Here is a 57,671-nt window from a genome sequence, read left to right on the forward strand (position 1 = left end):
CCAACACCAACACCAACACCAACACCAACACCAACACCAACACCAACACCAACACCAACACCAACACCAACACCAACACCAACACCAACACCAACACCAACACCAACACCTCTCTATATTTATAAAAAATATTAAAACCAATTCAAAACCATATTGAGTGGTATATCCATATTTTGCGAAGCTCCTCGCAAACGAATATGTACTTTTTTGTCGGTGAAAAATATATTGGAAAGCGCTACGTAAAATAAAAGAAGGAAACTTTAAAAAAATAATAGAAATAAATAAACTAAAGCGAATAAATGCTATGTAGGGATACAAAAATTGATAGAAAATATCATCTACATAATAAGATGGCTAAACAATCGACTCAAAAAATATAATTCAATCTTTAGTAAAAGTTTACCTGTTTCGATAACAATGGCTTCTATTGCATTGATTTTTGGTACGTTACCACTTTTATTTATACCTAAAATTATAATGTTGAGTGAATTGTTATTTGTTTTTTTATTTTTTACGTTGATAATAATGTTTTTTGTATTTGGTAAGTTAGGTAAATTTTTAGCATTAATTATTATGTTTTTCCTGTGGGGTAATTGGCATGGAGTTAACATTATTAATCATGTTAATTATCTATCTAACCAAAATAATGATATTGATGTGGTTATTATTGGTACTCCTTTGAATAACAAAGAGCAAAAAATCAAAGTACGTATTGAAAAAATTAACAACCGTATTGTTTTTCCGCCTTTATATGCTACATGGAAAACAAAAGAATCTGTTTGCGCAGGGCAATCTTGGCGAATCAATGGTAAAGTAAGGCCATTGCACAGCTCACTAAATGAAGGTGGATTTAATCTACAACGCTACTATTTAGCTAATAGAATTATAGGGGTTTTGAAAAGCCAAAAAGTAAAACCATTACAAATGAGGTGTTCTGTAAGGCAAAAAATCATTTATAACTACATGGAACTAATTAATCCATTGTCTAATAAAGGAGTTATTTATGGGTTAATGTTTGGTGATAGAAGTTTATTAGCCGCAGATCAAGCCTATTTACTACAGAAAACGGGCTTAACACATTTAATGGCCATATCAGGTTTGCATATTGGCTTAGCTTACTTGTTTGGCATTTTTATTACTCGAGGAATTCAATATTTTTTACCAATAAAATATATCAATGAAATACTACCAACAGTAATAGGTTTGGGGTTAGCTGTTTTTTATGCGTGGATCTCGGGGTTTGCTATCCCTGCGACTCGAGCATTATTTGCCTTACTATTATGGATATATATTAAAAATAAACCAGCAAGGTATTTTGTTTGGCAATGGGCTCTTTGGAGTATAGCGGGAATATTATTATTTGATCCATTGGCGATTTTGTCAGATAGTTTTTGGTTGTCTAGTTTCGCTGTTCTAGCCATTCTTTATTGGTTATCGATATTTCCACTACCATATCATTTAGCTAAAGGTGTTCAGGGAAAAATTATAGGATTAATACACTTACAAATTGGCTTACTAGTATTACTTATTCCAATGCAACTTATCATATTTAATGGTATTAACATAATGGGTTTAGTGGCTAACCTTTGGTTTGTCCCGCTCGTTTCCTGGTGTGTTGTTCCTGCTATTTTTGTCGTATTTTTAGTGCCAATAGAAGTAGTTCAGCAGTCGCTTTTATATGTGATAGATAGCGTTATAGCCTTAGGACTAAAACCATTACCTTATTTAAGTACTTTTTGGTCAGAATTCATCAATGTCCCCTATTATTTATTCTTAATATGTTGGCTAAGTATCATTGTCGTTTTATTTAAGTGGTATAAGCGTTATTTCGGGCTTGTTAGTTGTGTGGTTATTTTGATTTTCTTAGAAAGGGGAAGTGGTAAACAATTCAAAGAAGGCTGGAGAATGACGGTATTAGATATCGGACACGGTTTGGCAGTTGTGATAGAACAAAATAATGTGGCATTACTCTATGATACAGGTAATGCATGGAAAGGGGATAGCAATGCACAGCGTCAAATTATTCCTTTCCTTAAATATCATGATATAACCCCAATTGGAGTAATTTTAAGCCATAATCATTTAGATCACACTGGAGGGGCTAATTATTTAATCCAGCAATATCCATGGCTAAGTGTAAGAAGTAGTTTTGGGCCACAAAAAACTTCGGCATACAGGAAAAAAAATAATAAACTTAATAAGATAAAAAATATGGCTCACCTTCCATGTTTTAAAGGTCAAAAATGGCGGTGGGGAATATTAACTTTTGAAGTATTATGGCCTGAAAAGTTAGCGCCAATATCGCATAACAATGATTCTTGTGTCATTCAATTAACGGATGGCTACCATAAAATTTTATTAACAGGGGATATCGAAAAACAAGGGGAGAAATCACTTGTTGAAATGTACAAAAATCGATTACGTTCGACTCTTCTTTTCGCTCCACATCATGGAAGCAGCACTTCATCAACAGATTTATTGTTAAGAAATGTTCAACCTTCAATGGTGGTAGTATCATCAGCAAGGTATAGTGCATGGAAAATTCCATCTCCAAAAGTCTATTTTAGATATAAAAATAGTAACATTAAATGGTTAAATACAGCAGAAGATGGGCAGTTAACTTTATGGTTTAAAAAGGAAAAAATTCAGATTTCGCGTTATCGCTATGAAATTCAGCCCCGCTGGTATCATCTGTGGTTTGGCTTACCGCTATTTCCCGAGTAGAATAGTGCGCTTACATTAAGTCTGGTAATTAAAAGTATGAATGATAAAGACCTTTCGACAAAACAAACTTTTCGTCGCTTGTGGCCAATAATAGCGCCTTTTAAAGCGGGTTTAATCGTTGCAGCAATAGCACTTATCATAAACGCAGCAGGTGACGCGTTTATGATTTCTTTATTAAAACCTTTATTGGATGAAGGCTTTGATAAGGCAGATAATGACGTTTTAAAATGGCTTCCGCTCGCGGTGTTAGGATTAATGGTTGTTCGTGGTGGGTCTAGCTTTGTTTCAACCTATTGTGTTTCGTGGGTTGCAGGTAAAGTCGTGATGAACATGCGCCGTAAATTATTTGGTCATATGATGGGAATGCCGGTTAGTTTTTTTGACCAGCAATCTACAGGAACACTGTTATCTAGGATTACCTATGACTCAGAACAAGTTGCATCATCTTCTTCTGGGGCATTAATTACAATTATCCGGGAAAGTGCTTATATCATCGGGTTGTTTGCGATGATGTTTTATTATAGCTGGCAACTTTCCCTTATTTTAATCGTGATCGCTCCTGTTGTATCAGTCACTATTCGTATTGTCTCCAAACGTTTTCGTAAGATCAGTAAAAACATGCAAACGGGTATGGGGCATGTGACGGCTAGCGCGGAGCAGATGTTAAAAGGCCATAAAGAAGTTTTAATTTTTGGTGGGCAGAAAGTTGAGACTGAGCGCTTTAATAAAGTCAGTAACAATATGCGCCGCCAAAATATGAAAATGGTAACCGCTTCAGCAATTTCAGACCCTATTGTTCAGTTAATTGCATCATTTGCATTAGCATTTGTCCTATATGCTGCGAGTTTTCCTGAAATTCGTGATCAGCTAACTTCAGGTACAATTGCTGTTGTATTTTCATCAATGTTTGCATTGATGCGTCCGTTAAAATCATTAACGAATGTTAACTCTCAATTCCAACGTGGTATGGCGGCTTGCCAAACTTTATTTGCTATCTTAGATTCTGAACAAGAGAAAGATAACGGAACCAAAGTACTTAAAGAAGTTAAAGGTGATATTAAATTTGAGCATGTCACCTTTACCTATGCAACCAAAGAGCATCCTGCGTTAGACGATGTTTCGTTTACTTTGCCAGCAGGAAAATCAGTTGCTCTAGTTGGGCGATCAGGCTCAGGTAAATCCACAATTGCAAATTTGATTACTCGTTTTTATGACATTGATGAAGGGTCTATTCAAATTGATGGCCATGACATCCGCGAATACACATTGTCTTCATTACGTAGCCAAGTCGCGTTAGTTTCTCAGCATGTTTATCTATTTAACGATACGATAGCGAATAATATTGCTTATGCAACAGATGGTAGCTACAGCCGTGAGCAAATAGAGAAAGCTGCAGAAATGGCCTATGCAATGGATTTCATTGCTAAACTTGAAAAAGGTCTAGATACCGTTATTGGCGAAAATGGTGTGATGCTTTCTGGCGGACAACGTCAAAGAATAGCGATTGCTCGAGCACTTCTACGTGACGCTCCAATTCTTATTCTTGATGAGGCGACGTCTGCACTAGATACAGAGTCTGAACGTGCTATTCAAGCGGCCCTCGACGAGTTACAGAAAAATAGAACATCTTTGGTCATTGCCCACCGGTTATCGACGATAGAAAATGCGGATGAAATATTAGTTGTACAAGATGGACGAATCATTGAACGTGGTAACCATGCATCGCTATTAGCTCAAGATGGTGCATATTCACAATTACATAGTATTCAATTTAAACAATGATAGAACGTATTTGGTCTGGTAAATCATGGCTGTATCTCTTATTACTGCCGTTATCTTTCCTTTATGGGTTAGTAACGGTAATTAGAGATATGGTTTATAAAATCGGGCTAAAACGTTCATGGAAAGCCCCAATTCCAGTAGTAGTGGTTGGAAACCTGACAGCGGGGGGAAATGGTAAAACCCCTGTTGTTATCTGGTTAGTGGAATCACTTACTAAAGAAGGCTACCGTGTAGGGGTTGTTTCTCGAGGTTATGGTGGTAAATCTGAAAAGTACCCGCTGATACTCGATGAAACAACGACAACTGAAGTTGCAGGAGATGAGCCCGTATTAATTTTTCATCGTACTAAATCTCCTGTAGCGGTTGCCCCCAAGCGTAGTGATGCAGTTAAAGCCTTATTAGAGAAATTTCCATTAGATGTGATTATTACTGATGATGGGTTGCAACATTATGCTTTGCAACGTGACTACGAAATTGTCGTTATTGATGGTCAACGTCGGTTTGGTAATGGTTGGTGGTTACCTGCAGGGCCTATGCGCGAAAGGGCTGGGCGTTTGAAAAGTGTTAATGCTGTTGTTGTTAACGGCGGTGAAGCTCAAGAAAATGAAGCCTTAATGGCCCTTGAAGGTGATGTTGCTTGTAACCTTGTTAGTGGGGAAAAACGAGCGGTTACACAATTACCTGCGGTTATCGCAATGGCAGGCATTGGTCATCCACCTCGTTTTTTTACCTCATTAGAAAACAAAGGGGTAGACGTCATTAACACTCATGCTTTTGCTGACCACCAGTCATATGAATTAAAACAGCTTTCACGGTTAGTTAAAAATGAACAAAACTTATTAATGACTGAAAAGGATGCGGTGAAATGCCGTGCTTTTGCTCAGCCGAATTGGTGGTTCCTGCCAGTCCAAGCACAATTACAGACAACTGATGCTGAAAAAATCTTAAGCGGAATAAAAAAACTTATCACAAATAACAAAAAAACTTGTCTATAACGTTTCTCTGTGATAATAATATCGCCAATGTGATATAGATCCACTTATTATGTATCTAGATGCAATACATTGATAATTGGATTTTATACTAGCTTAAATTTCACGCTCCGTTCTTTAGTTAGTCTTCATATCCTCGCACAATCTACACTGTAAAGTCGTTGTCACTGCGTTTTGTCATCATAATGTCAAAATAGACTGTTAACTTCGCAGTAGATTTGCGGTGTCTGAAATCTACATATATGAGCGTTATAAAATATGCACAATGATTTGTGCGCATGAATTGGTAAAGTTTAATTACTCTTTGATGTATTAATAGATCGGCAATTTATAAATGGGAAGCAAGAAAGAGTAATGATACAAAGATAAAAAAAATATTGTTCTCAGAACAAAAGGAGTTTTAATATGAATTTTCAATTACATATGGGTCGAGTTAAATGGTTTGACGCAAAAGAAGGTTATGGTTTTATTTCCCCATTCAATGGTGGTGATGATGTGTTTGTGACAACAAAGTCAATTGCTAATAAAAAAATCAAATCATTATTCGAAGGTCAAAACGTTGAGTTCTCTGTTACTCGTAATTCGGATGGCGTAACGGCAGCTGACGTTATTGCTTATTAAATAATAAACAGAACAATTTCTCCTGCTTATCCTCTCATCTCCTGCAGGAGATCTTATTCAGGAAGATTAAAGTTAACGGTGATATCTGCATGTGATATCCTGACTCCAAGTGAGTTAAAATCCATTCGGGAGAAAACATGGATCACCGTTTACTTGAAATCGTTGCCTGTCCTGTATGCCACGGCAAATTGAGTTATAACAAAGAAAACCTTGAACTTATCTGTAAGTTTGATCATCTAGCCTATCCCATTCGTGATGGCATTCCTGTATTGCTAGAAAATGAAGCGCGCCCTGTTTCATTAGATGAAGGCCAGTAATCATCATGTTTACGGTTATTATTCCTGCTCGTTATGCGTCAACACGTCTACCTGGTAAACCTTTGGCCGATATCCATGGCAAACCGATGGTTGTTCGAGTGATGGAGCAAGCTATTAAATCGGGGGCGAGTCGAGTGATAGTTGCGACAGATCACTCTGATGTTGCTAAAGCGGTGATTGAAGCAGGTGGTGAAGCTTGTATGACGGATCCAGATCATCAATCTGGAACTGAAAGATTGGCTGAAGTTATTGATACTTACGCTTTCTCTGACAATGAAATCATCGTGAATGTACAAGGTGATGAACCTTTAATTCCACCTGAGATTATTAGCCAAGTTGCTCATAACCTTCGGGGGAGCAAAGCTGAAATGGGGACACTAGCTGTGCCTATTTATGATGCCCATGAAGCATTTAACCCAAATGCTGTGAAGGTTGTTATTGATCACGAAGGTTATGCATTGTATTTTTCTCGGGCAACCATTCCTTGGGATAGAGACAACTTTGCGAAAAGCCAAGACACGATAGGTGATACCTTTTTACGTCATATTGGTATATACGCCTATCGTGCAGGGTTTATTCGCCGTTATATTAAGTGGGAAGCAAGTCCATTAGAAAAAATCGAAATGTTAGAGCAACTTAGGGTGCTTTGGTATGGAGAGAAAATTCATGTGGATGTTGCGAAAACTACGCCAGGCGCTGGTGTTGATACCCCTGAAGATCTTGAACTAGTTAGAAAGCAATTTATTCCGTAGTCAGCATTTTCCTGATAGCGGGAATGGCCAATATGCGATTTAGCTAAATGAAAGGTGTAATCTCAATAGATTACACCTTTTTTGTTACTATTCAGCGGTAACAACTTCAGGCGTGGCAAGTTGCTCTTCTAACGTTTGTGTATTATTGGGTTTTAAATGCCACCAAAGCGTACCAAGAAATTCATACCAAGCACGTTCACTGTGACCGAAGTAATACGAGGAAGGGATATATTTCTCCCATGGATTGATTTCACTCGTGATAACTAACTGATTTGCAGGGGCTGGGAAAGGGTTCATTCCCCGTTGAGTAAACATAGTCATCGCTCGAGGTAAATGGTTAGCAGAAGTTACTAATAAAAAAGGCGATTTCCCAATAATTTTTTCAACTTCATAAGCTTCTTCTTGTGTATCTTTGGGTTCAGTGAGTGGGATCGTATCCTGTGCAGGAACCCCCAAGGATTGAGCGACTTGTGCGGCAACTTCGGCACTGCTGATAGGGCTACTTGCTTTACCACCAGTGAAAATGAGTTTACTGCCGGGGTGGTTAAGATAAAGGCGGACGCCTTCAGTCACTCTAGGTAAGCTATTATTCAATAGGTTAGAACTTGGACTCCAATCAGGGTTATATGTAAAACCGCCTCCGAGTACAACAATGTAACGTACCTCTTGAGGTGGAGTTTCAGTGATAAGTTCATAGCGTTTATTAAATTGCTTTTCTGCAGGAGCAAGCAAAGTATCTGAAATAGGCTGTAACCCTAATAGGGTTATTAAAACTAAACTTAGGGTAGCAAATGCTTTCCCACAACGTTGCCAGCGCGTGAACCAAAGCAAAAGTAACCCGATAAACCCGACGATGAGCAATAATGGTAATGGCATCAATAGCGAACCAATATATTTTTTTAAGAGAAATAACATAACTAAGCCTATTCTTAAGGGTTATCGAACAATCGTTGTGGTGGTGTTTACAGAAAAAAAACGCAATAAAGCAGCTAAATTGGCGTAAAAATAACAAATTAGTGTTTAATAGCACTAAATTGAAATTTGCTGAGTACAATAAAGTACTATGCAAAAATATAGCGATTATCTGTTATAATTCCTGCTTTAACTGTCGCTTCGCATTGTATGTGATAAGTGCAATACAATGTGAGAATATTTCTGGTTAGCATTAATTTTCCCAGTATCAGGGTGTAATCAACCATTTTACGTTTTTTCGCGACAAATTGGCGCATAAACCGCTTTAAATAATAGATGATAGGCAACCGGATAGCACATGGCAGACCGCAACTTTGATGATATTGTCGATAAATTTGCAAAAAATATCTACGGAACGACAAAAGGAAAAATACGAGAAGCGGTAGTTTGGCAAGATTTAACTCAATTATTGTGCAGCCAATTTGAAGGGAAAACCCTAAAAATACTTGATGCAGGCGGGGGAGAAGGGCATTTTTCACGCAAACTAGCCGAAATGGGACATCAAGTGATACTTTGCGATTTATCCGAAGAGATGTTGGAGCGCGCCGGTGAACTCGCCAAGGAACAAGGCATAAGCGATAACATGCGTTTTATTCATTGTGCAGCGCAAGACATAGCTCAGTATATTGATGAACCGGTTGACCTTGTTTTATTTCATGCAGTACTTGAATGGATTAGCGATCAAAAATATGCAATTGAACAACTGGTAGATATAATTAGACCTGAAGGCGTATTTTCTGTCATGTTCTATAATGCAAATGGCTTGGTGATGCGTAACGCAATTTTGGGAAATTTTCATCTTGCAACGCCACATATTCAACGTCGTCGTAAACGCTCGTTATCACCACAAAAACCGCTTTTTCCTCATCAAGTTGATGCTTGGTTGGGTGAGTGTAATATGCAAATTATCGGTAAAAGTGGTGTCAGGGTATTCCATGACTATTTACAAAGTCGGCAGTTACAGCAGAAAGATTTTCCGGCATTGTTGGCATTAGAACAGCAGTATTGCCGTGAAGAACCCTATATTAGCATGGGGCGTTATATTCATGTCATGGCACGCAAACAAATACAAAAGGACGATTTATGAGTGATTTTTCCCAGACCGTCCCTGAACTTGTGTCTTGGGCACGAAAAAATGATTTTTCGATTTCACTTCCCGCTGAACGTTTAGCATTTTTGCTCGCGGTAGCGGTATTAAACAGTGAAAGAGTCAATGGTGAAATGAGTGAAGGGGAGCTGATTGATGCCTTTCGTGAGGTTTGCAAAGGGTTTGAACAGACGACTGAATCTTTGGCGGTAAGAGCCAATAATGCTATCAATGATATGGTTCGCCAGAAGATATTTAACCGTTTTGCTAGTGACATTGTTGAAGGTAATGCAATTTACCGCCTAACCCCTTTGGGGATTGGTATCAGCGATTATTATATTCGTCAGCGAGAGTTCTCAACATTAAGACTTTCCATGCAGCTTTCTATTGTTGCTGGAGAACTACAACGTGCCGCTGAGGCTGCTGAGGAAGGGGGCGATGAATTTTATTGGCATCGTTATGTGTTTGCTCCACTAAAATATTCAGTTGCTGAAATTTTTGACAGTATTGATTTATCGCAACGCATTATGGATGAACAACAAAATTCAGTAAAAGAAGATATTGCGGCATTATTAAATCAAGACTGGCAGGCAGCTATCGCTAACTGTGAGCAATTACTCTCAGAAACATCAGGTACATTGCGTGAGTTGCAAGACACATTGGAAGCTGCAGGGGATAAACTGCAAGCGAATTTATTACGTATTCAAGAAGCCAATATGAATGCGCCAGCGTTCTCGGATTTAGTGGATAGGCTGGTTTTTGACCTGCAAAATAAATTAGATCGTATCGTTAGCTGGGGTCAACAATCTATCGATTTATGGATTGGTTATGATCGTCATGTTCATAAGTTTATCCGTACGGCCATCGATATGGACAAAAATAGAATTTTTTCTCAGCGGTTACGTCAATCTGTTCAGCATTACCTTGATAGCCCTTGGGCACTCACTTACGCCAATGCGGATCGATTATTCGATATGCGTGATGAAGAGCTTGCGTTGCATGATGAAGAAGTCATGGGTGAATTACCCCCAGAGCTTGAATTTGAAGAGTTTAGTGAATTAAATGACAAGCTTGCAGAGCTAATGGAAATTGAGTTAGCCATTTATAAAACAGAGCAGCGGCCACTCGATGTGGGCCGTGTGTTGCATGACTACTTACTGCAATACCCACAAAAACGTCATTTTGATGTTGCTCGAATTATTATCGACCAAGCTGTTAAATTAGGTATCGCAGAGGCTGATTTGGCGGGATTACCGGCAGAATGGCAAGCTATTAATGATCACGGAGCCAAGGTACAGGCACATGTCATCGACAAATATTGAACAATTTATGCCAGTTAAGCTGGCTCAAGCATTAGCTAACCCGATTTTTCCAGAGCTAGACAGCCAATTGCGTTCAGGTCGCCATATTAGTGTTGATGACCTTGATAACCACGCATTTTTAATGGATTTTCAGGAAGCATTAGAACAATTTTATGCACGGTATAACGTAGAGCTAATTCGCGCCCCTGAAGGTTTCTTTTATTTACGTCCGCGCTCAACAACCTTAATACCTCGCTCCGTGTTATCTGAATTAGATATGATGGTTGGAAAAATTCTTTGTTATCTCTATCTCAGCCCTGAACGCTTGAGTAACCAAGGTATTTTTACCTCACAAGAGTTATTTGAAGAATTGTTATCATTAGCGGATGAAAGCAAATTACTTAAATTTGTTAATCAACGTTCGACAGGTTCTGACCTAGATAAACAAAAATTGCAGGAAAAATTAAGAACATCACTCAATCGCTTACGCCGTTTGGGAATGGTGCATTTTCTGCAAAATGATTCAAGTAAATTTATTATTAGCGAATCTGTATTTCGTTTTGGTGCCGATGTACGCAGTGGTGATAACCCACAAGATGCACAGTTAAGGATGATCCGTGATGGTGAAGCTATCTCTCTTGACGGTGAATTATCACTAAAAGATGGTGATGAAGAGGATGGCGAAGAGAGTCAAGAACCGGCAGAAAGTGATGAGGATGAAGAATAATGATTGAACGCGGAAAATTTCGCTCACTGACGCTGGTGAATTGGAACGGTTTTTTTGCCCGAACCTTTGACCTTGATGAATTAGTGACCACGTTATCGGGTGGTAATGGTGCGGGTAAATCAACCACAATGGCGGCGTTTATTACCGCAATGATCCCCGATTTAACCTTACTTCACTTCCGTAACACAACGGAAGCCGGTGCGACATCTGGTTCGCGGGATAAAGGCTTACACGGGAAATTACGCCCAGGTGTCTGCTACGCTATTTTGGATGTATTAAACTCGAAGCATCAGCGTGTCATGGTGGGTGTGCGTTTACAGCAAGTCGCTGGGCGCGATAAGAAAGTTGATATTAAGCCATTTATGGTACAAGGCATTCCATTGGCGACAGTTCCAACGGAAATATTGACGGAAGTTATCGATGGGCGACAAGCCAAAGTCATTCCACTCAATGAACTAAAAGAACGTCTTGAGGAACAGGAAGGCGTTTTATTTAAGCAGTTTAGCTCAATTACCGATTACCATTCGACCCTGTTTGAATTAGGGGTTTTACCTAAACGTTTACGTTCCGCGAGTGATCGAAGCAAATATTATCGACTGATTGAAGCGTCACTATATGGCGGTATTTCTAGCGCAATCACCCGCTCATTACGTGATTATTTATTGCCAGAAAACAGTGGGGTACGTAAAGCATTCCAAGATATGGAAGCAGCTTTGCGTGAAAACCGTTTAACATTAGAAGCCATTCGTGTCACTCAATCAGACCGCGACTTATTCAAACATTTAATTAGCCAGGCGACTGATTATGTTTCTGCGGATTATATGCGCCATTCCAATGAAAGACGCATTCACCTTGATGCAGCACTAGCTGCGCGCAATGAGCTATTAGCCAGCCGTAAACAATTGCGAATTGAACAAGTCCGCAGTGTCGAAATGGCGCGTGAGTTGAATGAGCAGAATGGGGCTTCTACAGAATTAGAAGCGGACTACCAAGCAGCCAGTGACCATTTAAATTTAGTGCAAGCCGCGCTGCGTCAACAAGAAAAAATCGATCGCTATCAAGCAGACATCGAAGAACTGACTTATCGTCTTGAAGAACAAAGTGAAGTCGTTGCTGAAGCGACTGAAACTCAAGAAGAGTATGAGGCACGAGCTGAAGCCGCTGAAATTGAAGTTGATGAACTAAAAAATCAACTCGCCGATTACCAACAAGCTTTGGATGTACAACAAACACGCGCTATTCAGTACCAACAAGCGTTGCATGCTTTAACGCGTGCTCGTGAATTGTGTCAACTTCCTGAATTATCCATTGATAATGCAGATGAATGGTTAGATACCTTCGAAGCGCGTGAGCAACAAGCAACTCAAGCGTTATTAGCGCTTGAGCAAAAAATAAGTGTAGCGGATGCTGCTCATAGCCAATTTGAACAAGCCTATCAATTAGTTAAAAATATGATAGGGGAAGTTAGCCGCAGTGATGCATACCAACAAGCGCGTACATTATTACGTGATTGGTCATCTCAACAGCATTTAGCGGAGCGAGTGCAACCGTTACGTATGCAACTCTCTGAATTACAACAGCGTTTGAATAGCCAGCAAAATGCAGAACGTATGTTGGCGGAATTTTGTAAACGTCATGGGCAAAGCTATGAGCCAGATGAGCTTGACGCATTAATGGCTGAAATGGAAGCACAACAAGAGGAACTTAGTGTTGGTGTGAATGAGAGTGGCGAAAGGCGGATGCAAATGCGCCAAGAATTGGAACAAATTCGCCTGCGTATTAGCCAACTTTCATCTAAAGCTCCCGCATGGATTATGGCTCAAGAAGCACTAACACAGCTTAATGAGCAATCTCATGAAACGTTTGAGTCAAGTACTGCAGTGACTGAATTTATGCAGCAACTCCTCGAACAAGAAAGGGAAATAACGGTTGAACGAGATGAAGTTGCTGCGCAACGTAAAGATCTCGAAAAGCAAATTGAGCGGCTAAGCCAGCCAAGCGGTGCGGAAGATGGCCGCATGTTAGCGTTGGCAGAGCGCTTTAATGGTGTTTTGTTATCTGAAATTTATGATGATATTACCATTGAAGATGCGGCTTATTTTTCTGCATTATATGGCCCTGCTCGTCATGGTATTGTGGTTCAAGACTTATCTGTGGTCCGTAGCCAGCTCGAAACATTACAAGATTGCCCTGATGATGTTTATTTTATCGAAGGGGATCCTCAATCGTTCGATGACAGCGTTTTTGATGCACAAGAATTTGAAAGTGCGGTATTAGTCCGTTCGTCTGAGCGTCAATGGCGTTACTCTCGTTATCCTGAATTGCCTTTGTTTGGTCGTGCTGCTCGTGAAAGTCATTTAGAGTCATTAACTGCTGAGCGTGATGAGCTGGCTGAGCGTTACGCGAACCTGTCATTTGACGTACAGAAAATTCAGCGTTCACACCAAGCATTCAGTCGGTTTATTGGTCAACATATTTCGGTGGCCTTTGAAGATGATCCTGAAGCTGAAATTCGTACGCTTAATCAGAAACGTTCGGAAATTGAACGTGCTTTGGTACAGTTTGAAGAGCAAACTCAGCAACAACGTCAACAATTTGCACAAGGCAAAGAAAGCCTTGCGGCTCTTAATCGCTTATTACCTCAGATGGGGTTATTACTCGATGAAACATTGGTGGACAGAGTCGAAGAGATAAGCGAAGAGCTAACGGAAGCGGAAGAAGCAGCGCATTTTCTGAATAAGCATGGTCATGCGTTAGAAAAATTAGAACCGATTGTGACCGTGTTGCTCAGTGACCCTGAACAACATGAGCAATTACGTAAAGATTATGAGGCAGCAAAACACAGCCAACAAAATGCTAAACAACAAGCTTTTGCATTAGTCGAAGTCGTTCAGCGCCGTGCTCACTTTAGTTACAGTGATTCAACGGGGATGGTGAATGAAAATGCGGACTTGAATGAAAAACTACGCCAACGTTTAGAGCAGGCAGAAACTGAACGTACACGTGCTCGTGAACAATTGCGTCAGCACCAAGCACAAAGTGCACAGTTCCATCAAGTCCTTGCTTCGTTACGCAGTTCTTTCGATACCAAACAAGAGATGTTGAAAGAACTCGAAGTTGAAATGCAAGAGATTGGCGTAAAAGCAGATCCTGATGCTCAAGAACGTGCTCGCATTCGACGCGATGAATTGCACCAGCGGGTCATGGAAAATCGTAGTCGTATTAACCAGTTAGAAAAACAGCTGACATTATGTGAAGCTGAAATGGATAACTTACAGAAGCGTCTTCGTAAGTTAGAAAAAGACTACTATATGCTGCGTGAGCAGGTAGTGACGGCAAAAGCAGGTTGGTGTGCGGTCATGCGCTTGGTGAAAGACAATGGCGTTGAGCGTCGTCTACATCGCCGTGAGCTGGCCTATACTGACGGTGATAGCTTACGTTCGATGTCGGATAAAGCCTTGGGTGCGCTGCGTTTAGCGGTTGCGGATAACGAACATTTACGCGATGTATTGCGTTTATCTGAAGATCCAAAACACCCAGATCGGAAGATAAAATTCTTTATCGCGGTATACCAACACCTACGTGAACGTATTCGCCAAGATATTATTCGTACAGATGACCCGATTGATGCAATCGAGCAAATGGAGATTGAACTGGCGCGTTTAACAGAAGAGCTAACAGCGCGTGAGCAAAAATTGGCGATCAGTTCAAAAAGTGTGGCGAATATTATTCGCAAAACCATTCAGCGCGAGCAGAATCGTATTCGTATGCTAAACCAAGGGCTGCAAGCGGTGGCGTTTGGCCAGGTTAAAGGGGTTCGCCTCAATGTGAATATTCGTGAAAGCCATGCATTGTTACTTAGTGTGCTTTCTGAAGAAAGTGAAATGCATCAAGACTTATTCACCAGCCAACGGTTAACATTCTCTGAAGCGATGGCGAAATTGTATCAACGCCTTAACCCACAAGTGGATGTTGGGCAGCGGTTGCCACAAACGATAGGTGAAGAACTACTTGATTACCGTAATTACTTAGAGTTAGACGTCGAGGTGAACAGAGGTTCAGATGGCTGGCTAAAAGCGGAAAGTGGTGCGTTATCAACGGGTGAAGCGATTGGTACTGGGATGTCGATCTTAGTGATGGTCGTACAGAGCTGGGAAGAAGAGTCTCGTCGTTTACGTGCGAAAGATATTATTCCTTGTCGTTTATTATTCTTAGATGAAGCTGCGCGATTAGATGCTAAATCTATTGCGACGTTATTTGAGCTGTGCGATAGGCTTGAAATGCAATTGATTATTGCCGCACCAGAAAATATTAGCCCAGAGAAAGGCACGACGTATAAATTAGTTCGTAAAGTGATTGGCACACATGAGCATGTGCATGTTGTTGGCCTAAAGGGATTCGGGCAAGAAAACCCGAATGTACAAGCACCCTCATTGCAATAATAGTTTTTATAAATGAAATAAAAGCCGGTATTTATTACTAAATACCGGCTTTTATATTTAAGAAATAGTATAAAAGCGATTTTACAAAATTACTCATTAATTTGAATAAAACCCGAAAACATATTTTCCTCATGATAAAAACCACTTTTTATATATGGAATTAAGTGGCAAAGAAAGCATTAGTTAAAGCTTTTAATTAAAATAAATTTCATCTATGTTTAAGGCACCAATAAATGTTTGAATTTATCTATGATGAAAATAATTCTTTTTCTCACTAATTGTTAACGTAACTGCATATAATCTGAAAAAAGGAAAATTAGTCTATTCCTATAACATTACTGCTAAAATCAAATACAATAAAATTGTAATTATAATAAAAATATTGTTATCCATGTAGTAAATTAAGGTGGATGTATGGCGAAGAGAAGAGTGCGAGCTCTGCAAGTCTCAGTAATATGCGGGTTGATGGCGTTACAATTTCCTGCATTTTCAAACGAAGAAAATACGCAGCAAAGTGTTTCTGAAGTTCAAACGATAGCTTCAGTTACACCAACAGAAAGTTTAGCCAAAATAACACAGTCGCTTCCTACGGATGTGAAACCCATTTTTTCTACGCAATTAGCAAAACTATATGCTGAAAGGCAAATGCAGCTATTGTGGCAAGATGAAACAGCAATTAGCCAATTTCAACAGCAATTGGCAGAATTATCTCTTGCTGGCGTTCAGCCGCAATTCGGGGAATGGTTGGCGATATTGGAAAATAACCAATTAAATGAGTTGGGCCGTGACGCTATTTTGTCTGATGCCATGCTTGGCTATTTACAGTATTTATCTTCGATAGAAGCGAGTGGGCAGTATTGGTTATACACGAATCGGCCATATAAAATTATTGCGCCCACGACGGCTCAAATGAAACCATGGCTAGATGCAGTTGAGTCTAATAACCTAAGTAGTTGGATAAAATCACAGGCGCCAAATCATCCAATGTATGTGCCAATGCGCAAGGAAATGTTGAAATTATTGGCGATGCCTGAAGATAATTTGGAAATTGTGGGAACGAAAACATTAAAGCCAGGGCAGTCTAGCGATGATGTGGTTATGTTACGTCAAATCTTACAACGTGAAGGGTTACTTGAAGGTGGAAGTGTAACCGAAGAAATTGAACCTCCTGAGACAATGGCTCAAGTCGCAGAACAGGCGGTTGAACAAACAGTCGAATCATCAGAAACACCAGCGAGCGCTGTGTCGAAAGTCTATGACCAAGAACTCGTCGAGGCTGTAAAAAAATTCCAATTACAATATGGTTTAGAAGCAGATGGTGTGGTTGGAAAAGGTACGCGTGTTTGGCTAAATATGCAGCCTAAGCAGAAAGCGGGTTTAATGGCACTTAATATTCAGCGCTTGCGTATTATTCCTGCAAGTAGTGGTACCGGAATTTTAGTCAATATTCCTGGCTATTCTTTAGATTTCTATTTAAATGATGAAGTGATTTTAGATTCAAAAGTGATTGTTGGTCGTGCTGATCGCAAAACACCGATCATGAGTAGTGCACTAAATAACGTGGTTATTAATCCGCCTTGGAGCGTGCCAACCAGTATGGCTCGTAAAGATATCGCACCAAAAGGAAAGCAAGATCCAAGTTATTTTAGCCGTAAAGGGTATACAGTGTATTCAGGTTGGGGCTCCGATTCGTACGAAATTGATCCTTATGCGATAGATTGGGAAAATATCACCCCAGCGAATTTCCCATATCGCATTCGACAAGCCCCTGGCCCTACCAATTCATTAGGGCGCTACAAGTTTAATATGCCGAGTTCAGATGCGATTTATTTACACGATACACCAAACCATAGTTTATTTAATCGTAATGCACGTGCAATAAGCTCTGGATGTGTGCGAGTGAATAAAGCAAGCGAATTAGCCAGTATTTTGTTAGGTGATGCTGGTTGGGAACAAAAACGAATTGATGGTGCATTGAAAGAAGGCGCAACACGGTATGTGAATATACCCGATAGGATCCCAGTTTTTCTGTACTATCAAACTGCTTGGGTAGATAAAGACCAGCAACCACAATATCGAGCCGATATTTATCAGTATGATAATTCTATTAATAATGCAGATAAATATTTGCCAATATTGAAAAAGATTTTACACTAATTGTTTATTTAAAAGGGGAGTTTTTCTCCCCTTAGATATTTTAAATTAGCTGTCTGAATATTCTTTGCCGTACATTTCCATTCAGCAAAATTCCACTAAAATCCGTTTTTATCCTGTTTATTCTATTGTTTTATGGCTATTCAGCCATTACCATTTTATTCACCTTTGAAAAAGGCAGCATAATTTGTGTTTTAAATTGCATGTTTCGAGCGGTTTGAGTGACAAAACTCTCTTTTTGACGAAAATTGCAATAAAATTTCTGTGAAGTATGCATATCTTTACATTATTATACATTAAAGCTAGGCATGATTTGCTAGACTCAATAGGTTGCCAAAATTTTATCGATTAATACTGAATTTATTAGAGTCTGAGCTATCACCTATGGATATAATTGATCAATCCCGCAGAAAATGGTTAGGTATTGGGGCCGCAACGATTGGCCTTAGTTTATTACCAAGCCATGTATTTGCTGCAATGACGACCCCTCGACCACGTATTTTACGTTTTCAAAATATTAATACAGGCGAATCGTTAAAAACTGAATTTTTTGATGGGCGCCGCTACAATAAGTCTGAACTAGCACGTTTAAATCATTTTTTCCGTGACTATCGTTGTGACAAAGTGAAAACCATCGACCCCAAACTGTTTGATCAAATCTATTTATTACAAATGATGATGGGAACAAATAAACCTGTGCAGCTTATTTCTGGTTATCGTTCTCTAGAGACTAATAATAAATTACGCAGTAAAAGCTCTGGTGTGGCGAAAAAAAGCTACCACACACGCGGGCAGGCAATGGATTTCCATATTGAAGGTTTACAGTTGAGCAATATCCGTAAAGCCGCATTGAAAATGAAAGCGGGTGGCGTTGGTTATTATCCTCGAAGCAATTTTATACATATCGATACAGGACCAGCAAGAACGTGGTAATCTGTGCATAGGTGACATAGATTACGGAGTAATTGCTCGATGAAATATACTATTATCCCAGTAACACCGTTTATGCAAAACTGCCAAGTTATTTGGGATGAAAATACGTTAGATGCAGTTGTTGTTGATCCCGGAGGAGAAGCGGAAAAATTAATTTCTACTATTGAAAACCTTGGGTTGAAGTTAACTAAAATTCTGTTAACTCATGGCCATTCTGATCATATCGGTGCATCAGCTATCCTCTCTAAGCACTTTTCAGTGCCTATTTATGGCCCACAAAAAGAAGACGCTTTTTGGATTGAAAACCTCGCAGAGCAAAATGCGATGTTTTACATTGGCGAATGCCCTGATTTTACGCCAGATTACTGGTTAGAAGAAGGGGATAAAGTAACTTGTGGCAATATCACATTTGATGTGTTGCATTGTCCCGGTCATACCCCTGGTCATATTATTTTTGTGAATCACGCTGATAAATTAATTTCAATGGGTGATGTATTGTTTAAAGGGGGAGTCGGGCGAAGTGATTTTCCTCGCGGTAACCACCAAGACTTAATCTCCTCTATTAAAAATAAAGTATTACCTCTTGGTGATGATTTTCAATTTATACCAGGTCACGGGCCGATGTCTAATCTCGGTTTTGAACGAAAAACAAACCCTTTCTTGCAAGATGAACAACCAGTTTGGTAATTAAAAACTATTTATATTATCCATTGATGCCTCATTATTGAGGCATTTTTATTTTTATGAGTGTAGTTAAATTTACTCCTAATTTTATATTACTTATGGAATGAAAGTATTGGTTTTGCTATTTTTCTATTTTAAATAATAATTATGGATAATTACTAGATGAAAGAAAATGACCAAACTATTAATTTCATGCAATATAATTTATATAATTATATTAATGCTCCTAAAAACAAAACATTTTTTATCAATATGATGACTGAGTATGGTATCAATCATAGTCAATCACCAGGTTATTGTTATGGGTTGACAAATGAGTTTTTAATCTATGAAATAAACAATAAAGGTGCTGATTACATTCAGCAATTGAATTATTTATATGATATTATTAATTTTGATAGCGAGGGTTTATCTGCAATAGATAAAGTAAAGTATGATGCTTTGAAAATGCACGCCCAAGTTTTATTGAATGACTATATTTATGGTTTTATTAAAATTCAGGGAATTCATAATAACTCATTAAGGAATAAAACTTATTTTGATAGCCTAGCCTATGATGAAATTAATAATAGAGTTTTTCGTGATTATCTTAATGATATAATTGATAAAAATTTTAATAAAGCAGTAAATGAAAATAAAAAAGATAAAGTGTATTATCAGTATCTTTATGAATCTCAAAAAATAAAACTTAAAGAATATATCAATGCACTATATGTAGGAGAAGATTTCTTTAATACAAAGGAAGGAGAGATTATTAGTTCTGACCCTATATTTTTAAAATTAAAAGATAGATTTATTCGGGGTGGGGAGGTATTAGGAAATAAATACTCCGTCTCTGATGCAAATTTTTTTATTGATTCGATATCTGAAAGTGTTAATAGAGATAATTATTTAAAGTTAGAATTAATAAATAAAAAACGAGGTGTTCAAGGAAATAATATACATCAGAATTATTCATTCAATACATTAAAGGGAACGACAGTCAAGAGGTTTAAGGACGTCGTTATTGGCCATACAGCTAAAAATAAAACACCACTCTATTATCAATTGATTTTAGGTAACCACGTAGTTGTTGTTAGCGCAAAGTATAACAATAAAAATAAATCATGGGAATATAAATTCTTTGACCCTAATTATGGTGTTGCGATGATTAACAAACAGGTTGATTTTTTTTCTTATTTAGATAGTCATATTAAGAAAATTGCTAAAGAAAGCAAAATACCTATTTTTGAGAATGATTATAATATAGCTGTTAGTGAGTTTGTAAAAAATGGAAATAGTGGGATTGATTTTAAAAAAATAAATAATACCAGTTTAAAAATAACTGAAAATGTACTTTTAGCTGAGAGGGGAATCACTTATCAGAAGAAGGGGAGTAAGTGTAAAATAATATATAAAGAATTTAATCCGGAAAATTGTTTATTAAAAATTAAGGTTGTCACAGGGAGCACAGAGTTTATAGCATATACGGATATTTTAGATGGACAAGACCTTTATACACGGATAATTAATAATCCTGAAACTATAGCAAAAATTAAAAAAGATGTTTTTATCTCTCAAGATGGATATAAAATATATTCGATAAATAAAAATTTCGACATCAAGACCTTTGAAAATATCAATAAAAGCCATAATAACCAAAACATTGCAAGGGATTATATTCGTACCAACTTGCATTTAAAACCGTTATCCAGTAATGAACCTAAGGCTATTACAGGGATCCCAGAAAATCATCAACGAGCCATTACGCAAGTTGCTAATGACTATAATGTTATTATAGGTATGCGACCTATTGATTATAAATCGACAAGTTTAATCGCTTCTGGCTTATATGGCAGTAAAGGGCTCATGATTAAAGGTAAAAGTTCAGATTGGGGGCCTCATAGTGGCTTTATTCCTATTTTGCAGCAGTTTGCTAAAAAATCAGGCCGGGATGAGCAAGAAAAATATAATGGTTATATAACGCAGTCTATTGAGCAAGGGCATGCAAAGCCGGTAATACTTGAAGTAACTCATGAGCGTATGAATGAGCTACTTAAATATGGGGCTGTGACTTCATTGGAGGATATAGGCAGGGGGGACCATATAAGAAGAACAACTGCCAAAGTGGATAATGTACCACATAGTTTTATTCTGAATAATATAACACGAGGAGAAACTAAGTTATGGCAAGTCTTTTATCAGTCTGGTCATAAAACAGCTCCTTTCCTGGTAGTCGGTGACCCTAAAACAGGGAAAGCTATGACAGCAGATTATGATCTCTTTAGTGTTATCTATCCAGTTTCTGAGCTAGAGCATTACGTTAAAGTGTCAGAAATGCCTTCATGGCAAGAGTGGAAAGCGAGTGTTAACTATGATGAACTCACAAATGAACAGAAAAAGCTTTATCACAATGAAGCTGAATATAATAAAAGAGAGGGGAAAGATAATGGTATTACGAATGCAAAAATCAAGGAGATTAATCAAGAGTTAAATAAAAAATTAGAGCGCCCCATTGGATTAGAGTTAGTACATCATGGGGCTGATGATGCCAATCCTGGAAGTGTGATGAAAGATAACTTTCCGATTACTTTTTTCTTACCGGATAAATTAAAAGGAAAAAATAAATTATCAGGAACACGTCAGTCGATAGGTACATATTTCCAAATGAATTCATCGGGTGCGGTTATTATTAATGATGTTGAAAGCCTTTCAAATTTTCAACAGTTATTAATCAATGAGGGATATCGTGCTCCTCTTAATGCTAACTGGCGTGAAGGGGAATATGCTGAATACTTTAATCCAAAAAGAAAAATATCGGATAGCTATATTAATGCAAGTAGAGAGATACAGCGTAAGAAAAGTATTCCTATCGCTGTGCGAAATTTTATTGAAGGTAAAGAAACTCAAAGTGGATACATTGATAATATTGAAAATAATTTCGGTAAACCGTTTGCCAAATTAGAGTGGCAGCCACACCACCAGCTAACTGTATTACTAGAAAAAATAGCGTTAAAAGAAATTTCTATTCAAGATATCAATAAGACAGATCACGCTTATTTATTGACGTATTTTTCAGATGGAAATGGAAATATAGATATTAAAAAATTAAAAATTGCAGTATCAGACCCGTTAGTTAACCGAAAACTAAATGAATATCTAAGTCAAAACGCTGAAACGAATATATTATCACTAGAGTTGCTCTTAGAACCCTCAATATCAAGTAGTTATCAACAACAAGCGAGTGATATTCAGACATTATTGATCGCGATAAAAAATGATTTATCAATATTAAATCACTTAAGTGAGCGTTCGCAGAATATATTAATGAAACTATTTCCTGCTGGGGATAGAATAGATAAAGGTAAAATTTTAGAGTTAGTGACTGATAATCATAAACTGATTTCATTTAACAATAGGTTAAATGAGTTTAGTGAACTATCTTCAGCTAATTTTATTGGGGAAAATGCACCATTCAAAAAATATTCTTTTACAGAAGCGTTTTATTTTTATGAACAAAGCCAAGCACAGCGATTGGCACAATTTAACCAACAATTAATGTATGGTAATAAGGTTGAGTTACTGAACCATGGGGTTATTCGTTCTGGCTCTCAAAACCGAGGTATGGATCAAACGTTGGGGGGGACATACGCGATTGAATTTTATTTAGCAGACGGTCATTTAGCACGAGACTTTATTGAACGTAAATCGCAAATAGAGCAAGCTATAGTGAAAAATACATCGACATCAGCAGAAAGATCACTGTTGAAAAAGATGGAACAGTATAGCCAATATATTAATATTGAAGTTCACAAAAATGGAATATCAATAGCGGATCAACCGATAGGAAATCTGTTTTCAGCAGTTACAGATACGAATAACGTAATAATATTCTTAAAGGGGAAATCGGTAACTTACACCGTCACTCATGTGCAACGTAATGGAGGTTATGAAATCAGCTTATTTGATCCTCAAGGGATTCAGTTAAGTGTAAAAAACAGATCTTCTCAGCAAGCTCAGCAGCAATTCCAACGGAAAATTAAGCATTATTTTAGTGAAAACCTCCAACTTTCTAATGGCGAATTTAGAGCAGACTTCCAGTTTATTGACTTGGATTCGACAGGTTTTAAAACCGTATTGTCTTCTATGCGTAACCAACGACAAACAATTATTGACCAAGCTGAATTTACACTACCAAAAAACCGCTGGGTCACGCTCAATGGTGAAAAAATTGCTTTTGCCAAATTACAACAACTTGGTGCAACTATTAAAGGAAAACCGATTTCTCTAGGCGACCTAAAATCCATTGATTTACATAATAAAATCCGTTTTTCTCCTGATAAACTAGCGATGTATTTCACACTGATGGAAGGTGGAAAAGAAGATCTCGCTTTCATTAAAGTGTTCCATGAGCAATTAAAATCAGCAGATATCCATCAGCTAGTCGAGCGCCAAGTTAATTTTGCTGAATCGGGGGTATTGAAAAGACAGTTTAAATATTTAGCGAATAATGTTGATGCTCAACAGGAGACTATAGCGCCTTCCACTTTAGCTAAGGTTCGTCAAGCAGGTCATAAGCTTCCTCAATTTCAGCGCATAGCCAATCGTGCTGGTCAACTAATGGGCGCAACCGGTGCTATCCAAAGCCTGATCAGCGCGTATGCAATTTTGGACAAATTAGATAACCCAGATCTTAGTGACGAAGAAATTAAAGAGCTAGAAAAACAGTTTTATTTACTTGCTGCGTCTGCTCTATTTAATTATGGCGATATGATAGTGCAACCAATGCTATTAAATATCGCATCAGGTAAGGGTGCGACTTCGTTAGTCCGCGCGAGGATCGCCACGGGGACGGTGGTGATTTTCAATTTGGTGGGGATGGGAATTGATATCTATCAAGCTTACGACAGCTTATCTAAACTGGACAGTGTAACAGACCCTAAACAGCGCCAAGACCTTATTGTGAATGCTTCTTTCTCTATTGCGAGTGCGGTGATCAATGGGGTCACCGTTATTGGTATCTTAGTGGGGTCTTCTACAATTCCAGTCGCTGGGCTAGTTATTGGTGGGATCTTACTGGTAGGAGGCTGGATTTATAGCGGCGTTCGTGCGGTTGAAAACATCAAACAAGTTATTGATATTGATTGGGATCGTGAATTAGAAGAAGGGATCCGCGGTGCTTTAGGCTTAGACCCAACCTTACGTAGCCAGCAAGAGATGAATATACAGCATTATATTAATGCGTTCAAAGAGCAAGATTGGCATATGGATCTAGCTTTATTTGAAAATAATATTCTACAGGCAGGATTTGCTCATCACCTCAGTATTATTGAAAAGCCGACTTATGAAAATGAGCCGAAATATTATTTAGTTGATAATTATGGTAATTATTTCTACGGTAAGCTGGGAAATCTATATATGGGGGCGGGGGATACTTCTGTGCGGTTTGTACGTAAAGGGGCTCCCACATTTACGGCTGATGAGATTGATTTTATTTTAAAAAATAAAATTGTCAGAACCACCGCGTGGTTTAAAAATTTAAAGGTTTTATATGAAAAAATGGGCTGGTCTATTCGCCATAATTTTCGCCTTCAATCAAAAGAGAAAGCGGTATTTGACCTTAAAAATATCGGAAGTATCGCCACTCACGAGCGTTACTCTTTAAATTCTGCTTATAAGAGCCCGTTATTTGAGGCATTTAAAGCACGACATCAAATTTTAGATAATGAATTATCATTACCCCTGCAATATCAGTTAATAAATTCTAACCCGGAACAAATTAGTTTTTATTCGAAAAAAACGGAGTTTGGCGTCTTAGGGCAACATATGCTCAGAGAAAACGAACGTGCTTTTAGTGAGCATATAGTGAATAACAGCCAGCGGACAGCGTTATATATTGAAAATACTAATAGCGAAGGAACCAGCTGGAATACAGCGAATGGTAATGATGTTGTCATTGGTAAAAAAGTACAAAAAAATGCCTTTCAGGTGTTATCAGGTGAGAAATACTTTGCGGGAGGAGATGAGAGCGATCTATTTTTTATCCGAGATAGCTGTTTAGCCTCGTTAACATCGCGAGAAGATAACAAGCCGACTAAGTACCTTGACGGTCAAGGAGGGCAGGATATCGTCATTATTGATAACCTACCCGATGGCTACCGAGTGTCTGTAGACTTAAACGAAAATAGGCTGCATTACCAAAGAGGAGGGGATCATCCTTTTATTCCCGTTGCGCATTTGCAAAATATGGAAAATGTGATGGTCAGGGGGAATAGCAATGATCATTTACAGGGGAATGACACTGCAAACATACTGGATGGTGGACTAGGTAAGGATATCTTAGAGGGTAAAGAAGGGGATGATAAACTCATTTTAACGCAAGGAATTGCAGCTGGTGGTGATGGAAATGACAACTATCATATTCGCCGCTATGAGTGGCTTGAACATGTTGATGACTTGTACCTTACAGAGCGTTATTTCGACAGAAAAGAGAAAGCAGTTAAAACGCGAAAGTCTCTTAACCCTAGCTATACAGAAGGTAGCCATCAGTTTCAGGCAAAGGTGGTTATTAAAGAATCTAATTATTTACAAAGCAGAGTCACTTTAGAGTATTTTCTAGATGAAATAAAGCACGTTCAAATTGACGGCAACCACTTGGTTTTAACCCTCAAACAACCAAAAAGTAGTATTGATGGCCATTTTTTTCAACATGTGGAAAGTGAAGTCACCATTGTCCTCGAAAATGTGCAAGATGCGGCGTTGAAGGCACCGCATCATGGATATCAGCTACAAACACTTGATGGTTGGGTGATGACAACAGTGATAGATGAAAAACATCCTAACCAGTATTTCAGCTTAAGCTATGTACAAGAAAGTGATCAACTTCCCTCTACAGAAGGAAAATCCGTCAAAATAGATGAATCTGCGGGGATCATAACGATAAACCAATCTCGTCATTATAAAAAGCCAACATGGGGATGGTTTGTGCCAATAGGCCATGCTAATCATTTAACTTACCGTGGAAATAGTCAAAACAACGTATTACCCCTGATAAAATTAGGTAGCCATATTGAAGTTAGCCATGGAATAGATACCTATCAAATTGTGCAAGGCAAAGAAGAGTATGGTGAGGTTGAGTTTGATTTCTCTAAAGTAAATGACAGTTTTACAGATAAAGACAGCCTGTGCCTATTGTTACCTACAGAGAATGGTTATTCACTCTATAAGGATGATGGGCAGCTATACAGCGTAGATAAATTTGGGCAAAAAAAATTGGCTATTAAATTTAGCAACGTAGGTAATAAGATCTCTAATGCTGTTTTAATCCAAGATAAGCATAGCAACTTATTTAAAGTCAATTTACAGGCAAACCGCTTATCACCAGTAAACCCAGTTAAAGAAAGCAGCACGAGCGACGATGAAATTATATTACCGATAGGGTATCTATCTGAAAAGCATGTCATTGATGGGCAAAGTGGTGACGACACTATTATTAATAAAGGATTAGAAAGTTATGTCCTGTTGGGGGGAGATGGCGATGATAATCTTAAAGCTAGTGCTGGAAATAATATTTTATATGGTGGTGCGGGGGATAACTCTATTAGTGGTGGGTCTGGGGATGATTTGCTGCTATCAAGTCAGGGAAACGATGAACTATTGGGAGGCGTAGGGGATGACCACTATATCATCGATGGTAACCAGCCGGGTAAGGTATATATTAAAGACCAGATTGGGAATAACCATATTCATTTAATCAATTTTAAACATCAGCCAACTGAAAAGAGTGATACAGAATACCAGTTTTATGAATCATCAGCTGGCAAGCTTGTCAAAATTAAGGTTTCTATCGATGATGGTGAGGGTAAATTCAATATTCACCACTATGAGCGGCTGGATGAAAAATTTAACTGCTCCACGAGCCACGGGATGACCCCGCTCGTTAATTATCTCTCTGAAAAACTCCATAAAGCCAAACAGTCAGGGGAGTTTACCACTTGGAAACCCATTGATGAGCTTACAAGCACATTAAATGGCGTGGTAGCCAATGACGGAGCGAGACCTTTAAACCTAACATTGAAAGATGATGGGATTGTATTACAACAGGATTGCACGAGAAATAATTGGCTTATTGATACCTTAGCCGGCAATGATAATGTCATGGATATGTCTCAACAAGGGCGTATTATTAAGGGGGGTAGTGGTAACGATAAGCTGATTACCCTAGGCGGTGAAAATGTACTGTATGGCGGGCAAGGTAATGATGTACTACTGGCACAAGGGATGCATCAAGACGTGCTAATCTCTTTAAATGGAGAAGATCAATTAACGGGAACTCAAGGTGATGACCTCTATATTGTCAGCGGTCATGGAAAAGGTGATGTGAAGATCACGGATGTTGAGGGACGCAATCAAGTGGTTCTAATTGATTTTAATACTGAAGAAGTTAGTTATAAACAATTGTCTGCTAAGGTTGCAGAAACAACATATCGCTCAAAGAGTGGAAGGCAAGTGACGCTATCTCATAACAACCATGTTGGGTCAAAGCATAGTGTCATGCAGGTGCGTCATTTCAATAATTACAAGGAATTATCGAAACAACATATAGAGCAAACCATTGATCGCTTGGTTCAGTTACTTGTTGAAGAGCGCATTGATTACGAACGAAATCTCGACCTTAGTATCACTAATGATAATTACCGGAAGAATTGGGGAGCGGTACAAATAACGGAGCGCTTCCTTAGCCATCTTAAATAGTTTTTTATAAAAAATGCCAGTCAGTAACGTAACTGACTGGCATGATATTAAAAACGCTGTTTTATCGTTTTCAATGCTTAATTTTTAATGCATCCGAATAATTACAGCACTTTCACGATAGCGTCACATAAAGGAACCATGTTTTCCAGTGTTAAGCCTGCCACGTTAATACGGCCAGAGCTTACCGCATAGATACCAAATTCGCTACGTAGACGCTCTACCTGCTCTTTTGTTAGGCCACTGAAGGAGAACATACCATTTTGGTTGATAATGAAGCTAAAGTCTTGTTTAGCGCCTTTTTCTTCCAATGTTTTCACTAACAATTGGCGCATGCGTTTAATACGTTCACGCATTGCGGTTAACTCTTGGATCCACTCAGCTTTTAACACGTCATCAGAAAGGATGGTTGTTACCACTGCGGCGCCGTGTGCTGGTGGGTTTGAGTAGTTTGCACGAATAACGGCTTTCGCTTGGCTGAATGCGCGCTCTGCGTTGTCACTGTCTTTAGCGATGATGGTACAAGCGCCGACACGCTCATTGTATAAACCGAAGTTTTTAGAGAATGAGCTCGCCACAATCATTTCAGGGTTGTTTTTAGTGAAAATGCGCAGGCCTTCGGCATCTTCATCTAAGCCTTTTGCAAAACCTTGGTAAGCAAAGTCAAAAACCGGTAATAAGCCTTTTTCTGCACATAATGCGGCGAGTTTTGTCCATTGCTCAGCGGTTGGATCAATACCCGTTGGGTTATGGCAGCAGCCGTGTAAAACAATCACATCCCCCGTTACCGCAGATGATAAGCTGTTAAGCATGCCGTCAAAATCCATACCGTGGTTGGCTGCGTCATAGTAGTTGTAAGTTAAAACTTCTAAGCCAGCTGCCTCAAAGATGTTTTTGTGATTAGGCCAAGTTGGGTTGCTGATCCAAACACGTTTTGCATTGGTTTGTTTGGCAATAAAGTCAGCGGCGATACGCAGTGCGCCTGTACCACCAGGAGCTTGCGCTGTACGTGCACGTTTTGAGGTGACAATTTCATGTTGTGCACCGAATAACAGTTCTTGTGTTACACGGCCAAATTCTGGCATTCCGCTAATCGCAAGATAGTTTTTGGTGTTTTCGTTATCCAGCAGGAATTTTTCTGCTTTTTTAACGGTATCAAGCACAGGGGTTTTCCCTGATTCGTCTTTATAGACGCCAATACCTAAGTTGATTTTATTATCGCGGGGATCAGCACGGAAACTATCAGCAAGACCTAAGATTGGGTCAGCAGGGGCAGAAGTAATTTTTTCAAACATGTTGTCGATTCCAAAGCTCTGTAGTGGTACCCACACAGTTCCTAAGGTATGAAGGCATAAGTGAGAATGCGGTTGGCTATCCTTGCTTGTAATCTGCCCAGACCATACGAAACTCGCGGGTGTAGCTGAAAACGGGTTTAGTCGAACGAGTCGAGTTCTCAGGGTAACGTGATAAAGGCTTTTTGCCAACCGTTTTACCAAAAATTGGCGAGATCTTGTGAACTAGGTAGGAATTGCATGTAATCTGACCATAAATATCTATAAAGGTGGTGAATCAGTCTGTCTTATTGATAATTCTGGTATTAATTCTGGTATTTTTGTGGAGGAGAAATTTATGCTAGAGATGAAAAAAGAGAAATAAAAAAGCAGCGCCGAAGCGCTGCTTACAAAAACATGTTACCGTTTTCTAACTTATCAGTTAACTGATAATTAGAATTGGTAAATTAAACCTAAACCAACAACGTTATCAGTGCTGATACCGTACGCTTTGGTGAATTCATTTTTATCTAACAGGTTGATTTTATAATCAACAACTGCAGACATGTTTTTGTTGAAGTAGTAGTAAGAACCTACAGAGATATATTTAACTAAATCTTTGTTACCGTATGCGCCTAAGTCTTTACCTTTAGATTGGTTATAACCTAAAGATGGTTTCAGACCGAAATCGAACAGGTACTGTGCAACTAACTCTACGTTTTCAGTTTTGTTAGCAACACCTGACTCAAAGTCACCGCCTGCACCGTAACGAGTCATGTTTTTAGTTTGACCGTACATAGCCGCTAAGTAAACATTGTTAGCGTCGAATTTACCACCCACGTTCCAAGCTTCAGCTTTTTTACCACCAGTGTCAGCCATTTTTTGCTGTTCTGGAGTACGGGAAGAGTTAGAGTAACCACCACCCAGAGTTACGCCCCAACCTAAGTCATAAGCAGTTGAGAAACCGAAACCGTCACCGTTATCTTTCTTAATACCAGCAGAAGACAGGTTGCTGTCGCCGTTTTTACCTTGGTATTGCAGAGCAAAGCTCAGGCCATCAACATAACCGAACGCGTTGTTGTTACGGTAAGTTAACAGGTTACGGTTACGGCTAGTCATGAAGTTGTCTGCTTGAGCCATAGTGTCCGCACCCCATAATGGGAATACGTCGGTCCATGCGTTCGTGTCATAAACCACACCGTAGTTACGGCCGTAGTCGATTGAACCGAAATCAGCAAAACGTAAACCAGCATATGCTAAACGGTTTTTGTTTTCGCCTTCGTTTTCAGCTTTGTTAGTTTTAGTTTCCCACTCGAAACGACCAAAACCAGTCAGTTGGTCAGTGATTTGAGTATCACCTTTAACACCTAAACGAACGCGTGAATCATCACCGTCTTGGCTTGGAGCATCTTTGCTGCTACCGTCAGCGAGGTAGTGACGAACGTCAACTTTACCGTAAACGTCTAATTTGTTGCCGTCTTTATTGTATACTTCAGCTGCGTTTGCTGCACCAGCAGCTAACAGAGCTGGGATAACCATTGCAAGAATATTGCGTTTCATCATTATTATTACCCTCATTGGTGTTATTCGGACACCTGCCACTGCCAAAAATAATTCGCAAAAAATAATTGGAACTATTTGTGAGAGATTAGTGTCGTCTATGTCGGCGACCAGTGTTCCATTGCTAAATAAAATTATCTACCCTCAAAGTGCTACAAAATCAAAGATTCTGAAACAAATGGTAACTAGATGTTTCAAAATGTAAAAAATAGAACAATAAATAATCACTCATCTTACCAGTTTAAAAAATATTACAAAAATTAGGGAACTTTTTCAAAAGACGAATTGAGTTTTTTTTGAGCAGTTTAGCGAGTGTAAAGCGGTTATTTATCACTAGTAAAAAGAGAATAGCGAGATTAAAAAGCAGATTATTCTTAGCACCAGCAGATTGCTGGCTGTTTACGGAGAATAATAAGGTGATAACGTAAAAATTGTGATCTGGTTATCATGTGGCTGCAATTCGATGTAACGAGATGAGATAGTTGTACAGCGAAAGTATATTAGGGCTGAAAAGTAACGGGCCAACATCAGCTGGCCCGTAAATTAGGGTGTTAATACAGAAAAGCCGTTATTAGAACGCTGCATTTCTTGGGGTACGTGGGAATGGAATTACTTCACGCACGTTACCGACACCAGTGACATAGGCCACTAAACGCTCAAAACCAAGGCCGAAACCTGAGTGAGGAACGGTGCCATAACGGCGCAGATCACGGTACCACCAGTAATCTTCTTTATTCATGCCCATTTCTTCAAGGCGGGCATCGAGCATATCAAGACGTTCTTCACGCTGTGATCCACCAATGATTTCGCCAATACCCGGTGCTAATACATCCATCGCAGCAACGGTTTTGCCATCTTCATTGAGGCGCATATAGAACGCTTTGATGTCTTTCGGGTAGTTTTTCACAACCACAGGGGCTTTAAAGTGTTGCTCAGCAAGGTAACGCTCATGCTCAGACGACATATCGACGCCCCAATAAACTGGGTTTTCGAATTTTTGACCACAAGTTTCTAGGATTTTAATGGCATCCGTGTAATCAACTTGTGCAAAGTCTGAGTTAACAAAGCTTTCTAAGCGGTTGATAACGTCTTTATCAACACGTTGTGCAAAGAATTCTAAGTCATCACGGCGTTCTTCAAGAGCGGCTTTGAAGGCGAATTTCAGCATTTTTTCTGCAAGGCCTGCGACATCGTCTAAAGAAGCAAAAGCAACTTCAGGTTCGACCATCCAGAATTCAGCTAAGTGACGGCTAGTATTTGAGTTTTCAGCACGGAAGGTTGGGCCGAAAGTGTAGACTTTGCTAATTGCTGTTGCGTAGGCTTCACCGTTCAGTTGGCCTGAAACAGTCAAGAAAGCTTCGCGGCCAAAGAAATCTTCGCTAAAGTCAACTTCACCTTTGTCATTACGTGGCAGGTTGTTGTAATCCAGCGTGGAAACACGGAACATTTCACCCGCGCCTTCGGTGTCTGACGCAGTGATCACTGGAGTTGAAACCCAGAAGTAGCCTTGTTCATCAAAGAAACGGTGGATAGCTTGTGCTAAAGTGTGGCGCACGCGCGCAACGGCACCAATTAAGTTAGTGCGCGGGCGCAAGTGGGCTGCTTCACGTAAGAACTCAACGCTGTGGCGTTTTGCTGCCATTGGGTAGGTGTCAGGGTCTTCAACCCAACCAACCACTTTAACGTTTGTGGCTTCAAGTTCAAATGATTGACCTTGGCCTGGGGATTCTTTTACGGTACCCGTAACTTCAACCGAACAACCCGTTGTGAGATGCAGGACTTCGTCATTATAATTAGGTAAATTATTATTAATGATAGCCTGTAACGGATTAAAGCAAGAACCGTCATAAACGGCGAGGAAAGAAAAACCAGCATTTGAATCTCTCCTTGTACGTACCCAGCCTTGAACGGTGACTTCTGTGCCTACCGCCACTCGGCCTTGCAGTACGTCGACTACAGGCGCTACTATCATATAATTCACTCTCTTCTATATAATGGTTAATCTTATGCATCTGCAACCCGTCATACTTCGAGCTGTAGGTGTGTTGGCTTCACAAACTGACCCTAGTCACATACTTATGTATGCTCCTAGGGCTCAATTTGCTAGCCGCCTTCCTACAACTCGAATTATTTAGGGTGTATTCCAACTTTCGTAATAGGAATATTCAACACCGAGTTCAAAGGCACAACAACATTGTTATTATGCGAATGGCGGATGAAGCAGATTAATAAGGCTTCTTCAATATTAAACCCATTTTTCAGGGGCCAAAGCTCTATGTTACTTGCCATTTGTTAGGAAACAAGTAAAAAATCGCGATAAAACATTTCTGTTGAAGCGAAGCATGGTTATTGAGCTTAAAAGCTATAGTAATAGTAAGTGAATAAAAGAAAAAGGGGGTTTTGAAGCTCTGGGCAAGAAAAGTGCAAATTCTTACTCAGAGCTAGGGAAAAGCGACTTAATTAGCTGGCTTTTTCCATTTTAGGTAGGTCAAACGCTTTTCTGAGTTGGTTGACGAACTCATCATCTTCACAAATGGTTTTGCCTGGGCTATCTGAGAGCTTAGCGACAGGCTTACCATTGCACTCGACGAGCTTAATCACAATATTCAACGGGGTTACATGTGGAATATTGCAGGTTAGACGAGTACCGATACCAAAAACAAGGTTAATCCGCTGATGAAAATAACGATATAACTCAAGTGCTTTTTGTAAGTCTAAGCTGTCAGAGAACACTAACGTTTTGCTCATCGGGTCAATACCCAATTTTTGGTAATGAGCGATGGCTTTTTCACCCCATTCGATTGGGTCCCCTGAGTCATGACGCAACCCTTGGTAGCGGTTTGCAAAGTTAGCATCAAAATCACGCAAAAAGGCATCCATGGTGATACAGTCAGTTAATGCCACACCTAGGTGATTAGGGTATTCATCAAGCCAGCTCTGCAATGCCTCACGTTGGCTATTTGCTAACTCAGGGCTGATTTGTTGATGGGCTTGGAACCATTCATGGGCTTGTGTGCCAACAGGGGATAAATCTAATTCGTGTGCAAGTTTGTAATTGCTCGTCCCAACAAGATAAGGAAACTCTTGTTTAAGCATTGAAACAATGGCGGATTGTACGTCGTAGGAGAAACGGCGGCGCGTGCCAAAGTCCATGAGCTTAAAGTTAGACAAATCAAGTTGGTGTTCATCGGCTTGTTGATAGAAAACATTTAGCAGCTTTTTGAGTTGCTGAACAGCATCATCAGGATGAATGTTTGGGTGCCTATCTTTTTGGATGATTTCACTGACCAATGCAAGGAGCGGTACCTCCCACATAATCACTTCACGCCAAGGCCCACTGATGCGGATCGCTAACTGACCTTCATTTGTGGTACTGACAACGACTTGTTCTGGGTTAAAGCGGAATGACTTTAACCACATAAGATAGTCTTCTTGGAAGAAAGGTAAGCGGCGGAGAAAATTCAGCTCATCATCAGAAAGTGACAATTTAGCCATTAACTGAATTTGTTGCCTAATTTCATCGGCGTAAGCACCTAAGATCTCACTGCTACGACAGCGGAACTCAGCGACAACCGGTACCTGGTGGTAACGGTGGAAAACGGCCTGCTGCATATGAAGCTTGTAAGCATCGGTATCAAGCAGTGATGTAATAATTGGTGTAGCGTCTAAATTCATGGCACGCAGACATCCTCGCGGAGCTTATCTTTACCACTAATGCTATTCATTTTTACTCTTGTTTTCCAAAAAGTCACAATGAGATAAAAGCAGCAATAGTCGTTAGCTAAATCGTTAAAGTTGCAAAAGTATACCCACTTTAGCAAAAGATAGAAGTGTTATTCTATCTCTTGTTTTCAAGGAGCACGGCAACCTAAATTCGCGTATTGCCTTTCTGTATTACTATGAAATCAAATAAATACGTTTTATGTATATTCTGCCCATAGAAACAGACAAAAGCATTAATCACGAAAAGATACTAACACGCCATAAAATATTTAATAGTGCTATAGCACCAACAAACAAACGAATTTTTAACAAAGTTAAGTAGGGTGAGACATACAAAGCTAACATAGCCATAAAAATAGATAACATTTTTTGATGAAAATGTTTCTCAAATCCATTCACATTATTGTGGCTTATAGTATTGTATAAGTATTAAAGCAGTACGATATTGAATATAACGAATTAAAAGGTTACTTATGACCCAGTTAAGACAAGCGAAATATCGTCAGGATTATCAAGCACCTGATTACACAATTACAGAAATTGACCTCGATTTTAATCTTGACCCAGTGAAGACAGTGGTTACCGCAGTAAGCAAGGTAAAACGCCTTAATCCGCAATCTTCAACGCTTGAACTCAATGGCGAAGATTTATCGTTAGTCAGCCTCGAAGTCGATGGCAAAGCATGGCAGGACTATAAAGAATCTGAAGGTAAATTGATTATTGAGTCATTACCTGAATCATTCACACTACGGATTGTGAATGAAATTAGTCCTGAAAAAAATACAGCGCTAGAAGGGCTATATGTTTCAGGTGAGGCGCTATGCACACAATGTGAAGCGGAAGGTTTTCGCCATATTACCTATTACCAAGACCGACCAGATGTGCTGGCTCGTTATACCACCTCAATTACAGCAGATAAATCACGTTATCCTTATTTACTGTCAAATGGTAACCGTATCGCAGAAGGTGAGTTAGAAGATGGTCGCCATTGGGTTAAGTGGGAAGACCCATTCCCGAAACCAAGTTATTTATTTGCCTTAGTAGCAGGCGATTTTGACGTTTTAAAAGACAGCTTTGTGACTCGTAGTGGCCGTGAAGTTGCGTTAGAACTTTTTGTCGATAAAGGCAATTTAGACCGTGCTCCTTGGGCAATGCAGTCCCTGAAAAATGCCATGAAATGGGATGAAGAACGCTTTGGTTTAGAGTATGACCTTGATATCTATATGATTGTTGCCGTTGATTTCTTCAACATGGGAGCAATGGAAAATAAAGGGCTGAATGTCTTTAACTCTAAATATGTTTTAGCTAAAAGCGAAACCGCGACGGATAAAGATTATTTGAATATCGAATCTGTGATTGGCCATGAATATTTCCATAATTGGACAGGAAACCGCATTACTTGTCGTGACTGGTTTCAATTAAGCCTAAAAGAAGGGTTAACCGTTTTTCGCGATCAAGAATTTAGCTCTGATTTAGGCTCCCGCTCAGTTAACCGTATTAACAATGTCAAAGTGATGCGTTCAGCCCAGTTTGCTGAGGATGCAAGCCCAATGGCGCACCCGATCCGTCCTGACAAAGTCATTGAAATGAACAATTTCTATACCTTAACGGTGTATGAAAAAGGTTCTGAAGTTATTCGCATGATCCATACACTGCTCGGTGAGGAAATGTTCCAAGCGGGAATACAACTTTATGTTCATCGCCATGATGGCAGTGCGGCAACCTGTGACGATTTTGTGCAGGCGATGGAAGATGCATCAAATGTTGATTTATCACTATTTCGTCGTTGGTATAGCCAATCAGGGACACCAGTTTTAACTGTACGTGATGAATATTCACCAGAAAAACAGCAATATACCCTACATGTTAGCCAAATGACGCCACCTACAGCAGATCAAGCTGAAAAGAAACCATTGCATATCCCATTGGATATTGAGCTCTATGATGAGCAAGGTGGCATTATTACGCTAAAACGTGATGGCAGTGTTGTAAATTCAGTGCTAAACATTACGCAAGAAACTCAAACGTTTGTATTTGATGAGGTGACAAGACGTCCAGTTCCATCCTTATTACGTGAGTTTTCAGCCCCTGTAAAATTAGATTACAACTACACGGATGAGCAATTAGCTTTCTTGATGCAGCATGCAAGCAATGAATTTGCTCGTTGGGATGCCGCGCAGCAACTAATTAATAATTATGTAAAAATTAACGTGGCTCATTATCAAAACGGCGAGGCATTAGTTTTGCCTGAGTCGGTGGTTGATGCTTTCCGTGGGGTATTATTAAGTGATTCGATTGATCCTGCGTTAGTCGCATTGATATTAACATTACCTTCCGAAAATGAGCTTGCCGAATTATTTACGGTTATCGACCCTGTCGCAATCCATGAAGTGGTGAACTTTATCCATCATCAATTAGCGGTAGAAATGCATGATGAACTTCTCTCTGTTTATCGTTCCATTAATATTGATGGCTATCGTGTTGATCACCAAGATATTGCTAAACGCTCATTGCGTAACATTTGCCTGCAATACTTAGCCGCGGGTGACGATAGCGAGCTGGCGAACAAATTAGTGCTGGAACAATACCAATCAGCCGATAACATGACGGATTCGCTGGCTGCATTGACCGCAGCAAATGAATCACAGTTAGCTTGTAAAGATCAGTTAATGGCAGACTTTGATGAGCGTTGGCACCATGACGGGTTAGTTATGGATAAGTGGTTTACATTACAAGGCGCAAATCCAGCGAAAGAAGCCCTTACCAATGTACGTGAATTATTGAATCACCGTTCATTTAGTATGAGCAATCCTAACCGTGTTCGCTCACTTGTTGGTGCCTTCACTGCAGGGAATCCAGTTAATTTCCATGCAGAAGATAGCAGTGGTTATCAATTCTTGTATGAAATTTTAGTCGATCTGAATACGCGTAATCCACAGGTAGCATCAAGACTGATTGAGCCGTTGATCCGTTTAAAACGTTATGATGCAAAGCGCCAAGCACAGATGCGCAAAGTGCTTGAACAGTTAAAAGCGCTTGATAACCTTTCTGGTGATCTATTTGAAAAAATAACCAAAGCGTTAGAAAGCTAGTTTATATAGCTAGCCAATTATTGATTTTAATAAGCCGCTAAAATTTAATTTAGCGGCTTATTATTGTTTATGACAAAAGTGGAATATTAAATGAGAGATAACTCTCATAAAATGGTTGTTTTTCCCCCGAAACCCCAGACAAATGCATTTTTATTGATTTTTTCGTGGTAAAAGGGCAATAAGATAGGGTAATCTGTAGCGCGTTTTATCCGACGAAAAAATCGCATGAATGAAAGCTCGGCAAATTGTATTTGGCGGGGTTTTAGCGTGCGACATGATGTCTACTCTATTGAAACGTACTAGTAAAAATAGGTTATTGGATATGCTATATCACCTTGCCCGCAAGGCACTATTCCAGTTCGACCCCGAAAAAGCGCATGAATTGACTTTTCGCCAGCTTCAACGTTTGAATCATTCCCCTTTCCAATGTCTTATTCGCCAATCAGTTGCCACTAAGCCCGTTCAATGTATGGGGCTTTCCTTCAAAAACCCACTAGGGCTTGCTGCGGGTTTAGATAAAGATGGTGAATGTATTGATGCATTTGGCGCAATGGGTTTTGGGTTTATAGAAATTGGTACAGTAACTCCTCGTCCCCAATCTGGTAATGATAAACCGCGGTTATTTCGACTTGTAGAAGCTGAAGGTTTAATTAACCGGATGGGCTTTAATAATAAAGGTGTCGATAACCTTGTCGAGAACGTCAAGAAATCGAATTACGGTGGGGTCATTGGAATCAATATAGGTAAAAATAAAGATACACCTGTTGAACAAGGTAAAGATGATTATTTAATTTGCATGGATAAGGTCTATGCTCATGCAGGTTATATTGCTATTAATATCTCCTCACCAAATACGCCAGGGTTACGTACATTACAATATGGCGAAGCGCTGGATGATTTATTAAGTAGCATAAAAGCAAAACAACTGGAATTACAATTACAGCACCAAAAATATGTGCCTGTTGCTGTAAAGGTTGCGCCTGATTTATCTGAAGAGGAAATTATCCAAGTTTCAGATAGCCTAGTCAGACATAATATCGATGGCGTTATTGCAACGAATACCACGTTAGATCGTTCTTTGGTTCAAGGGATAAATCATTGCAATGAAGCGGGTGGATTAAGCGGTCGTCCTGTACAATTAAAAAGCACACAAGTTATTAAGATTATTTCGCGTGAATTAAATGGCAAACTGCCAATAATTGGAGTGGGTGGAATTGATTCCCTTACTGCAGCACGTGAAAAAATGGAAGCGGGTGCCTCTTTAATTCAAATTTATTCTGGTTTTATTTACCATGGGCCAAAATTAATTAAAGATATTGTTAATCATATCTAGTAATAAATTGTAAATTTACCTATCAAGGGGGTTTATTTATTCCCCCTTTTAAACTATATTGCTAATAGTGGCTATTTTTGTATCAAATTGAACTCAATTTTTAGTAGATTTGCTATTTAGATAACAATATTATCCGGATATTTCTAACGTATCTTATTTAGTAGATCCAATTTTTAGCATATAAAAATAAGCCCTAGAGTAAATTTAGAAAGGATCACTATAGAGATCATTTCTGCTATATTTACCGGTAAATCGCTAAAGGGTCGTTTATGAATATTAAACCTGATGATCATTGGCGTTGGTATTTTGATCATGACCATAATAGAGTGATGTTAGATCTCGCCAACGGCATGATATTTCGTTCATGTTTTCCTGCTAAGATGCTAACGGTTTTTGCTCGTAATGAGATGCCATTTAGTATCGAAGATGCAGGTGAATATTATTTATTCGATGAGCAGGCTAAAAGATTAAATATTACTCAAGAAGAAAGAGCTGAATTAGTCTTAAATAGCTTAGTTGCTTTTCGTTTTTTAAAACCACAGATGCCAAAGAGTTGGTATTTTTCTTCATTTCACTATATTAATGAACCTAAGCAGGGGCAAATAATTCAAGTGTGTTTAGAAAATACAAACCAGTACTTCACATTTATTATTGCTGAAGCTGGCCCATCTGCGAGTTTATGTTTATTAGCAGAACCAATCTTAGAATTACCCGATCGAACTTTACGGTTTTGCGATCCAATTAAGATCATGAACGATCGCATGCTTGAATATTCATCTAAAGTTAAACGTCAATTATATGGTAATGCTATTTAAATGATCGGCAAGGATCTAGTGAAAAATAGTTAAATAAATAGGTTTCTTTGCTAATTTAATTAATCTAGTTATGAGTGTTTAACACCATCTGAGAATTACTCCCCTGATGGTGTTAAAAAGCAAAACCAACATTTAGTTAAACGCTAATTTAACCGCTGTTTTTGGGATACAGCTGCAGGCGAGTATGTAACCGTTTTCTTTGATGGCACTTTGTTTTAATGGAGTGACTTCCCCAGAAATAAGCTTAATTTTACAGCGACCACAAATACCTGCTCGACACGAATAAGGGATAGTTAAACCATGGGATTCTAATTGTTCAAGGATCACATTTTGGTTATCACCTGTATATTCTGTTTCCTCAAAAACTAAACTGACATTATTGGCTTGAGTATTTAATTTATTAGCTGCTAGGTCATTTTCCCGCTCTTGAACTAAATATTGTTTTGCAGGTTTAGTTTCTAATACCGTCAGGGTATCACCAACACGAATAACACCTGTATTTTTGATAATCACATTTTGGCCAAAATCGACATCGCCGGTTTCATCTGAACGGAAGGTTTGTAGTGTTGCAAGTGGTTCACTGTGGGGGTGTTTAATCCCTTTTTCTGGGCTAACAGTCGTTAAAATGCATCGGCTACATGGCCTATCTAATGTAAAGACGACATCACCAATTTGAATAGTTTTCCATGTATCTTCTTCAAACGGCTTGGCGCCAGTAATAATTAAGTTGCCACGAAACTGTTCTAATTTAATACTGGCAGGGCATCGACGTTGCAGTTCTTGGACAGAAGCTTCGTTGATCAGTAAAAAGGGATAGCCGTCAGCAAAAGACATTGGCACATCTTGGTATTCTTTGACGCGGCGAGAAAGCTGAGGACTAAGCCAGCGTAGTTGTACAGGTTCGTCAAAAAAGCTAGTTAACCAACTATTTATCGCTTCAGGGGCAATAAGTGCGTGAAAATGATTGCCCCAAACTTCAGTAGGGCTCTGTTTCTCATCAAAGTCCTGATACAATACTGTTGCACTTTCGCCATTTGGTGCTCGCAAGTGAAGACCATTATTGAGCATTACCGGTGTAAAAAGTAACATTTGTGGATATTTTCTCGCCGTAATAAATTTACCTTCCAGCGTGGTTACCATAAAATTACGATCAAAAGTCAAACCGCTAATATCAGCGAAGGCGTGGGATAAACGAACTCCTCGCATAGATTTAACTGGGTGTGTATAAAGGCGCGAAAGCGTTATCATTTTTTAATCCTTATAATTGTGCGTAGCAACTTTATGACAACTGCATAAGATTAGCTATAATGCGCAACAATTTTTCATCCAAATTGGTAATAAATACTATGAATTCTCTGTTTGCCAGCACAGCTCGCGGCCTTGAAGAACTACTGAAAACGGAATTAGAATCGCTTGGCGCTAGCCAATGCAAAGTGGCCCAGGGGGGTGTCTATTTTCAGGCCGACGAACGTGTTATGTACCAAAGCCTACTGTGGAGTCGGCTGGCATCGCGTATTTTATTGCCACTGAATGATTTTGACGTCTACAGTGACTTAGATTTGTATCTTGGTGTACAAGCTATCGACTGGAGTGAGATTTTCTCCGTCAATGATACCTTTGTTGTTCATTTTACAGGGACTAACGAAGAAATTCGCAACAGCCAATACGGTGCATTGAAAGTTAAAGATGCTATCGTAGACAGCTTCGTACGTAAGCTTGATCAGCGCCCTGATGTCGCTCGCCAGCAAGCAGATATTCGTATCAACGTCTACCTTAATAAAGAAAGAGCCAGTGTGGCACTCGATTTAAGTGGTGACTCGCTACATATACGTGGCTACCGTGATTTGGCAGGCCAAGCGCCCTTAAAAGAGACACTGGCAGCAGCAATTATTAACCGTTCTGGTTGGCAACAAGGTACACCATTGGTCGATCCGATGTGCGGTTCAGGAACACTGTTAATTGAAGCTGCAATGATGGCAACAGATAAAGCCCCGGGATTACACCGTACTCATTGGGGCTTTTATGCATGGTTGAAATTTAACGCGGAACTTTGGCGTGAATTAACCACAGAAGCGCAAGTTCGTTTCCGCCAAGGTTTGAAAGAGACGACATCACGTTTTTATGGTTTTGATATTGATAAGCGTGTACTTGAAATGGCTCGTGCGAACGCGCGCCGTGCAGGGTTACAAGACTTAATCACCTTTAAGCAAGGTGATGCCGCAGCATTGGAAAACCCAGTTAACACCGATACGATAGGAACAATTATCAGTAACCCGCCTTATGGTGAGCGTTTAGAAAGTGAGCCTGCTTTAATTGCGCTACATAGCCAATTAGGGCGTATCGTGAAGGCTCGCTTCCCTGGGTGGCGTTTATCGATTTTTAGTGCTTCTCCTGAGTTACTTAGCTGTTTGCAACTGCGTTCAGAGCGTGAATTTAAGGCCAAGAATGGTCCTTTAGATTGCATTCAAAAGAATTATCAATTAGCGGCTACACCGTCAGAAACTATCGCGGAAATTTCACCTGATTTTGCAAATCGTTTACGTAAAAATATCAAGAAATTAAATAAATGGGCAAAACAACAAGGTATTGATAGTTACCGTGTTTATGATGCGGATTTACCTGAATACAATGTTGCGGTTGATATTTATGGCGATAAAGTGGTGATTCAAGAATATGCACCACCAAAAACCGTTGATGAACGCAAAGCGCGTCAACGCTTATTTGATGTGATCACCGCAACAATGAATGTGCTAGAACTGACATCGAATCAGCTAGTGTTAAAAACACGCCAGCGCCAAAAAGGTAAGCAGCAATATGAGAAATTAGCCCAAAAAGACGATTTCTTTTTAGTACAAGAATACAATGCAAAAATGTTGGTGAATTTGACGGACTATCTAGATACGGGGTTATTCCTTGACCATCGTATTGCCCGTAAAATGTTAGGCCAAATGAGTAAAGATGCGGATTTCCTAAACTTGTTCTGTTATACCGGTACTGCCACTGTGCATGCAGGGCTTGGTGGCGCGAAAAGCACCACTTCCGTCGATATGTCACGTACTTATCTTGAGTGGGCTGAAAAAAACCTACAAGCGAATGGGCTAACAGGTCGTCAGCATCGTTTAATTCAAGCGGATTGCTTGAGTTGGCTGGCAAATAGCCGGGAGCAATTTGATTTGATCTTTATTGATCCGCCAACATTTTCAAATTCAAAACGCATGGATGGTACATTTGATGTACAACGGGATCATATCCAATTGATTACCCATCTAAAACGGTTATTGCGCCGTGGTGGAACCGTGATGTTTTCTAATAACAAACGCGGTTTCAAAATGGATCTTGAAGCAATTAAAGAATTAGGATTACAAGCACAAGAAATCACAGCTAAAACACTGTCAGAAGATTTTGCTCGTAACCGTCAAATACATAACTGCTGGTTAATTAGCCACGCAGAGTAAGGATAGAATCAATGGCTTTAATTAATTTGTCGGGTGCATACCTTTCGTTTAGTGATGCCCCATTACTGGATAATACCGAAATTCATATCGAAGATAACGAACGTGTGTGTTTGGTTGGTCGCAACGGTGCGGGTAAATCGACATTAATGCGAGTGTTAACGAAAGAGCAGCCGCTGGATGATGGCCAGTTAATTTACGAGCAAGACTTGATTGTTGCTCGCTTACAGCAAGATCCACCGCGTAATATTGAAGGCACTATTTTTGATTTTGTGGCTGAAGGCGTTGCAGAACAAGCTCAGTACCTCAAAGATTATCACCATGTTGCGAAAGAGGTCGAAACTGACCCGAGCGAGAAAAATTTAAATAAATTAGCTGAATTGCAAGAGGTGTTGGATAACCGTAATTTATGGTTATTAGACTCTCGTATCAGTGATGTCCTGAAAAAACTCGGTTTACCTGCGGATGCAGAACTGTCTTCATTATCAGGTGGTTGGTTACGTAAAGCGGCTTTGGGCCGTGCGTTAGTGAGTAACCCGAGAGTATTATTTTTAGATGAGCCAACCAACCACTTAGATATTGAAACAATTCTTTGGCTGGAAAATTTCTTAAAAGATTTCCAAGGTAGTATCGTATTTATTTCCCATGACCGTTCATTTATCCGCAATATGGCAACCCGTATTATTGATTTAGACCGTGGGCAATTGTCTTCTTGGCCGGGTAATTATGATGACTACTTGGTGAACAAAGAAGAAGCTTTGCGTGTTGAAGAGATGCAAAATGCAGAATTCGACCGTAAATTAGCCCAAGAAGAGACGTGGATCCGCCAAGGTATTAAAGCGCGTCGTACTCGTAATGAAGGGCGTGTTCGTGCACTGAAAGCGCTACGCGTAGAGCGTTCAGAGCGTCGTGAGGTGATGGGCACAGCGAAAATGCAAGTCGGTGAAGCAGCTCGTTCTGGCAAAATTGTATTTGAAATGGAAAATGTGAATTACCAGATTGATAATAAAGTACTGGTAAAAGATTTTTCAGCTCAAGTATTACGTGGTGATAAAATCGCTTTAGTTGGGCCAAATGGTTGTGGTAAAACAACATTGTTGCGCTTAATGCTAGGGGATTTACAAGCAGACAGCGGACGAGTGCATTGTGGTACTAAGTTGGAAGTTGCTTATTTCGACCAGCATCGTGCGGCATTAGACCCAGATAAAACCGTGATGGATAACTTGGCAGAAGGCAAACAAGAAGTCATGGTAAATGGTAAGCCACGCCATGTTCTAGGCTATTTGCAAGATTTTATGTTCCCACCAAAACGTGCGATGACACCTGTTCGAGCACTTTCAGGCGGTGAGCGTAACCGGTTACTGCTCGCGCGTTTATTCCTAAAACCAAGTAACTTATTGATCCTCGATGAACCGACTAACGACCTTGATGTCGAAACTTTAGAGTTACTTGAAGAATTAGTTGATGGTTACCAAGGAACGGTTTTACTGGTCAGCCATGACCGAGAATTTGTCGATAACAGCGTGACAGAGTGCTGGATCTTCGAAGGTAATGGGGTTATTAACCGTTTTGCTGGTGGGTATTACGATGCTCAACAGCAAAAAGCACAAACCGTGAGTTTGAAAGCAGAACAAACGGGTAAAGTGGCTAGCCAAGATAAGCAGACGAAATCGAAAGAAACGGTAAAACGTTCAAATAAGCTCAGTTACAATTTATTACGTGAATTGGAACAATTACCAGCAAAATTGGAACAACTTGAAAGTGAAATTGAAGCGCTGCAAGCTCAAGTTGGTGATGCTGATTTTTTCAACCAACCACATGATGTAACAGAAAAAACGCTGAGTCAGTTAGCGGCAAAAGAAGCTGAGTTAGAGCAAGCGTTTGACCGTTGGCAAGAGCTTGAATTGCTGAAAAACGGCTAATTACGTTTTAATTAAAGGAGCAAATACACTTTGTGCAACCATGAGTCTCATGAACATGTGCTTTGTCCTCAGTGTGACATGTTGGTTGCAGTCCCTGAATTGGAGCAAGGGAGCAAGGCAACGTGTCCACGCTGCGAGACCACATTGGTCTCAAAGTGGCGATATCCGTATAAGCAGCCAGCAGCATATGCCTTCAGTGCATTAATTATGCTGTTTGTTGCCTGCTTATTCCCCTTTGTTAAGATGGGCGCCGCAGGAATTGAAAATGAAATCTCGTTATTTCAAATAATTGAAATTATAGCAACCACACGTTATAGCGGTCTGGCACTCTTTTTTCTATTTTTTTCATTGATTATTCCTGCATTTTGTATGATCACAATTATTCTTTTAGGGTTACAAGTTCATATTCCTAAAGGAATTAAAGTGGTGATCACCCGTATTTTGTTCCAAATGAAAGCGTGGTGTATGGCTGAGATTTTTTTAGCGGGGGTCTTAGTCAGTTTTGTTAAATTGATAGCTTACGGTGATATTGGCATCGGGTTAAGCTTTTTACCTTATTGCGCGTATTGCATGCTACAAGTAAGGGCTTTTCAATGCTTAGATCGCCATTGGCTGTGGAACCGAATTGAAGCGGCTCCGAAGCTAGATAGGCGGTTAATCGTGGGCCAGACAGGTATTAAGCAAGATGTACGTTTATGCCTAGTGTGTACGGCGATTTTACCTGCTGAACAATCAAAATGTCCACGTTGTCACTCCCATGGTAGTGTACGTAAAAACCAAAGTTTACAATGGACTTTAGCGCTTTTAGTCACATCAATTATGTTGTATATCCCTGCTAATGTGCTGCCAATGATGACTACTAATACGTTGGGAACGGCATTAAATTCGACCATTATTGATGGTGTGATTTTGTTGTGGGAAGACGGGTCATATCCTGTTGCCATGGTGATTTTTGTGGCCAGTATCATGGTACCTACATTGAAGATGATAGGAATTGCATGGCTTTGCCTCGATTCTAAAGGGTACGGTAATCGCGACCCGCATCGTATGCACTTTATTTATGAGCTGGTGGAATATGTCGGCCGTTGGTCAATGATAGATGTGTTTGTTATCACTATTTTAGCCTCTTTGGTTCAAATGGGGCAATTGATGAATATTGTCCCTGCAATGGGGATTATTTTCTTTGGTGTGGTTGTTATTCTCACAATGTTTGCAGCGATGACCTTTGACCCTAGATTAACATGGGATCGCTGTGAAAGAAAAAATGAAGTAAATACTGTTGAACAAGAAGGAGTCATCGGGTGACTGATAAAGAAACACCACAGGCCAATGCCAAAATTAGCAAGCTAAAAAGTTGGTCGCCTGTATGGGTGATCCCAATAGTGACGCTCTTGCTTGGTGCTTGGGTCTTATTTTACCACTTTAGCAACCAAGGCCCAGAAGTGACATTAATCACTTACAATGCTGAAGGAATAGAAGCGGGTAAAACGAAAATTAAAAGTCGCAGCGTTGATATTGGCGTTGTGGAAAGCGTGACACTCGATGATAATTTTAGTCGAGTGATCATTAAAGCGCGCTTGAACAATGAAATGAAAGAGTTGCTACGTACCGATTCCGCGTTTTGGATTGTAAAACCGACAATCGGTCGTGATGGTGTCACTGGGCTGGGCACATTACTTTCAGGTGCTTATATTGAGCTTCAACCGGGGTTAGCGGCAAAAGAGCATTTCGAGTTCACTCTGTTGGATACCCCTCCTCTTGCATCACCAGATGCTAAGGGCATTCGTGTGGTACTGGTGAGTGATAAAGCAGGGCAATTAAACCCAGGTGACCCTGTATTATTCCGTGGTTACCGAGTCGGTTCTGTTGAAACTAGCAACTTTGATATGGATAAGCGTGATATGCGCTACCAATTATTTATTAATGCGCCGTATGATAAATTAATTAGTTCAAATGTACGTTTCTGGAAAGACAGTGGTATTGCTTTTGATATGTCATCCCAAGGTGTTCACGTTGAAATGGGCTCAATTGCTACACTGCTTACTGGTGGTGTGAGTTTTGATGTTCCAACGGGATGGGTTCCAGGTGCAAATGTGAAGGAAAATACGGAATTTCAACTGTTTGACAACCAAAGCAGTATTCAAAACTCTTTGTATACACAGTATCAAGATTTTGTCTTATTTTTCTCCGACTCAGTGCGAGGCTTGCAACCAGGCGCGCCGGTCGAGTTCCGGGGTATTCGTTTAGGTACTGTTGCACAAGTGCCTTTTTATACGGAAGGTTTAGACCAATCTCTGGATAATGACTTTAGAATTCCTGTTTTGATTCATATTGAGCCAGAACGTTTCTCTAAAGATGTTGGCAAGAATTTTAATTTAAAAAATGAATTAAATTTAGCATTGAAAGATGGCTTGAGAGCATCATTAAAATCAGGAAATTTACTAACTGGCGCATTATTTGTTGACTTGGATTTTGTGCAAAATGCAGAGCCTTATAAAGGCCCAATGGTGGTTGCTGGCTATAAAATTATCCCAACAACCAGTGCAGGGTTAGCGCAAATTCAACAAAAAGTCATTGCAGTGTTAGATAAAATTAACAATATGCCAATTGAACCGATGCTTAATCAAACCACACAAACATTGGCAGAAGGGCAAAAAGTTGTTAAAGAGGCTAATGCTATGTTAGCTCAGCTCAACAAAGTGATGGCGAGTAAAGAGTTCCAGAATTTACCTCATGACTTGCAAAAAACACTGCAAGAAATGAACCGAGCAATGCAAGGTTTCCAACCTGGTTCACCAGCTTATAATAAAATGGTGGATAACATGCAACGTTTAGACCAAGTATTGAGAGAAGTTCAGCCACTTTTACGTACCTTGAATAATAAGAGTAATGCACTAGTTTTTGAAGCTGAACCCACGAAGGATGTTGAGCCTAAAGGAGTGAAAAAATAATGAGATATTTATTATCGATATTTGTTTTGTTATTGGCGGCTTGTAGTAGTACTCCAGAGAAAAAGTACTACCAATTGCCAATGAAAACTCCTCAGACACAATCTGCAGAGGTGATGGATAAAGGCCAAGTATGGTTGCAGCGTATTATGTTATCGGATGTACTGACGTCAAATGGTATTACCTACCAAACGACAGATGTCAGTTATACCAATGCAAGTACCCACTTATGGGCTAGCCCATTAGAGCAACAACTTGGGCAGTCGATGGTGAGTGAATTATCTGCAGCATTACCTGAAAAATTGGTATCGTTGCAGCCATTACAGAACTCACCGGATACACTTGATATCACTTTAACGGCCTTTAATGGGCGGTATGACGGGAAAGTATTAGTGCAAGGTTTCTGGACTTACTCTCATGATAACAACGTGATCCGCCGTAATTTTGATGTACAGTTAGATCAAAATGAAGATGGCTATCCAGAGTTAGTCCGTACGTTATCGATGGGTTGGCAGCAAGTGGCTGAGAGTATTGCGAAAGAAATAGATAAATACTAGTTATTGGCAACTATTTAAGTAAATTATATTAAATGCACCTTGAATATATGTGGTTTTATATATTTCAGGTGCATTATTATTTTTATCAAATATAGATATTCTTTTAATTTATATATTAGTGAATAATAACTTTTTTTATTCGCTAATATTATGATAAATAAAAGAATGTTTTTATTTTAAATTTAAATCAATGAGTTATATTAATTGCCACATACAAGTCACATTTATGCTATTTATGACAAATATATGAAAATCTTTACTTGATTTTTTTATCAACGGGCGCTATTTCTATAGAGTACCTATTAAAAAATAGTAGGTGCTGTTTTCTTTTCCATTTAAATGATGAGGGAAGTAAGGCATGAAAAGACAGAAACGAGACCGTTTAGAAAGAGCTTTATCAAGAGGTTATCAAGCAGGTTTAGCAGGGCGCTCTAAAGAGCTGTGCCCATATCAAGCAGTAGATGCTCGGTCGCATTGGCTAGGTGGTTGGCGAAAGGCGATGGAGGACCGAACCGTAGCGGTAGTATAATCCCCATATTCTTTGATCCTTTAGGTTAAATAGCCTGTACTGATTTTCTTGCGTATTTTTGGGTTTTCAAGTTAAAGAGATCAATCAATTTAAGAACCTCCGCCATTGCGGAGGTTTGCATTTCAAAGCTTAGAATGCGCTCGTGTCTTTAAAAAGACCCACTTTTAAGTCTGTTGCAGTATAAATTAATTTACCATCAACTAATACTTCACCGTCAGCTAAACCCATAATCAGCTTACGATTGATCACGCGTTTAAAGCTAATGCGATAAGTGACTTTTTTCGCAGTAGGGAGAACTTGGCCAGTGAATTTAACTTCACCAACGCCTAATGCACGCCCTTTACCTTCACCGCCGAGCCAGCCAAGGTAGAAGCCAACTAACTGCCACATTGCATCAAGGCCTAAACAGCCTGGCATGACAGGGTCGTTTGTAAAGTGGCAGCCAAAGAACCAAAGGTCTGGATTAATATCCAGTTCAGCTTCCACATAACCTTTGTTAAATGTACCGCCATCTTCAGTCATACTGACGATACGATCCATCATCAACATGTTTCCTGATGGCAATGGAGGACCATTTTCTCCAAATAACTCGCCTTTACCAGAAGCAATTAAATCATCTTTTGTGTAGGATCCGCGTTTCTCAACCATGTTCTTAAGATAGCCTTTATTATGTGTAGGGCTACAGGATAGCGTACACTTGTACGCTGAACAACTCCGATCTGCTATTTTTTACGCAATCTTTACTCAACTCATCCATTTTAAGAACCAAGGGAGTCTAGCTTTATCAGGTGAGTTAGCTTGGTTGATTCGTTCTTGAATTAAAGCTAACAGGTGTACATTTTCCTCTTCAGCTTGTTGTTCAAAGTAAGGCTGCTTAGTGAGTAAAGTAATGGCTTGGGCAACATGTTCAACAGGCCAAATATGGAACTGGCCTTCTTGTACTGCTTCAACGACAGCAGACTTGGTGCATAAATGGCGCACATTTGCCATTGGGATGATGACACCTTGGCTGCCAGTTAATCCTCGTTTTTCACAGATATCGAAGAAGCCTTCAATTTTCTCGTTTACGCCACCAATAGGTTGGACATAACCAAATTGGTCAACCGCACCGGTGATGGCAATTTGCTGATCAATAGGTTGTAGAGCTAATGCACTAATTAAAGCACACAGCTCTGCGAGCGATGCGCTATCACCATCAACTTCACCATAGGATTGCTCAAAGACGATAGAGGCGGAAAAAGGCTGAGGTTGTTCTAATTTAAGCTCGTAATTTAAATAGGCTTGCATGATCATCATGCCTTTGGCATGAATATTACCGCCTAGGTCGGCTTTACGTTCTACATCGGTAAATTCACCATCTCCTAAATGTGCAACACAGGTGATTCGCGAAGGTTCACCAATGGCATCAGGGTGCCCCGGGTATTGCAAAACAGACAAACCATTGACTTGGCCGATAACTTCACCTTCGGTTTTAACAAAGATTTGTTCTTGTAAAATATCATCTTGAGTACGTTCAGCAAGAAAACTGTGGCGCCATTGGCGATTCTCGTTTGCTTGATTAAATGACTCTTGAGTTAGCAAATGGTTAACATGGTAATGGCTGGCATCGACAAGAGATCGAACTAACCAAAGAATATCAAGAGGAAGATTAAATTTATCTTCACAGTAACGTACAGCTTGTTGGATAAAAGGAAGCCAACCTTCAGGCGAAATATTCGGTAGTTTATTCGAATCAATAATGGATTTTATGTAACGCATCCATAAGGCCAATTGCTCTTCATCCTCGAAGAACATAATAGGCTCATATTCGCCATAAATAGCGCAGCTAAATAGCTCCGGTGCTGTAAATTCAAATTCTTCTAAAGCGAGTCGGTCACCAACAATAATAACTTTAAGTTCTAAGGGGTGTGGCTCAATTTCAATTGGTAAAGGTTGATTTTCAGAATAAGGTAACCATTCAAGTTGTTGACGGTTAACCATATTTTTTAGGCGAGCCCACATTAAAGGCTGGCTAATTAATGCACTAGCTGCGATAACTAATATGCCGCCATTGATTTGATGAAGTAAGCCAGGCACTAAATTCAAGGACGGGGTGACATAGCCGAATAATTGTTCAGGTTCTATCCAATTACGGTAAGCGATTTTTTCACGAGAAGAAAAACGGCTTTTAACACCATTTTTCCACTGAAAAAGTCGGTTATCTTCAGATAACTGATAATCACCATCAATGGTGTTGATCTCTGCTAGCAGGGGGGTAATTGCATTAACATAAAGGCTAAGATATGTCTCACTTTCATCAGACTTGATAAACATAAAGCGTGTTTGGGCAAATTCATCAACAAAATGTTGTATGCCATCAGACAGCCTAGGCTGAATGTCTGACAAAATTGCAGGGGGCAACGTTTCTGAAGATACAAATTTCGTCTGAAATGACGATAAGTTAGGAATTAGGCCTTGCCATGTTAGTTCTTGACTGATCACTATAATTATCTGCTATTAATAGGGTTATAAATAAAATGCCTGCCAATAAGCTGGGCGTATATGCCTGAACAAGGTTTATTTAATAAATTTGCTAAATAACATTGTTTGTTTTATAAACAAAATTCAGGCTAATTCATTACCCAATGGGCAAGCCTGTTATATTAGCCTTTGATAGGCAATCTTGCAGCAATAATTGTTGAATTATCGACTAGAATAACGAAAACATAAACACAATAGGTAGTGTCATTGGCCAAGTTAAACCAATTAGTATGGCGCTCAGTAAACGCATAAAACAGTTAGGGTCTTTTGTAACGAGTAAGGTAAATAGCATTGCGCATACTCCGCCAATCCCATAGATGACGAGTATGTATTCAAATGTGGACATGCAGTTTTATTAATTTGTTAACAGATAGGGGCAGATTGTACACTATTTTCACAAGGGTAGGTTGTCTTCTTTACTGAAAAAGTGAATATTCTACTAAATCGAATATCTGCTTGAGTATTTTGTTTATAATCTTGCTAATATAAAGATAGGTTCAATTTTCTTCAGGAAAAATTATGAAATATCAGCAGCTTGAAAATCTTGAATGTGGCTGGAAATGGGAATACCTCGTCAATAAAGCAAGAGGTGGTGAAGCTATTACCCGTTATATAGAAAGAAGCGCAGAAAAAGAAGCGATAGACTTGCTGCTAAAAATGGAAAATAGACCGATTGATGTACTAAAGTGGATCACTTTGCATATGAATCCTGAGCTTGATAATCGAATGAAACAGAGTATTCGAGCGAGGCGTAAACGTCATTTTAATGCAGAGCATCCCCATACACGTAAGAAATCAATAGATTTAAATTTTTCGGTGTGGCAGCGTTTGTCTAATCTTGCAGTGAAGCGTAATAAAACGTTGTCTGAAACTATTATTCAGTTGATTGAAGATGCAGAACATAAAGATAAATACGAAAGCCAGATGAGCTCATTAAAGCAAGATTTACAAGCGATCCTCGGGACGTCAAAGGAAAAGGATAATTAACAAAGGTTAGCGGCTCATTACTGTTGTATGTATTCAAGTAGTATGCTTTTATTACGAGATATTTATTTTAAAGTGAATTTTTATATCGTTCCTATTATTCTAATAGTAAAAAAAAACCCCAATATTAATTGGGGTTTTTTTGTTCAGTTCGAAATTCAAACTAGGGCTAAGAATTAAGCACCTGGTTGAGTTACAACTTCAGTTGTACCTTGGATTTCGATTTCAACGCGACGGTCTGGCGCTAAACACTCGATCAGAGCAGCACGGCCTTTAACATCGTCACATTTGTTACCAGTTACTGGATCTTCTTTACCACGGCCTTCTGCAGCGATTGCGCTAGCTGGAACACCTTTAGCAACTAAGTAGTCAACTACAGACTGAGCACGTTTTTGTGACAGTGGCAGGTTGTAGTTTTGTGAACCGATACGGTCAGTGAAACCAACTACCAGTACGCGACCTTGAGTTGGGTCGATGCTGCTCAGTTCGTTATACAGTTCGTTCAGAGCTTGCTGACCTTCTGGTTTCAGGCTAGCTTTGTTGAAGTTAAACAGAACGTCTGAACGCAGAGTAAAGCGTTTGTTTTCAACAACTGGTGCTGGCTCAACAACTGGAGCTGGAGCAATTACAGGTGCATCTTCTTGACCAAAGCGGTAAGCAACACCAACGCTCAGCATGCCGTTGTCTGGACGAGTACCGATATTGTCTTTGTCACCTAAGTTGCTAACCCATTGGTAGTCTAAACGAGTCGCCCACTCTGGAGTGATTGCGTACTCAAGACCCAATGCGTATACAGGTGCAACGCCAGTGTCAGTTTCTTTGAAACGTTCGCCATTTTGGTGAGCTTTAGCTTCAGTACGGTAAACCATACCACCTAAACGAGTGTAAACGTCTAAGTCATCAATGATTGGATAGCTTAATTTGGTAGTTAATGAAACACCCATAGATTTCAGGTCACCGCTGTTACCAGCGCCTTTGTATTTCATTTTACCGAACCAATCGTAGCCTAGCTCAAAGCCTAAGTATTGGTTATATTGGTAACCAGCGTAGGCACCTGCACCGATTGTGTCACGGTCAGTGCTGTTACCAACAGTGCCCCAACCTGCATAGTCTGTACCAGTTTTTGCTGGGTTCAGGCTAGTGTCTTCATAGTGAGACCAACCTAATTTAGCACCGGTATACCAAGTGTTATCTTTTGGAGCTGCTTGTGCAACGGTTGCAAAAGCTGCTACTGCCACTGCTACTGCGATAGCTGTTTTTTTCATTTTTACGCCTCGTTATCATCCAATATTGGCTTGGCTTCGCTGAGCCTTATTATATGCCATTGGTTTAATTTACTTGCTAGGTTTCGCAGACATTATCTACAAAAAAATAATAAAAGTAAAAAAATAATGCCATAAGCCGAACAAGCTAAAGTCTACAACGAACTTAAAAAGATACAAGTAGAGTGAGCAATAATCGTTAAAAAAAGTATTTTTTTAGTGTATAAATCAGAGAGATATGTATATTTTTCGTAATGATTATTTTTTATCTATCTGATTGATCTACAATACTTTTAATTTAACTTTAGAGATAAATATTTCTAAAGGTTAAATTTAGTAAGAAAATTCTTAATCTTAGCTAGTGATAATGATTTGAGTGAATTTTTAAGTGGTTTGGCTGTCCTGCATGTGTGCTAACCATATTATATGTTTCTTGTGGGCGCATAATTAAACCGATAGAACGACCTTCTTGAGCTGCATATTGTAAGCGAACAAAATCTTGCTCGCTTATTTCCGGTAGCCACCCTAGAACTACACTATAATTACCACTTCTTAGTGCTTTTTCCATAGCATCAATCGTAGTGATATCTTCCATATGATTTAATTGCATAACTTTATGAGTAGGTATACCTGATTGTTCTAACCAGTGTTTACTTAGCCTTTTATTTGGAGTTAGCCAAAGTAACCAGCGTGATTGAACCCCAAACTGACGAAGCATTGGTAATAAAATATAATCCATAATAGGGTGTTTTTCATCGTAAACAAGTTCGCTCACCATACCTTGTTGTATAGAGCTATTGGTAAGCCCTGTAGCAGGGATTGATTGTGCGTAATTATTAAGAGAATGTTCTGTTGAGTTGTTCCAAGAATAGATGCTCATAATTTACCTCGTTACAATGCTGTATGAACATACAGTAACTGTATATCCATCCAATATCAAGACTATTTTTTCAAAGCGCTTCGCAACTTTGTTGTTTTTCTCCGCATTCTTCTTGGCATTTTTTATGGAAACTCTCAAAATTGGTTACGCGTAATTATCTGTAAAAAAAGAAATTATAAAATTAATTTTCTAAAGGATGAAAATTGAGCATACCCAAAAAGGAGTTTGGTAATGTTGTTAGAAGAAGAAAAAATTTTTTATTTATCCGGTTTGTTAAGTCAATTTGGCGCATTAAAACGTAAAAATCATTTTGGTGGATTTTGTTTACTAGTCGATGATGCAATTGTGGGGCTGGTACTTGATGAATGTTTTTATTTACGAGGTTGTTTAGTAGCGAGGAGCCACTTTGAAGCGTTAGGGTTTAATCGGTTAGTTTATAGTAAAAAAGGTATTCCATTGGAAATGCGGTACTATCAACTTTCGGAACAAGTTTGGCATGACGAAGTTTTGTTTCTCCAATATATTGAGTTGGCTTACCGTTCAGCTATCGAGGAATTAAAACAAAAGCAATCAATGACCATGCGTATAAAAGATTTACCCAATATGAATATGTCAGTTGAGCGTGCTCTAGGGAAAATTGGCGTATCTCATGTTGACGATTTGCGCATGATGGGCGCAAAGGCTTGTTTTATGAAGCTAAAAAAACATGGTAGGAATAACCCCAGTATCAAGCTACTGATTGGCTTAGCAGCTGCAATAGAAGGGTGTCATAGTGCTGTTTTGCCTAAGGATATCAAACAAGAGCTAATTGCTTGGTATAATAGTTTTGAGTTGACGTCAGCCTAAACTCACTGAAAACGACTTTTACTATTAATATAATCAATATTACATATACGCTATATGAAGATGAGTGGGTATTTAGAATTTTATACCCGCTCATCGGTATATTTATGTTGCACTGATAGTGCGAATGATTTGCCGTATCTCAGGTATTAGTTCAAGCAATAACTTAGTTTGCTCCATGATAAGCAACGTTTTTTCGTCATCACTGGTTGAAATATAATCTATGCGGTGTAATAGACTATGGCGAAGTTTATCTGATTTTTCATCGATAACTAGTGGGTCAATGGTTGTGATTTGCAAGGATGATTCAACATAGCAAATAGCATCGTTGAGTAATGAAAGATTACTTTCATTTTGCATTTTTTCACGGTGCGCACCTAATGCTGAAATATAACTGAGTAAAGTATGGTTTAAGCAAAGAAGGCGAAAAGCTTGTTCTTGGGTGATTCGATAAGACTTAGGGTCAGAAGCCATATTGGAAACAATCGATGCAAACTCTGCATCATTATTGTGTGCGTCTCTACGTGCAACTCGGTACTCAAGGCGGTTGTCTTTACCTTGGTAGTACTGCTGCAAAATAGCATCTAAATAACGGCAGTTGCTATCCATGGTTTTTTGAATGACTTGGGGGAGTTGGCGGAATTTCCAATCTGGCCAAATAAAGCTAACGGCAAGTAATGCAATAAAACAACCAATTAATGTGTCAATGATCCGTGGAAGTGCAACATCAAACCCTTCGCCCAATAGGTTAAAACAAAACAAAACGAGAAGTGTGATGAATAATGTTGCTTGGGCATATTGGCTACTGCGAAACATAAAAAACAGTAAGCCAGAAATAACGATTAGCGTAAGTTGCCCTTCCATTGAGGGGATTAAATTCAGCAAAGGTAAACCAATGAGAATACCAACAATAGTTCCTATTATGCGAAGGGCTAAGCGGCGTTTAGTGGCGCTGTAGTTAGGTTGGCATACAAATAAGCTAGTGAGTAATATCCAATATCCTCTTTCCATATCAAATAGTTGGATAATAATATAGCCAGTACAAAGGAGAATTGACATTCTTACTGCATGGCGAAATAAAGATGATTTTGGCGTTAAATGGTGCTTAACCCGCGAAATAATATCACTAATACCGGATAACGATTCATCAGATAACTGCTCTACCTGTTTATTATTTTGCTGCCATGCACTTTGCTCAAGGCTCAGGCCTTTAAGTTGAACATCAATTCCTTTTAAGTTTTTAAGTAGGTTATACAGGGCTTTAATTTCATGAAGCTCAGGCGATTGCTGTTTTAGTAGCTGTAGCGATTTTTCAATGTAAGCGAAGGTACGTTCAAAACGAGGATTATGTTGGTATTGTTTACGCCATAAAACAGATTGAGCAACTTGTTGGCAGGCTCTCGCTTGCATGGTTAATAGGCGTTGGAAACGAAATAAAATATCACAGTGACGTAAAGTGCGGCTAAGCTGTTGATATTGTATGTGGGATGAACTTGCTCGTTCGTGAATGTCTTGAGCAACAAAATAATATTGTAGCGAATTTCGTGTACCTTTTTGTCCCCGATCCCCTTTTAATCGACTCAATAATGCAATTTTTGCTTGGTTCATGGTGCTAACCAAGTGGCTGTTTACTAATGCTAAATCATAAACAGAGCGTTGGTAGTCATCTTCTAAATCAGGATCAAATAAGTTAGCTTTTGCGTCTAAATAAGCTGAAAGTTGCTGATAACATTGGGTTATTGCATCTTGCAATGGCCTTACA

At 39.3% G+C, this 57,671-nt stretch carries 37 protein-coding genes (1 of these 37 running past the window's edge); 25 read left to right on the plus strand and 12 right to left on the minus strand.

Annotated features, from left to right (window positions below):
• Positions 1-321 precede the first annotated feature (321 nt).
• The 6 genes from PR725_RS15960 (at position 322) to kdsB (ending at position 7,188) form a co-directional block, all read left to right on the plus strand.
• Complete coding sequence (locus PR725_RS15960) at positions 322-2,724, plus strand: DNA internalization-related competence protein ComEC/Rec2 (protein ID WP_231136874.1); 2,403 nt, start codon at positions 322-324, stop codon at positions 2,722-2,724.
• A gap of 36 nt (positions 2,725-2,760) precedes the next feature.
• On the plus strand, positions 2,761-4,506 hold the full coding sequence (msbA, locus tag PR725_RS15965; protein ID WP_109911047.1) for a lipid A ABC transporter ATP-binding protein/permease MsbA: 1,746 nt from the start codon (positions 2,761-2,763) through the stop codon (positions 4,504-4,506).
• Positions 4,503-5,501, plus strand: coding sequence for a tetraacyldisaccharide 4'-kinase (gene lpxK, locus PR725_RS15970; protein ID WP_004909572.1), 999 nt, complete (start codon positions 4,503-4,505; stop codon positions 5,499-5,501). Before msbA ends, lpxK begins: the two co-directional genes overlap by 4 nt.
• 402 nt (positions 5,502-5,903) lie before the next feature.
• Positions 5,904-6,119 (plus strand): cold-shock protein, encoded by a 216-nt coding sequence (locus tag PR725_RS15975; RefSeq protein WP_004909576.1) that lies wholly within the window; start codon positions 5,904-5,906, stop codon positions 6,117-6,119.
• Positions 6,120-6,256: 137 nt separating this feature from the next.
• Entirely contained in the window at positions 6,257-6,436 is a 180-nt protein-coding gene (locus PR725_RS15980; protein WP_004256203.1) for a Trm112 family protein, read from the plus strand.
• A gap of 5 nt (positions 6,437-6,441) precedes the next feature.
• Positions 6,442-7,188, plus strand: a complete 747-nt coding sequence (kdsB, locus tag PR725_RS15985) for a 3-deoxy-manno-octulosonate cytidylyltransferase (protein ID WP_117162082.1) — start codon at positions 6,442-6,444, stop codon at positions 7,186-7,188.
• A gap of 87 nt (positions 7,189-7,275) precedes the next feature.
• On the opposite strand, the gene elyC is transcribed toward kdsB, so the two are convergent.
• Entirely contained in the window at positions 7,276-8,103 is an 828-nt protein-coding gene (gene elyC / locus PR725_RS15990) for an envelope biogenesis factor ElyC (protein WP_117162081.1), read from the minus strand.
• Between the two features lie 355 nt (positions 8,104-8,458).
• Here elyC and cmoM point away from each other — a divergent pair, with 355 nt between their 5' ends.
• From cmoM to PR725_RS16030, 8 genes are all read left to right on the plus strand, one after another.
• The gene (gene cmoM / locus PR725_RS15995) at positions 8,459-9,247 is read left to right on the plus strand and encodes a tRNA uridine 5-oxyacetic acid(34) methyltransferase CmoM (protein WP_004909582.1); all 789 of its coding nucleotides are present in this window, start codon (positions 8,459-8,461) and stop codon (positions 9,245-9,247) included.
• Entirely contained in the window at positions 9,244-10,569 is a 1,326-nt protein-coding gene (gene mukF / locus PR725_RS16000) for a chromosome partition protein MukF (RefSeq protein ID WP_109911049.1), read from the plus strand. Before cmoM ends, mukF begins: the two co-directional genes overlap by 4 nt.
• A complete protein-coding gene (gene mukE / locus PR725_RS16005; protein WP_004909591.1) occupies positions 10,550-11,275 on the plus strand; it encodes a chromosome partition protein MukE in 726 nt (241 codons plus the stop codon). The genes mukF and mukE overlap by 20 nt, the downstream gene beginning before the upstream one ends.
• Positions 11,275-15,717 carry a chromosome partition protein MukB gene (mukB, locus tag PR725_RS16010; RefSeq protein ID WP_272569767.1) on the plus strand — a complete coding sequence of 1,481 codons (4,443 nt, stop codon included), beginning with the start codon at positions 11,275-11,277 and terminating at the stop codon, positions 15,715-15,717. Before mukE ends, mukB begins: the two co-directional genes overlap by 1 nt.
• Positions 15,718-16,131: 414 nt before the next feature.
• Positions 16,132-17,874, plus strand: a complete 1,743-nt coding sequence (ldtD, locus tag PR725_RS16015) for a L,D-transpeptidase (protein WP_123382107.1) — start codon at positions 16,132-16,134, stop codon at positions 17,872-17,874.
• Between the two features lie 381 nt (positions 17,875-18,255).
• Positions 18,256-18,804 (plus strand): YcbK family protein, encoded by a 549-nt coding sequence (locus tag PR725_RS16020; protein WP_004256173.1) that lies wholly within the window; start codon positions 18,256-18,258, stop codon positions 18,802-18,804.
• A gap of 39 nt (positions 18,805-18,843) precedes the next feature.
• Positions 18,844-19,491, plus strand: a complete 648-nt coding sequence (locus PR725_RS16025; RefSeq protein WP_164528978.1) for an MBL fold metallo-hydrolase — start codon at positions 18,844-18,846, stop codon at positions 19,489-19,491.
• Between the two features lie 159 nt (positions 19,492-19,650).
• Positions 19,651-28,221, plus strand: coding sequence for an anthrax toxin-like adenylyl cyclase domain-containing protein (locus tag PR725_RS16030; protein WP_272569770.1), 8,571 nt, complete (start codon positions 19,651-19,653; stop codon positions 28,219-28,221).
• Positions 28,222-28,322: 101 nt separating this feature from the next.
• Here the strand turns inward: PR725_RS16030 and PR725_RS16035 are convergent, their stop codons facing one another.
• The 4 genes from PR725_RS16035 to pncB all read right to left on the minus strand — a co-directional run bounded on the left by PR725_RS16035 (position 28,323) and on the right by pncB (position 34,724).
• Positions 28,323-29,513 carry an amino acid aminotransferase gene (locus PR725_RS16035; protein WP_117162075.1) on the minus strand — a complete coding sequence of 397 codons (1,191 nt, stop codon included), beginning with the start codon at positions 29,511-29,513 and terminating at the stop codon, positions 28,323-28,325.
• A gap of 429 nt (positions 29,514-29,942) precedes the next feature.
• Positions 29,943-31,049, minus strand: a complete 1,107-nt coding sequence (locus tag PR725_RS16040) for a porin (protein WP_110732273.1) — start codon at positions 31,047-31,049, stop codon at positions 29,943-29,945.
• A gap of 571 nt (positions 31,050-31,620) precedes the next feature.
• Positions 31,621-33,021 carry an asparagine--tRNA ligase gene (gene asnS / locus PR725_RS16045; protein ID WP_115167629.1) on the minus strand — a complete coding sequence of 467 codons (1,401 nt, stop codon included), beginning with the start codon at positions 33,019-33,021 and terminating at the stop codon, positions 31,621-31,623.
• 488 nt (positions 33,022-33,509) lie between these two features.
• Positions 33,510-34,724 carry a nicotinate phosphoribosyltransferase gene (gene pncB, locus PR725_RS16050; protein ID WP_004909615.1) on the minus strand — a complete coding sequence of 405 codons (1,215 nt, stop codon included), beginning with the start codon at positions 34,722-34,724 and terminating at the stop codon, positions 33,510-33,512.
• Between the two features lie 521 nt (positions 34,725-35,245).
• On the opposite strand from pncB, the gene pepN reads away from it, so the two are divergent.
• The 3 genes from pepN (at position 35,246) to PR725_RS16065 (ending at position 40,012) form a co-directional block, all read left to right on the plus strand.
• A complete protein-coding gene (pepN, locus tag PR725_RS16055) occupies positions 35,246-37,864 on the plus strand; it encodes an aminopeptidase N (protein ID WP_164528973.1) in 2,619 nt (872 codons plus the stop codon).
• Positions 37,865-38,186: 322 nt separating this feature from the next.
• The gene (pyrD, locus tag PR725_RS16060; protein WP_164565713.1) at positions 38,187-39,197 is read left to right on the plus strand and encodes a quinone-dependent dihydroorotate dehydrogenase; all 1,011 of its coding nucleotides are present in this window, start codon (positions 38,187-38,189) and stop codon (positions 39,195-39,197) included.
• 269 nt (positions 39,198-39,466) lie between these two features.
• Positions 39,467-40,012, plus strand: a complete 546-nt coding sequence (locus PR725_RS16065; RefSeq protein WP_004909622.1) for a cell division protein ZapC — start codon at positions 39,467-39,469, stop codon at positions 40,010-40,012.
• 132 nt (positions 40,013-40,144) lie between these two features.
• Here the strand turns inward: PR725_RS16065 and PR725_RS16070 are convergent, their stop codons facing one another.
• Complete coding sequence (locus PR725_RS16070) at positions 40,145-41,260, minus strand: YcbX family protein (protein WP_004909625.1); 1,116 nt, start codon at positions 41,258-41,260, stop codon at positions 40,145-40,147.
• Between the two features lie 98 nt (positions 41,261-41,358).
• Here PR725_RS16070 and rlmKL point away from each other — a divergent pair, with 98 nt between their 5' ends.
• From rlmKL to rmf, 6 genes are all read left to right on the plus strand, one after another.
• On the plus strand, positions 41,359-43,467 hold the full coding sequence (gene rlmKL / locus PR725_RS16075) for a bifunctional 23S rRNA (guanine(2069)-N(7))-methyltransferase RlmK/23S rRNA (guanine(2445)-N(2))-methyltransferase RlmL (RefSeq protein ID WP_272569776.1): 2,109 nt from the start codon (positions 41,359-41,361) through the stop codon (positions 43,465-43,467).
• Between the two features lie 11 nt (positions 43,468-43,478).
• On the plus strand, positions 43,479-45,386 hold the full coding sequence (locus PR725_RS16080; RefSeq protein WP_109911058.1) for an ABC transporter ATP-binding protein: 1,908 nt from the start codon (positions 43,479-43,481) through the stop codon (positions 45,384-45,386).
• A gap of 30 nt (positions 45,387-45,416) precedes the next feature.
• On the plus strand, positions 45,417-46,691 hold the full coding sequence (gene pqiA / locus PR725_RS16085) for a membrane integrity-associated transporter subunit PqiA (RefSeq protein ID WP_196723972.1): 1,275 nt from the start codon (positions 45,417-45,419) through the stop codon (positions 46,689-46,691).
• A complete protein-coding gene (gene pqiB, locus PR725_RS16090; protein WP_004909634.1) occupies positions 46,688-48,337 on the plus strand; it encodes an intermembrane transport protein PqiB in 1,650 nt (549 codons plus the stop codon). The genes pqiA and pqiB overlap by 4 nt, the downstream gene beginning before the upstream one ends.
• On the plus strand, positions 48,337-48,891 hold the full coding sequence (gene pqiC / locus PR725_RS16095; protein WP_004909636.1) for a membrane integrity-associated transporter subunit PqiC: 555 nt from the start codon (positions 48,337-48,339) through the stop codon (positions 48,889-48,891). Before pqiB ends, pqiC begins: the two co-directional genes overlap by 1 nt.
• 358 nt (positions 48,892-49,249) lie before the next feature.
• Positions 49,250-49,420, plus strand: a complete 171-nt coding sequence (gene rmf / locus PR725_RS16100) for a ribosome modulation factor (protein ID WP_004909639.1) — start codon at positions 49,250-49,252, stop codon at positions 49,418-49,420.
• Between the two features lie 129 nt (positions 49,421-49,549).
• Here rmf and fabA read toward each other — a convergent pair whose 3' ends face one another.
• The 3 genes from fabA to PR725_RS16115 all read right to left on the minus strand — a co-directional run bounded on the left by fabA (position 49,550) and on the right by PR725_RS16115 (position 52,286).
• Entirely contained in the window at positions 49,550-50,068 is a 519-nt protein-coding gene (fabA, locus tag PR725_RS16105; RefSeq protein ID WP_004909641.1) for a bifunctional 3-hydroxydecanoyl-ACP dehydratase/trans-2-decenoyl-ACP isomerase, read from the minus strand.
• 96 nt (positions 50,069-50,164) lie between these two features.
• A complete protein-coding gene (locus tag PR725_RS16110; protein ID WP_272569781.1) occupies positions 50,165-51,901 on the minus strand; it encodes a Lon protease family protein in 1,737 nt (578 codons plus the stop codon).
• A gap of 208 nt (positions 51,902-52,109) precedes the next feature.
• Positions 52,110-52,286 (minus strand): GhoT/OrtT family toxin, encoded by a 177-nt coding sequence (locus PR725_RS16115; protein ID WP_004909646.1) that lies wholly within the window; start codon positions 52,284-52,286, stop codon positions 52,110-52,112.
• A gap of 173 nt (positions 52,287-52,459) precedes the next feature.
• Here PR725_RS16115 and matP point away from each other — a divergent pair, with 173 nt between their 5' ends.
• The gene (gene matP, locus PR725_RS16120; RefSeq protein ID WP_004909648.1) at positions 52,460-52,927 is read left to right on the plus strand and encodes a macrodomain Ter protein MatP; all 468 of its coding nucleotides are present in this window, start codon (positions 52,460-52,462) and stop codon (positions 52,925-52,927) included.
• A gap of 173 nt (positions 52,928-53,100) precedes the next feature.
• Here matP and ompA read toward each other — a convergent pair whose 3' ends face one another.
• Together ompA and sulA are read right to left on the minus strand one after the other, a co-directional pair.
• A complete protein-coding gene (gene ompA, locus PR725_RS16125; protein WP_123382103.1) occupies positions 53,101-54,189 on the minus strand; it encodes a porin OmpA in 1,089 nt (362 codons plus the stop codon).
• 355 nt (positions 54,190-54,544) lie between these two features.
• Positions 54,545-55,066, minus strand: coding sequence for an SOS-induced cell division inhibitor SulA (sulA, locus tag PR725_RS16130; RefSeq protein ID WP_004909652.1), 522 nt, complete (start codon positions 55,064-55,066; stop codon positions 54,545-54,547).
• A gap of 231 nt (positions 55,067-55,297) precedes the next feature.
• Here sulA and PR725_RS16135 point away from each other — a divergent pair, with 231 nt between their 5' ends.
• Positions 55,298-55,912, plus strand: a complete 615-nt coding sequence (locus PR725_RS16135; RefSeq protein ID WP_004909656.1) for a TfoX/Sxy family DNA transformation protein — start codon at positions 55,298-55,300, stop codon at positions 55,910-55,912.
• Positions 55,913-56,014: 102 nt separating this feature from the next.
• Here the strand turns inward: PR725_RS16135 and yccS are convergent, their stop codons facing one another.
• Positions 56,015-57,671: the 3' portion of a YccS family putative transporter gene (gene yccS, locus PR725_RS16140; RefSeq protein WP_004909659.1), read on the minus strand. 494 nt of this gene lie beyond the right edge of the window; the window shows 1,657 of its 2,151 coding nt (coding positions 495-2,151); its start codon lies off the right edge, out of view — the gene reads right to left on this strand; the stop codon is at positions 56,015-56,017.

The sequence above is a fragment of the Providencia sp. PROV255 genome (assembly GCF_028478065.1).
In the GTDB taxonomy this organism is placed as follows: Bacteria; Pseudomonadota; Gammaproteobacteria; order Enterobacterales; family Enterobacteriaceae; genus Providencia; species Providencia rettgeri.

What these genes read in the sequence shown, in the direction of transcription:
- rmf (WP_004909639.1), top strand. Translation starts at nt 49,250, where the DNA reads ATGAAAAGACAGAAACGAGACCGTTTAGAAAGAGCTTTATCAAGAGGT.
- pepN (WP_164528973.1), top strand. Translation starts at nt 35,246, where the DNA reads ATGACCCAGTTAAGACAAGCGAAATATCGTCAGGATTATCAAGCACCT.
- mukB (WP_272569767.1), top strand. Translation starts at nt 11,275, where the DNA reads ATGATTGAACGCGGAAAATTTCGCTCACTGACGCTGGTGAATTGGAAC.
- kdsB (WP_117162082.1), top strand. Translation starts at nt 6,442, where the DNA reads ATGTTTACGGTTATTATTCCTGCTCGTTATGCGTCAACACGTCTACCT.
- elyC (WP_117162081.1), bottom strand. Translation starts at nt 8,103, where the DNA reads ATGTTATTTCTCTTAAAAAAATATATTGGTTCGCTATTGATGCCATTA.
- PR725_RS16070 (WP_004909625.1), bottom strand. Translation starts at nt 41,260, where the DNA reads ATGATAACGCTTTCGCGCCTTTATACACACCCAGTTAAATCTATGCGA.
- pyrD (WP_164565713.1), top strand. Translation starts at nt 38,187, where the DNA reads ATGCTATATCACCTTGCCCGCAAGGCACTATTCCAGTTCGACCCCGAA.
- fabA (WP_004909641.1), bottom strand. Translation starts at nt 50,068, where the DNA reads ATGGTTGAGAAACGCGGATCCTACACAAAAGATGATTTAATTGCTTCT.
- mukE (WP_004909591.1), top strand. Translation starts at nt 10,550, where the DNA reads ATGTCATCGACAAATATTGAACAATTTATGCCAGTTAAGCTGGCTCAA.
- pncB (WP_004909615.1), bottom strand. Translation starts at nt 34,724, where the DNA reads ATGAATTTAGACGCTACACCAATTATTACATCACTGCTTGATACCGAT.
- msbA (WP_109911047.1), top strand. Translation starts at nt 2,761, where the DNA reads ATGAATGATAAAGACCTTTCGACAAAACAAACTTTTCGTCGCTTGTGG.
- PR725_RS16115 (WP_004909646.1), bottom strand. Translation starts at nt 52,286, where the DNA reads ATGTCCACATTTGAATACATACTCGTCATCTATGGGATTGGCGGAGTA.
- pqiC (WP_004909636.1), top strand. Translation starts at nt 48,337, where the DNA reads ATGAGATATTTATTATCGATATTTGTTTTGTTATTGGCGGCTTGTAGT.
- PR725_RS16020 (WP_004256173.1), top strand. Translation starts at nt 18,256, where the DNA reads ATGGATATAATTGATCAATCCCGCAGAAAATGGTTAGGTATTGGGGCC.
- lpxK (WP_004909572.1), top strand. Translation starts at nt 4,503, where the DNA reads ATGATAGAACGTATTTGGTCTGGTAAATCATGGCTGTATCTCTTATTA.
- PR725_RS16135 (WP_004909656.1), top strand. Translation starts at nt 55,298, where the DNA reads ATGTTGTTAGAAGAAGAAAAAATTTTTTATTTATCCGGTTTGTTAAGT.
- sulA (WP_004909652.1), bottom strand. Translation starts at nt 55,066, where the DNA reads ATGAGCATCTATTCTTGGAACAACTCAACAGAACATTCTCTTAATAAT.
- PR725_RS16025 (WP_164528978.1), top strand. Translation starts at nt 18,844, where the DNA reads ATGAAATATACTATTATCCCAGTAACACCGTTTATGCAAAACTGCCAA.
- matP (WP_004909648.1), top strand. Translation starts at nt 52,460, where the DNA reads ATGAAATATCAGCAGCTTGAAAATCTTGAATGTGGCTGGAAATGGGAA.
- PR725_RS16030 (WP_272569770.1), top strand. Translation starts at nt 19,651, where the DNA reads ATGAAAGAAAATGACCAAACTATTAATTTCATGCAATATAATTTATAT.
- PR725_RS16080 (WP_109911058.1), top strand. Translation starts at nt 43,479, where the DNA reads ATGGCTTTAATTAATTTGTCGGGTGCATACCTTTCGTTTAGTGATGCC.
- cmoM (WP_004909582.1), top strand. Translation starts at nt 8,459, where the DNA reads ATGGCAGACCGCAACTTTGATGATATTGTCGATAAATTTGCAAAAAAT.
- mukF (WP_109911049.1), top strand. Translation starts at nt 9,244, where the DNA reads ATGAGTGATTTTTCCCAGACCGTCCCTGAACTTGTGTCTTGGGCACGA.
- PR725_RS16040 (WP_110732273.1), bottom strand. Translation starts at nt 31,049, where the DNA reads ATGAAACGCAATATTCTTGCAATGGTTATCCCAGCTCTGTTAGCTGCT.
- PR725_RS15975 (WP_004909576.1), top strand. Translation starts at nt 5,904, where the DNA reads ATGAATTTTCAATTACATATGGGTCGAGTTAAATGGTTTGACGCAAAA.
- PR725_RS16065 (WP_004909622.1), top strand. Translation starts at nt 39,467, where the DNA reads ATGAATATTAAACCTGATGATCATTGGCGTTGGTATTTTGATCATGAC.
- asnS (WP_115167629.1), bottom strand. Translation starts at nt 33,021, where the DNA reads ATGATAGTAGCGCCTGTAGTCGACGTACTGCAAGGCCGAGTGGCGGTA.
- rlmKL (WP_272569776.1), top strand. Translation starts at nt 41,359, where the DNA reads ATGAATTCTCTGTTTGCCAGCACAGCTCGCGGCCTTGAAGAACTACTG.
- PR725_RS16035 (WP_117162075.1), bottom strand. Translation starts at nt 29,513, where the DNA reads ATGTTTGAAAAAATTACTTCTGCCCCTGCTGACCCAATCTTAGGTCTT.
- ompA (WP_123382103.1), bottom strand. Translation starts at nt 54,189, where the DNA reads ATGAAAAAAACAGCTATCGCAGTAGCAGTGGCAGTAGCAGCTTTTGCA.
- PR725_RS15980 (WP_004256203.1), top strand. Translation starts at nt 6,257, where the DNA reads ATGGATCACCGTTTACTTGAAATCGTTGCCTGTCCTGTATGCCACGGC.
- ldtD (WP_123382107.1), top strand. Translation starts at nt 16,132, where the DNA reads ATGGCGAAGAGAAGAGTGCGAGCTCTGCAAGTCTCAGTAATATGCGGG.